This is a genomic window from Blastococcus sp. SYSU DS1021 (assembly GCF_054050995.1).
Map to the genome: position 1 here is coordinate 169,693 of NZ_JBJHAL010000003.1, position 56,770 is coordinate 226,462.

Annotated in this window: 51 protein-coding genes and 3 pseudogenes (2 of these 54 running past the window's edge); 24 read left to right on the forward strand and 30 right to left on the reverse strand. The window is 74.5% G+C overall.

Annotated features, from left to right (window positions below):
* Window positions 1-258, forward strand: the final stretch of a protein-coding gene (locus ACI8AP_RS03635) for a YihY/virulence factor BrkB family protein (protein WP_456587968.1). Its footprint begins 741 nt before the window's first position; 258 of the gene's 999 nt are visible here — the last part of the coding sequence; the start codon falls outside the window, past its left edge; the stop codon is at window positions 256-258.
* Window positions 259-430: 172 nt separating this feature from the next.
* Window positions 431-781, forward strand: a complete 351-nt coding sequence (locus tag ACI8AP_RS03640; RefSeq protein WP_456587969.1) for a nuclear transport factor 2 family protein — start codon at window positions 431-433, stop codon at window positions 779-781.
* Between the two features lie 16 nt (window positions 782-797).
* Here the strand turns inward: ACI8AP_RS03640 and ACI8AP_RS03645 are convergent, their stop codons facing one another.
* Window positions 798-1,499 (reverse strand): DUF4383 domain-containing protein, encoded by a 702-nt coding sequence (locus ACI8AP_RS03645; protein ID WP_456587970.1) that lies wholly within the window; start codon window positions 1,497-1,499, stop codon window positions 798-800.
* 140 nt (window positions 1,500-1,639) lie between these two features.
* Complete coding sequence (locus ACI8AP_RS03650) at window positions 1,640-3,205, reverse strand: phospholipase D-like domain-containing protein (protein WP_456587971.1); 1,566 nt, start codon at window positions 3,203-3,205, stop codon at window positions 1,640-1,642.
* A 212-nt stretch (window positions 3,206-3,417) separates the two neighbouring features.
* On the opposite strand from ACI8AP_RS03650, the gene ACI8AP_RS03655 reads away from it, so the two are divergent.
* The 8 genes and pseudogenes from ACI8AP_RS03655 (at window position 3,418) to ACI8AP_RS03690 (ending at window position 8,046) form a co-directional block, all read left to right on the forward strand.
* Window positions 3,418-3,759, forward strand: coding sequence for a hypothetical protein (locus ACI8AP_RS03655; protein WP_456587972.1), 342 nt, complete (start codon window positions 3,418-3,420; stop codon window positions 3,757-3,759).
* Window positions 3,756-4,322, forward strand: a complete 567-nt coding sequence (locus ACI8AP_RS03660; RefSeq protein ID WP_456587973.1) for an RNA polymerase sigma factor — start codon at window positions 3,756-3,758, stop codon at window positions 4,320-4,322. The genes ACI8AP_RS03655 and ACI8AP_RS03660 overlap by 4 nt, the downstream gene beginning before the upstream one ends.
* The gene (locus ACI8AP_RS03665) at window positions 4,309-4,917 is read left to right on the forward strand and encodes a methylated-DNA--[protein]-cysteine S-methyltransferase (RefSeq protein WP_456587974.1); all 609 of its coding nucleotides are present in this window, start codon (window positions 4,309-4,311) and stop codon (window positions 4,915-4,917) included. Before ACI8AP_RS03660 ends, ACI8AP_RS03665 begins: the two co-directional genes overlap by 14 nt.
* A gap of 130 nt (window positions 4,918-5,047) precedes the next feature.
* A pseudogene (locus tag ACI8AP_RS03670) lies at window positions 5,048-5,248 on the forward strand (SDR family NAD(P)-dependent oxidoreductase); the annotation flags it as partial.
* Window positions 5,185-5,589 (forward strand): annotated as a pseudogene (locus ACI8AP_RS03675) (SDR family NAD(P)-dependent oxidoreductase); the annotation flags it as partial. The pseudogenes ACI8AP_RS03670 and ACI8AP_RS03675, both read left to right, overlap by 64 nt.
* Window positions 5,590-5,635: 46 nt before the next feature.
* On the forward strand, window positions 5,636-5,782 hold the full coding sequence (locus tag ACI8AP_RS03680) for a hypothetical protein (protein WP_456588025.1): 147 nt from the start codon (window positions 5,636-5,638) through the stop codon (window positions 5,780-5,782).
* A 167-nt stretch (window positions 5,783-5,949) separates the two neighbouring features.
* A complete protein-coding gene (locus ACI8AP_RS03685) occupies window positions 5,950-6,834 on the forward strand; it encodes an NmrA family NAD(P)-binding protein (RefSeq protein WP_456588023.1) in 885 nt (294 codons plus the stop codon).
* A gap of 117 nt (window positions 6,835-6,951) precedes the next feature.
* Window positions 6,952-8,046, forward strand: coding sequence for an MsnO8 family LLM class oxidoreductase (locus ACI8AP_RS03690; protein ID WP_456587975.1), 1,095 nt, complete (start codon window positions 6,952-6,954; stop codon window positions 8,044-8,046).
* Here the strand turns inward: ACI8AP_RS03690 and ACI8AP_RS03695 are convergent.
* The 6 genes from ACI8AP_RS03695 to ACI8AP_RS03720 all read right to left on the reverse strand — a co-directional run bounded on the left by ACI8AP_RS03695 (window position 8,016) and on the right by ACI8AP_RS03720 (window position 14,186).
* A complete protein-coding gene (locus tag ACI8AP_RS03695; RefSeq protein WP_456587976.1) occupies window positions 8,016-8,840 on the reverse strand; it encodes a MetQ/NlpA family ABC transporter substrate-binding protein in 825 nt (274 codons plus the stop codon). The two genes, ACI8AP_RS03690 and ACI8AP_RS03695, sit on opposite strands and share 31 nt — an antisense overlap.
* Window positions 8,841-8,883: 43 nt before the next feature.
* Window positions 8,884-9,543: a methionine ABC transporter permease gene (locus ACI8AP_RS03700; protein ID WP_456587977.1), complete on the reverse strand. Its 660-nt coding sequence runs from the start codon at window positions 9,541-9,543 to the stop codon at window positions 8,884-8,886.
* The gene (locus ACI8AP_RS03705; RefSeq protein ID WP_456587978.1) at window positions 9,540-10,631 is read right to left on the reverse strand and encodes a methionine ABC transporter ATP-binding protein; all 1,092 of its coding nucleotides are present in this window, start codon (window positions 10,629-10,631) and stop codon (window positions 9,540-9,542) included. Before ACI8AP_RS03705 ends, ACI8AP_RS03700 begins: the two co-directional genes overlap by 4 nt.
* A 270-nt stretch (window positions 10,632-10,901) precedes the next feature.
* Window positions 10,902-11,210, reverse strand: coding sequence for a hypothetical protein (locus tag ACI8AP_RS03710; RefSeq protein WP_456587979.1), 309 nt, complete (start codon window positions 11,208-11,210; stop codon window positions 10,902-10,904).
* A gap of 98 nt (window positions 11,211-11,308) precedes the next feature.
* A complete protein-coding gene (locus ACI8AP_RS03715) occupies window positions 11,309-12,895 on the reverse strand; it encodes a sodium:solute symporter family transporter (RefSeq protein WP_456587980.1) in 1,587 nt (528 codons plus the stop codon).
* A gap of 268 nt (window positions 12,896-13,163) precedes the next feature.
* Window positions 13,164-14,186, reverse strand: a complete 1,023-nt coding sequence (locus tag ACI8AP_RS03720; RefSeq protein ID WP_456587981.1) for an LLM class F420-dependent oxidoreductase — start codon at window positions 14,184-14,186, stop codon at window positions 13,164-13,166.
* A 179-nt stretch (window positions 14,187-14,365) separates the two neighbouring features.
* Between ACI8AP_RS03720 and ACI8AP_RS03725 the strand changes: the two genes are divergently transcribed.
* The 7 genes from ACI8AP_RS03725 to ACI8AP_RS03755 are packed head-to-tail and all read left to right on the forward strand — an operon-like array spanning window position 14,366 to window position 24,062.
* Window positions 14,366-15,511, forward strand: coding sequence for an acyl-CoA dehydrogenase family protein (locus ACI8AP_RS03725; RefSeq protein WP_456587982.1), 1,146 nt, complete (start codon window positions 14,366-14,368; stop codon window positions 15,509-15,511).
* Entirely contained in the window at window positions 15,508-16,314 is an 807-nt protein-coding gene (locus ACI8AP_RS03730) for a TIGR03084 family metal-binding protein (RefSeq protein ID WP_456587983.1), read from the forward strand. The genes ACI8AP_RS03725 and ACI8AP_RS03730 overlap by 4 nt, the downstream gene beginning before the upstream one ends.
* The gene (locus ACI8AP_RS03735) at window positions 16,311-18,086 is read left to right on the forward strand and encodes an acyclic terpene utilization AtuA family protein (RefSeq protein ID WP_456587984.1); all 1,776 of its coding nucleotides are present in this window, start codon (window positions 16,311-16,313) and stop codon (window positions 18,084-18,086) included. The genes ACI8AP_RS03730 and ACI8AP_RS03735 overlap by 4 nt, the downstream gene beginning before the upstream one ends.
* Window positions 18,083-19,663 (forward strand): acyl-CoA carboxylase subunit beta, encoded by a 1,581-nt coding sequence (locus tag ACI8AP_RS03740; RefSeq protein WP_456587985.1) that lies wholly within the window; start codon window positions 18,083-18,085, stop codon window positions 19,661-19,663. The genes ACI8AP_RS03735 and ACI8AP_RS03740 overlap by 4 nt, the downstream gene beginning before the upstream one ends.
* Entirely contained in the window at window positions 19,660-21,708 is a 2,049-nt protein-coding gene (locus ACI8AP_RS03745) for an ATP-binding protein (RefSeq protein ID WP_456587986.1), read from the forward strand. Before ACI8AP_RS03740 ends, ACI8AP_RS03745 begins: the two co-directional genes overlap by 4 nt.
* On the forward strand, window positions 21,698-23,299 hold the full coding sequence (locus ACI8AP_RS03750) for a class I adenylate-forming enzyme family protein (protein WP_456587987.1): 1,602 nt from the start codon (window positions 21,698-21,700) through the stop codon (window positions 23,297-23,299). Before ACI8AP_RS03745 ends, ACI8AP_RS03750 begins: the two co-directional genes overlap by 11 nt.
* A complete protein-coding gene (locus tag ACI8AP_RS03755; RefSeq protein WP_456587988.1) occupies window positions 23,292-24,062 on the forward strand; it encodes an enoyl-CoA hydratase-related protein in 771 nt (256 codons plus the stop codon). The genes ACI8AP_RS03750 and ACI8AP_RS03755 overlap by 8 nt, the downstream gene beginning before the upstream one ends.
* A 2-nt stretch (window positions 24,063-24,064) precedes the next feature.
* Here the strand turns inward: ACI8AP_RS03755 and ACI8AP_RS03760 are convergent, their stop codons facing one another.
* On the reverse strand, window positions 24,065-24,721 hold the full coding sequence (locus ACI8AP_RS03760; RefSeq protein WP_456587989.1) for a TetR/AcrR family transcriptional regulator: 657 nt from the start codon (window positions 24,719-24,721) through the stop codon (window positions 24,065-24,067).
* Window positions 24,722-24,921: 200 nt separating this feature from the next.
* Between ACI8AP_RS03760 and ACI8AP_RS03765 the strand changes: the two genes are divergently transcribed.
* Window positions 24,922-26,220 carry a D-arabinono-1,4-lactone oxidase gene (locus ACI8AP_RS03765; RefSeq protein ID WP_456588024.1) on the forward strand — a complete coding sequence of 433 codons (1,299 nt, stop codon included), beginning with the start codon at window positions 24,922-24,924 and terminating at the stop codon, window positions 26,218-26,220.
* Window positions 26,221-26,223: 3 nt separating this feature from the next.
* Here ACI8AP_RS03765 and ACI8AP_RS03770 read toward each other — a convergent pair whose 3' ends face one another.
* From ACI8AP_RS03770 to serA, 6 genes and pseudogenes are all read right to left on the reverse strand, one after another.
* Window positions 26,224-26,961: an HpcH/HpaI aldolase family protein gene (locus tag ACI8AP_RS03770; RefSeq protein WP_456587990.1), complete on the reverse strand. Its 738-nt coding sequence runs from the start codon at window positions 26,959-26,961 to the stop codon at window positions 26,224-26,226.
* A 108-nt stretch (window positions 26,962-27,069) separates the two neighbouring features.
* Entirely contained in the window at window positions 27,070-27,903 is an 834-nt protein-coding gene (locus ACI8AP_RS03775) for an SMP-30/gluconolactonase/LRE family protein (RefSeq protein WP_456587991.1), read from the reverse strand.
* 31 nt (window positions 27,904-27,934) lie between these two features.
* Entirely contained in the window at window positions 27,935-28,537 is a 603-nt protein-coding gene (locus ACI8AP_RS03780) for a peroxidase-related enzyme (RefSeq protein WP_456587992.1), read from the reverse strand.
* A gap of 31 nt (window positions 28,538-28,568) precedes the next feature.
* A pseudogene (locus ACI8AP_RS03785) lies at window positions 28,569-29,093 on the reverse strand (UGSC family (seleno)protein).
* Complete coding sequence (locus ACI8AP_RS03790) at window positions 29,090-30,487, reverse strand: thioredoxin family protein (protein WP_456587993.1); 1,398 nt, start codon at window positions 30,485-30,487, stop codon at window positions 29,090-29,092. The pseudogene ACI8AP_RS03785 and the gene ACI8AP_RS03790 overlap by 4 nt, the downstream one beginning before the upstream one ends.
* A gap of 46 nt (window positions 30,488-30,533) precedes the next feature.
* Window positions 30,534-31,742, reverse strand: coding sequence for a phosphoglycerate dehydrogenase (gene serA, locus ACI8AP_RS03795; RefSeq protein ID WP_456587994.1), 1,209 nt, complete (start codon window positions 31,740-31,742; stop codon window positions 30,534-30,536).
* A gap of 192 nt (window positions 31,743-31,934) precedes the next feature.
* Here serA and ACI8AP_RS03800 point away from each other — a divergent pair, with 192 nt between their 5' ends.
* A complete protein-coding gene (locus ACI8AP_RS03800) occupies window positions 31,935-32,906 on the forward strand; it encodes a zinc-binding dehydrogenase (protein WP_456587995.1) in 972 nt (323 codons plus the stop codon).
* Window positions 32,907-32,935: 29 nt separating this feature from the next.
* Here ACI8AP_RS03800 and ACI8AP_RS03805 read toward each other — a convergent pair whose 3' ends face one another.
* Window positions 32,936-33,163: a hypothetical protein gene (locus ACI8AP_RS03805; RefSeq protein ID WP_456587996.1), complete on the reverse strand. Its 228-nt coding sequence runs from the start codon at window positions 33,161-33,163 to the stop codon at window positions 32,936-32,938.
* 225 nt (window positions 33,164-33,388) lie between these two features.
* Between ACI8AP_RS03805 and ACI8AP_RS03810 the strand changes: the two genes are divergently transcribed.
* Complete coding sequence (locus ACI8AP_RS03810; RefSeq protein WP_456587997.1) at window positions 33,389-34,351, forward strand: hypothetical protein; 963 nt, start codon at window positions 33,389-33,391, stop codon at window positions 34,349-34,351.
* Between the two features lie 144 nt (window positions 34,352-34,495).
* Here the strand turns inward: ACI8AP_RS03810 and ACI8AP_RS03815 are convergent, their stop codons facing one another.
* From ACI8AP_RS03815 to ACI8AP_RS03830, 4 genes are all read right to left on the reverse strand, one after another.
* Complete coding sequence (locus ACI8AP_RS03815) at window positions 34,496-34,780, reverse strand: SDR family NAD(P)-dependent oxidoreductase (protein WP_456587998.1); 285 nt, start codon at window positions 34,778-34,780, stop codon at window positions 34,496-34,498.
* Between the two features lie 58 nt (window positions 34,781-34,838).
* The gene (locus tag ACI8AP_RS03820; RefSeq protein ID WP_456587999.1) at window positions 34,839-35,819 is read right to left on the reverse strand and encodes a phosphotriesterase family protein; all 981 of its coding nucleotides are present in this window, start codon (window positions 35,817-35,819) and stop codon (window positions 34,839-34,841) included.
* Between the two features lie 96 nt (window positions 35,820-35,915).
* On the reverse strand, window positions 35,916-37,424 hold the full coding sequence (locus ACI8AP_RS03825; RefSeq protein ID WP_456588000.1) for a class I adenylate-forming enzyme family protein: 1,509 nt from the start codon (window positions 37,422-37,424) through the stop codon (window positions 35,916-35,918).
* Between the two features lie 82 nt (window positions 37,425-37,506).
* Window positions 37,507-38,331, reverse strand: coding sequence for a sulfite exporter TauE/SafE family protein (locus tag ACI8AP_RS03830; protein WP_456588001.1), 825 nt, complete (start codon window positions 38,329-38,331; stop codon window positions 37,507-37,509).
* A 136-nt stretch (window positions 38,332-38,467) separates the two neighbouring features.
* Here ACI8AP_RS03830 and ACI8AP_RS03835 point away from each other — a divergent pair, with 136 nt between their 5' ends.
* The gene (locus ACI8AP_RS03835; RefSeq protein WP_456588002.1) at window positions 38,468-39,340 is read left to right on the forward strand and encodes a polysaccharide deacetylase family protein; all 873 of its coding nucleotides are present in this window, start codon (window positions 38,468-38,470) and stop codon (window positions 39,338-39,340) included.
* 7 nt (window positions 39,341-39,347) lie between these two features.
* Here the strand turns inward: ACI8AP_RS03835 and ACI8AP_RS03840 are convergent, their stop codons facing one another.
* Window positions 39,348-40,322: a patatin-like phospholipase family protein gene (locus ACI8AP_RS03840; RefSeq protein WP_456588003.1), complete on the reverse strand. Its 975-nt coding sequence runs from the start codon at window positions 40,320-40,322 to the stop codon at window positions 39,348-39,350.
* A gap of 160 nt (window positions 40,323-40,482) precedes the next feature.
* Here ACI8AP_RS03840 and ACI8AP_RS03845 point away from each other — a divergent pair, with 160 nt between their 5' ends.
* The 3 genes from ACI8AP_RS03845 to ACI8AP_RS03855 all read left to right on the forward strand — a co-directional run bounded on the left by ACI8AP_RS03845 (window position 40,483) and on the right by ACI8AP_RS03855 (window position 44,452).
* A complete protein-coding gene (locus tag ACI8AP_RS03845) occupies window positions 40,483-41,973 on the forward strand; it encodes a diguanylate cyclase (protein ID WP_456588004.1) in 1,491 nt (496 codons plus the stop codon).
* Window positions 41,974-42,076: 103 nt separating this feature from the next.
* Window positions 42,077-42,685, forward strand: coding sequence for a TetR/AcrR family transcriptional regulator (locus tag ACI8AP_RS03850; RefSeq protein WP_456588005.1), 609 nt, complete (start codon window positions 42,077-42,079; stop codon window positions 42,683-42,685).
* A gap of 81 nt (window positions 42,686-42,766) precedes the next feature.
* The gene (locus tag ACI8AP_RS03855; RefSeq protein ID WP_456588006.1) at window positions 42,767-44,452 is read left to right on the forward strand and encodes an MDR family MFS transporter; all 1,686 of its coding nucleotides are present in this window, start codon (window positions 42,767-42,769) and stop codon (window positions 44,450-44,452) included.
* 73 nt (window positions 44,453-44,525) lie between these two features.
* Here ACI8AP_RS03855 and ACI8AP_RS03860 read toward each other — a convergent pair whose 3' ends face one another.
* The 9 genes from ACI8AP_RS03860 to ACI8AP_RS03900 all read right to left on the reverse strand — a co-directional run.
* A complete protein-coding gene (locus ACI8AP_RS03860) occupies window positions 44,526-46,766 on the reverse strand; it encodes a glycoside hydrolase family 3 C-terminal domain-containing protein (RefSeq protein WP_456588007.1) in 2,241 nt (746 codons plus the stop codon).
* A gap of 168 nt (window positions 46,767-46,934) precedes the next feature.
* Window positions 46,935-47,819 carry an LLM class flavin-dependent oxidoreductase gene (locus tag ACI8AP_RS03865; protein ID WP_456588008.1) on the reverse strand — a complete coding sequence of 295 codons (885 nt, stop codon included), beginning with the start codon at window positions 47,817-47,819 and terminating at the stop codon, window positions 46,935-46,937.
* A gap of 158 nt (window positions 47,820-47,977) precedes the next feature.
* Window positions 47,978-48,835 carry a nucleoside hydrolase gene (locus ACI8AP_RS03870; protein WP_456588009.1) on the reverse strand — a complete coding sequence of 286 codons (858 nt, stop codon included), beginning with the start codon at window positions 48,833-48,835 and terminating at the stop codon, window positions 47,978-47,980.
* 15 nt (window positions 48,836-48,850) lie between these two features.
* The gene (locus tag ACI8AP_RS03875) at window positions 48,851-50,368 is read right to left on the reverse strand and encodes a family 43 glycosylhydrolase (protein WP_456588010.1); all 1,518 of its coding nucleotides are present in this window, start codon (window positions 50,366-50,368) and stop codon (window positions 48,851-48,853) included.
* Complete coding sequence (locus tag ACI8AP_RS03880; RefSeq protein ID WP_456588011.1) at window positions 50,368-50,550, reverse strand: hypothetical protein; 183 nt, start codon at window positions 50,548-50,550, stop codon at window positions 50,368-50,370. The genes ACI8AP_RS03875 and ACI8AP_RS03880 overlap by 1 nt, the downstream gene beginning before the upstream one ends.
* A 109-nt stretch (window positions 50,551-50,659) precedes the next feature.
* Entirely contained in the window at window positions 50,660-51,592 is a 933-nt protein-coding gene (locus ACI8AP_RS03885) for an alpha/beta hydrolase fold domain-containing protein (RefSeq protein ID WP_456588012.1), read from the reverse strand.
* Entirely contained in the window at window positions 51,589-54,225 is a 2,637-nt protein-coding gene (locus ACI8AP_RS03890) for a glycoside hydrolase family 78 protein (RefSeq protein ID WP_456588013.1), read from the reverse strand. Before ACI8AP_RS03890 ends, ACI8AP_RS03885 begins: the two co-directional genes overlap by 4 nt.
* Complete coding sequence (locus tag ACI8AP_RS03895) at window positions 54,222-55,139, reverse strand: alpha/beta hydrolase fold domain-containing protein (protein ID WP_456588014.1); 918 nt, start codon at window positions 55,137-55,139, stop codon at window positions 54,222-54,224. Before ACI8AP_RS03895 ends, ACI8AP_RS03890 begins: the two co-directional genes overlap by 4 nt.
* A protein-coding gene (locus ACI8AP_RS03900) for a family 78 glycoside hydrolase catalytic domain (RefSeq protein WP_456588015.1) crosses the window boundary here: on the reverse strand, window positions 55,136-56,770 show its 3' portion. The gene runs 1,068 nt beyond the window's last position; only the last 1,635 of its 2,703 coding nucleotides appear in the window; its start codon lies off the right edge, out of view; the stop codon is at window positions 55,136-55,138. The genes ACI8AP_RS03895 and ACI8AP_RS03900 overlap by 4 nt, the downstream gene beginning before the upstream one ends.

Below are 56,770 nucleotides of genomic sequence, written 5' to 3' on the forward strand. Positions count from 1 at the left end.
CTCGGCACCACCCTGGCCTTCTTCTCCTACGTGCAGAGCCTGGGCAGCTACCAGTCGACCTACGGCTCCCTCGCGGGCGTGGCGATCAGCATGTTCTGGCTGTGGACGACGGTCGCCCTCATCTTCCTCGGTGCCGCGGTGAACGCCGAGACCGAGCGGCAGACCGTGCGCGACTCGACGGTCGGGCCGGAGCAGCCGCTCGGCCGACGAGGTGCCGTCGTGGCCGACAGCGCGCCGCCGTACCCGGGCGAGGACTGAACCGGTACGCGCCGGCCCCTCCGGCATCCCGGTCACCCGCCCACCGCGCTCCCGGGACCGTGCGCCGACGGGCGCCGCAGCAGCACCCACGAGGTCCCCGGCCGCGCTACCGTCCGCGTCCTGGCCCGCTGCTGCGCCCTTCCTACGACGTCGTCCCGGAGGTGGACCGGAGGTGACCGCCGACCGCGAGGCCCTGCTGCGCTCGCTGTACGACGCGTTCGACGCGCGCGACATCGAGACGGTGGTGGCGGCGATGACGCCGGATGTGGACTGGCCCAACGGCCGGCAGGGCGGCCGGCTCGTCGGGCGTGACGCCGTCCGCCAGTACTGGGAGCACCAGTGGGCCGAGATCCGGCCGAACCTGCGGCCGACCGCCGTCTCCGAACGCGGGGACGGCTCGGTCGAGGTCGGCGTCCGGCAGGTGTTCCGCGACCCCGGCGGTCTCGTCCTGGAGCGCTCCGACGTCCGCCACGTCTACACCTTCGACGGTCACCTGGTGCGGCGCATGGACGTCGAGCGGTAGCGGCCGACGAGGCCGGTCAGCGGGCTCCGGAGTCGAACTCCATCCACGCTCTCCGCCGGTCCTTCCGGGAGCGCGCCTGCGACATGGCCTCCACTCGGCGACGCTGCTCGTCGGTCGCGTTCCCCTGGGCGACGGCCCGCTCGGCCTCGTGCATCGCCTCCTCGGCCGCGGACTCCGCCGGCGTCTGCGGGGTCTCCTCCACGGGACTGGACTCGTCCCCCGGCTGCTCCGGTGACCGGTAGGGGCTCTCGGCCGGGAGGTTGCCGCTGATCCGGCCGTAGGCGCCGAGCAGCAGCAGGACCAGGCCGACGACGGCCGAGAAGACCACGTTGCTGAAGTCGAAGGCGAAGACGTTGAAGTCGGTGCGCAGCACGGCCAGGTTGCCCAGTGCCGACACGAGGAACAGCACCCCGACGGCGATCATGACCGTCGAGGCGACCCGCGCTCCCGCCAGCGCGCCGCCGATCAGCACGAGCCCGACGATCACGGAGACGGTGGAGAGCAGACCGTTCGTCGACATGCCCACCACCGATTCGCCGGTGGTCGAGAAGAACGGCAGCCCGCGGGCGAAGCCGAGTACCGCGAACACCAGCAGGACGACACCCACGACGCCCGCTCCCACGCGGTGCACCATGAGCACCCGGTTCCGCACGGCCCGCCGGTCCGCCGGCGACGGCGATGTCGTGGTCGATCGCTGCGGGTCGCTCCTGCGGGTCATCGGAAGGGTCCCTCCCTCGGATACCGAGGCGATCGGCGCCTACGCCTCCTGGCGTCCGTACCGGCCTGTCTCCGATGAACGAGCCGGGCGCCGGCGGAGTGCCCGCCCGAGCACCGGTCCGGGGCGATCGGCGCGGGAAGTCAGGCGCGCACCCGGTTCCCCGGCCGACGGCGGCGGGCGAAGAAGCGCTCGACCCGGCGCCACCGGTTCGGTGTCTTCTCGGGATCCATGACCTCCGACTCCGCCAGCGCCCGGTCGGCCGGGCCGAGCTGCGGCGGCTCGAACGGCACCAGCGAGCGGCCGGTCGGGCGGCGCAGTCGCTCGATGCCCCGCACCAGGGAGCCGGTGCCGGCGATCGCGGCGGTGACCTCCTCCGGCGCGCAGCCCAGGTGCTCGGCGATCAGCCGGTCCCGGAAGGCGACGATCGTGTCGGCCAGCCCGTCGGCCCCAGGCCGTCCCTCGACCGCCTCGATCGCCAGATCGCACTCGGTGTCCAGGCCCATCGAGCGGTTGTTCACGTTGCTGGAGCCGATGCGGAGCAGCCGGTCGTCGACGACGGTGATCTTGGCGTGCACGTAGATGTGCGCGCGCCGCTCGGTCACCGGGGTGTAGATCCGGAACCGGTCGTGCACGTCGGCCTCGCGGACGATCTCCAGCGCCCGGGCACGCGCGGTGCCCATAGCCTTCTCCGAGAGCCAGCCGTCGGCCGTCCAGGGGTTGACCACGACCACGTCGGGGCCGTCGGGCTCGCGCAGCCGTTCGGCGATCGCCTCGGCGATCCGCCGGCTGGCGAAGTACTGGCTCTCCACGTAGAGCGCCCGGCGGGCACCGGCGATCAGGGCCAGCCACAGCAGCTCGACCTCGTGCACCAGCGGTGTGCCACCGTGCTCGGGCCGGGTGCGGGAGATCGCCACGTCCACGTCGGTGAGCAGGGGCTCGACACCCTCGGGCCAGTGGTCCCGTTCCTCGGGCAGGGGCTCGAGCCGCTCACCGGTGCCGCTCTCCCACCGTTCGCGGGCCAGCTCGGCGAGAGCCCGTGCGGCAGGGCCGGTCATGATGCTGGTCGCGTCGTGCCACGGTCCGGTGAGCCGACCCGGTGCGGGCCCGGTCGCCGGCCGGCAGCGGTGCGGGTTGTCATCGGCGTGGTCGGAGGTGTCCCAGCGGTCCGCGGTGACGTCGATGCCGCCGGCGAACGCCAGGGAGTCGTCGATCACCACGATCTTCTGGTGGTGCGCGCCGCCGACCGGGTGGTGGGTGTCGACGGCGAGGGTGAGCCGTTCGGGGGCGCGCCGGTCCAGGAGCACGATCGGCTTCAGCCCCCGGCCGAGCGCGCGCAGCATCCCCAGGTCCCACTGCAGGACGCCGACGTGCAGGTCCGGGTTCTGCTCCACCGCCCGCTCGAGCACGTCGCCCAGCCGGTCGTCCTGAGGCCGGCCGCCGTCCAGCGGGTCGAGCCGGATGCGGGGATCGAAGTCCCAGCCGATGAACAGCACCCGGCGCCGGGCACCCAGCACGGCGCGCTTGAGGGTGGCGAAGTACCCGGCCGCGTCGACGAAGACCGCGAACCGGGTGGCCTGCTCGATCCGCCAGCAGGTCTCGCCGGGGACCAGCAGCCGTGCGCCCTGCTCGGGCGCACCGACGTCCCCACCCGGCGGGGCGGAGAGCCTGAGCCCGGGATCGGTCCTCGCCTCGCCGCCGCCCGTCACACCGGCAGTCTGCCCGGCGCCGAGGGCGGGGACCAACGCCCACCCCCCGGGACGCCCCGATCGGGTCCTCGGCCGCGGGTGGCCGGGCTCGCCGCCGCGAGCGCGCTCGGGAGCCCGGCGCGCGGCTCCGGACCTCACACCGGAGCACCGGCCGGCGTCTGCCCTCCGAGCCCGAGCGGCGGGCAGCACCGGAACCTGCAGGAGGTCGATCGATGAGCGGCTGGTCGGTGATCGCCGGAGCCGTGTCCACGGGCGTGTTCGCCCTCGCGTCCCTGCCCATGGTGGTCAAGGCGGCACGCACCAGGGACCTCGCGTCCTACAGCGGAGGCAACCTCGCCCTGGCCAATGCCGGGAACGTCATCCACTGGCTGTACGTGGTGCACCTGCCGGTCGGCCCGGTATGGGCGCTGCACGCCTTCAACTCCACCGTGGCCGCGCTCATGTTCAGCTGGTGGCTGCGCGAGCGCCGGCGTCGGGCCACCCTCGGCCCGGACGTCGCCGCGCGTGGCGAGGTGGCCACCTCCGGCGGCGAGACCGTCCGCCGACTTCGATGAGCGAGACTGCGACACCGCAGACCTCACCGATCGACCCGCCGAGGCGTCTACCTGCCGTGCTGCCCTTCGAAGAGATCGTCGCCCGCCACGGCGCTACGGTCCTGCGCGTGTGCCGGGCCGTGGTCGGCCCGGTCGACGCCGAGGACGCGTGGTCGGAGACCTTCCTCGCCGCCCTCCGCGCCTACCCCGGGCTCCCGGAGGACACGAACTGGGAGGCCTGGCTGGTGACCGTCGCCCACCGCAAGGCCGTCGACCTGCACCGCGCCGCACGACGCCGGGCCGTGCCCGTCGAGCCGGTCCCCGAACCCGCCGGGGGCGCCGACGGGGCGGACGAGGAGGTCGCCCGGCACGGCGACCTGTACGACGCGCTGCGCCGGCTGCCGGACAAGCAACGGCAGGCGGTCGCGTACCACCACCTCGCCGGTCTGCCGCACCGCGAGGTCGCCGCCGTGCTGGGCGGCACCGAAGCGGCCGCCCGTCGAGCCTCGGCCGACGGGATCAGGGCGCTGCGCGTCCGCTACCACGATGTCGGACTGGAGGAGACCGTCGATGGACGACCGTGATCCCGGGCTGTTCGCCCGGCTCGACGACAACCTCGCCCCGGCGTTGGAGCGCCTGCACGCCCGGCTGGTGGCCGAGGCCGAGCACGAGGGACTGCTCGACGTCGCCTACCGCGTCATGGACACACCGGTGGGGCCGCTGCTCCTCGCGGCCACCGAACACGGGCTGGTGCGCGTCGCCTACGCCCGTGAGGACCACGCTGCCGTCCTGGCCACGCTGGCCACCAGGATCGGCCCGCGGATCCTGCGCGCCCCCGCTCGGCTGGAGGTCGCGGCCCGGCAGGTCGAGGAGTACTTCGCCGGTAGCCGCACGCGGTTCGACATCCCGCTGGATCTCCGGCTGGCCTCAGGGTTCCGGCGCAGCGTGCTCGAGACCCTGCGCACCGTCGACTACGGCACCACCCGCAGCTACGCCGGTGTGGCCGCCGCAGTCGGGAGTCCACGGGCCGTGCGGGCCGTCGGGACCGCCTGCGCGACCAATCCGCTGCCGGTCGTCGTCCCGTGCCACCGCGTCGTCCGCACCGACGGCACGATCGGCGCCTACATCGGTGGCGCCGAGGCCAAGCAGCGCCTGCTCTCCCTCGAAGGCGCCGCCTGACGGTCCGGCAGCGCGGCGGTGCCGGACGACCTCACATCCGACCCCGCCCGAACGTCTGCTCGGTACCGGCACCAGCGCCGGGGACCACGGCGACGCCCCATCGGCGCCCGAGCAGAGAGGACCCACCCCCATGTCCCGGATCGCACTCGTCACCGGATCCACCCGCGGCCTCGGCCGCGCCACCGCCGCAGAGCTCGCCCGTCGCGGCCACACGGTCGTCGTGGCGAGCCGGAACGCCGTCGCTGCCCGGGAGGTCGCCGACCGGCTGTGGGACGAGGGGCACGACGCCGCGCACGTCGCCCTCGACGTCACGTCGTCGGAGAGCGTCTCTGCAGCGCCAAGGAGCTCGACTCCCGGTACGGCCGTCTCGACGTGCTGGTCAACAACGCCGGGATCCTTGCGGAGGCGACCGGGCCGGCAACGCACGAGTTCACCGATCTCGAGGCTTTCGGCCGCACCCTGGAGACGAACGTCGCCGGCGCGGTGACCGTCATCGAGCACTTCCTGCCCCTGCTGCGCCGCAGCGAGGCAGCCCGGGTCGTGAACGTCTCCTCGACCGTGGGCTCGCTGACCGACCAGTCCGACCCGGACTCGCCGTACTACGGCATGGTGGTGCCCGGGTACCAGGCGTCGAAGGCCGCGCTGAACAGCATCACCATCGGCCTGGCGAAGCACCTGGCCGAGCTCCGCCACGGTCACCTCGGTCTGCCCCGGCTGGGTGCAGACCGATCTGGCCCCCGGCAACCGCGAGCAGGCGCCGCTCACACCCGCCCAGGCGGCCGGGGTCGTGATGCACGCGGCGACGCTGCCGGCCGAGGCGCCGTCGGGCACCTTCCTGGACGCCGACGGCATCGTGCCGTGGTGACCTCCGCCGGCGCGTCGTCCTCGCCGCCGGGCTCCCGGAGCCGGCACGGGCGACCACGCCGTGCGCCGTTCTTGTCGGTACCCCGCACCAGCATGTCGTGGCGGCACCGGTGGGGAGCGAGCCCGCGGGTGCAGTCCATGGCGGTTCCCGCACGCAGAGGAGGACCAGTGAAGATCGTCGTCACCACGCCCACCGGTTCCGTCGGCTCGCGCGTCGTGCGCCTGCTGCTGCAGGCCGGGCAGCGGCCGACGCTGCTGCTCCGGGACGCCGGCCGGCTCGACCCGGCCACCCGCGCCCTGGTCGACACGGTCGAGGGGGACCAGCGCGACCTCGACGTGGTGCTGCGCGCGACGGAGGGCGCCGACGCCCTGTACTGGGTCAACCCGCCCACCGACGACGACGACCCGATCGAGGCCCAGCGCCGGCTGGGCCGGATCGCCGCCCGCGCCGTGGCCGACAACGGCATCACGCGCACGGTTTTCCAGAGCAGCGTCGGTGCGGAGAAGCGCACGGGTGTCGGGGACATCGACGGCCTGGCCGCCACCGAGGTGGCGCTCGACGGCACCGGCGCCTCGGTCACCCATCTGCGCTGCGGCATGTTCTTCACCAACCTGCTGCTCGACCCGGGCCTCGACGAGGGCGTCTTCCGCGTCGCCCTGCCGGTGGACATGCCCCTGCCGTGGGTCGACCCGCGGGACGTCGGGGACGTCGCCGCCGTGCGGCTGCTGTCCACCACCTGGTCCGGGCGGCACGTCCAAGCCGTCCACGGGCCCGAGGACCTCAGCTGGGCCCAGGTCGCGGACGTCGTGGCCGCGGCGACCGGACGCTCCGTTCGCGTCGAGCGCGTGCCCGACGACGCCATCCGTGCCGGGCTGCGGGCCGCGGGCCTCACCGATCCCCAGGTCGAGGCGATCCTCGGCATGAGCACCGGTCTCCGCGACGGGTTCGTCCCGGAGGACGGCCGGAGCCTGGTGACCACGACGCCCGGCACGCTTGCCGCCTGGGCGTACGAGCACGTGAACCGGCAGGTGGCCCCGGCGCTCGCGGGGTGAGCACCGGAGCGGCGTGACGGCGGCCGAGGTGCCGAGGGGCGCGCCGCCGGTCCCTGCCGACCGCGCGCCCCTGGCGGCCACTGGAACACCTCGCGGCCGAGGAGCGCTGGCGCCGACGTGACCGACACGTCCCCGGGGCTGTCCCTGCTCGACCGTTCCCGCACCCGGATCGGCGAGCCCGACGCCGCGGCGCTCCAGGGCAGCGTCGCGCGCGCCGTCCACGCCGAGCAGCTCGGGTTCGAGCGGTTCTGGGTCGCCGAGCACCACGGGGTGCCGGGGATCGCCGGCGCCGCACCGGCAGTGGTGCTGGCCGCCGTCGCCGGCCGGACGACGACGATCCGGCTCGGCTCGGCCGGCGTGATGCTGCCGCACCACCAGCCGCTCGTCGTCGCCGAGCAGTTCGCCACCCTGTCGGCCTTCGCGCCGGGCCGGGTCGACCTGGGGCTGGGCCGCTCCCCCGGGTTCACCGCGCCGGTGCGCCGCGCCCTGCGGGAGGCCGACCGGGACTTCCCGGCCGATCTCGCCGAGCTGCGCGCCTACCTCACCGGCGCGGCGGAGATCACCCTGCACCCGCAGCCCGTCGGCCCGGTGCCGCTGCACGTGCTGGCGACCGGGCGCGGGCTGCAGGTCGCGGCGGAGCTGGGGCTCCCCGTCATCGTCGGCGGCCCGCTGCTGGGCCTGGCCGGCGACCCCGAGCCCGGGCTGGCCGCGCTGGCCGAGTACCGGCGCACCTTCCGGCCCTCCGGGCAGCAGCCGGTGCCGCGCGTCGCGATCAGCCTCGACGTGCTGGTCGCCGACACCCCGGCGGAGGCCGCGGACCTGCTGCTGCCCGAGGCGTGGGCGATGGCCCGGGCCCGCACCACCGGCACCTTCCCGGCGCTGGAGCCGGTGGCCGCCGTCCGCGCCGCGCACCGCACCCCGCGCCAGCAGCAGTACCTCGAGGAGACGGCTGCGGCGGCGGTCACCGGCACGCCCGCCCAGGTGGAGAGCCGGCTGGCGGAACTGCTCGACCGCACCGGGGCGGCCGAGCTGGTGGCCGCGGGCAGCACCTTCGACCGGGCGGCCCTGGCCGCCTCCGACGCCTCCCTCGCGGCCCTGTTCGGCCGGACGGCCGGTGCCGGCGTCCCCGCCGGCACCGGCTCAGGAGGTGGCAGCGCCCCGTCGGGCCGCCACGGGTCGGCTCAGAACGCCGGCAGGACGGCGCCGGAGTAGTTCTCCTCGATGAACTGCCGCACCTCGGCGGAGTGCAGCAGCTCCTCCAGCGCGACGATCCGCTCGGCGTCCTCGTCGCCGCTGCGGACCACGAGCAGGTTCGCGTTCGGGTTGCCCTCGGCCTCTTCGAGCGCGAGGGCGTCCTCGGCCGGCGAGAGGTCGGCGTCGATAGCGTAGTTGCCGTTGATGACCGCGGCGTCGACGTCGGCCAGCGAGCGCGGCAGCTGCGCGGCCTCGACCTGCTGGATCTCCAGGCCCTTCGGGTTGCCCTCGATGTCCAGGGCCGTCGGCGCGGATTCCCCCGTGTCGGCCAGGGTGAGGAGGTCGTTGGCCTCGAGCAGCCGCAGGGCCCGGGCGGCGTTGGTCGGGTCGTTCGGGATCGCGACCGTACCGCCGTCGGGGAGGTCGGCCAGGGTGGTCAGCGAGGCGGAGTAGATGCCCAGTGGCTCGATGTGCACCGGCTCCAGCGCGGTGAAGTCGTAACCGGCGCTGGCCTCCTGCTCCTCGAGGTAGGGCACCGTCTGGAAGTAGTTGGCGTCCAGCGAGCCGTCGTCGAGGGCGACGTTGGGCTGCACGTAGTCGGTGAACTCGACGATCTCCAGGTCCAGGCCGGCGTCGTCGGCAAGCTCCTCGTCGACGAACCGCAGGATCTCCGCGTGCGGCACCGGGGAGGCGCCGACGCGCAGCGGCTCGTCCGCCGCCGACAGCTCGGCCTCCCCACCTCCGCAGGCGGTGAGGCCCAGCAGCGTGGCGGAGGCGACGGCGGCGAGGGTGGTCCGGGTGGGGCGGAGCATGTGCGTGTTTCTCCTAGCGAGGGGTCGGTGGTGGTGCGGAGGATCAGGCGTGCGCGAGCCGTCGGGCCCAGCGGTCGCCGGCCCACTGGAGCAGCTGGACCAGCACGAGCAGCAGGACGACGGTGACCACGGTGATGTCGGTGCGGAACTGCTGGTAGCCGTAGCGGATGGCGAAGTCGCCGAGGCCGCCGCCGCCGATGGCGCCGGCCATCGCCGAGTAGCTGATGAGGGCGACGACGGTGACCGTGACGCCCGAGACCAGCGACGGCAGCGCCTCGGGCAGCAGCACCGTGCGGACGACGTCGCGCCGGCGGGCGCCCATCGCCAGGGTCGCCTCGACCTTGCCGTGCCCGACCTCCCGCAGGCTGGTCTCCACCAGCCGGGCGAGGAACGGGACGGCGCCGATGGTCAGGGGCACGATCGTCGCCGTCGACCCGATCGTGGTCCCCACGATGCCCCGGGTGACCGGGGCGACGAGCACCAGCAGGATGATGAACGGCAGCGACCGGCCCAGGTTGACCACCAGGCCGAGGACGCGGTGCAGCGCCGGGCTCGGGGAGAGCGCGCCCGGTGCGGTGACGGTGAGCAGCACGCCGAGCGGGACGCCGAGCAGCACGGTGAGCAGCGTGCTCACGCCCACCATGTACAGCGTCTCCCACGTGGCATCGGCCAGCTGCGGGGCGATCCGGTCCCAGTTGCTCACCGCTGCACCTCCGGGGCGTCGAGGAATCGGGGCTCGTCGGGTCCGTCCGGCGGCCCGGCTGCCGGCTGCTCCTGCTCCCGCCACGCCGCCGGCTCGTCGCCGGGGTGGGCGCGCTCGACCAGGGACCCGCCGTCCCGGAGGCGCTGGAGCGCGGGGTCCAGCCGCCCGTCGTCGCCGGTGACCGAGAGCAGCAGCCGACCGAAGCGGCGGCCGGCGACGGTCTCCACCGACCCGCCCACCACCTCGACGTCGAGCCCCAGCTCGCCGGCGAGGGTGCGCAGCACCCGGCCCTCCGGTGCGGCGTCGGTGACGGTGACCCGGACCAGGTCGCCGGCCCGGCCGGCGACGGGTGGGGCCGGGAGCAGCTGGGCGGCCAGCGGTGACCGGGGGCGGGTCAGCACCTCGGTCAGCGGGCCGCCGTCGACGACCCGGCCGCGGTCCATGAGCACCGCGCTGTCGCACACCGCCCGGACCACCGCCATCTCGTGGGTGATGAGCAGAACGGTCAGGCCCAGGTCGGTGCGCACCTGCCGCAGCAGGTCGAGCACACCGGTGGTGCTCGCGGGATCGAGGGCGCTGGTCGCCTCGTCGCAGAGCAGCACCTTCGGCCGGGCGGCCAGCGCGCGGGCGATCGCGACGCGCTGCTTCTGGCCACCCGAGAGCTGCGCCGGCCGGGCGGCGTGCCGGTCGCCCAGTCCCACCAGGTCCAGCAGCTCCGCCACCCGGCGGCGGCGGTCGGCCCGGCCGACGCCGGCGAGCTCCAGGGGGTGCTCGACGTTCCCGGCGGCGGTGCGGGAGTCGAGCAGGTTGAAGTGCTGGAACACCATGCCGACGGTGCGTCGGGCACGCCGCACGCCGTCGGCGTCGAGGTCGGTGAGCGGCTGACCGTCGACGACCACCCGCCCCGACGTCGGCCGCTCCAGCAGGTTGACCAGCCGGGCGAGGGTGCTCTTGCCGGAGCCGCTGGGGCCCACGACGCCGGCGAACTCGCCGTCGGCGACCGACAGGCTCACGCCGTCGACGGCGACGACCTCGGGTGCCCCCCGGCGCGCGGGGAAGACCTTGCGGACGTCGGACAGCTCGATCACGGGGGCCTCTGGATGGCTCGGCGGGGCAGGGCGCGGACGGGGCCCGGACCGGCGCGGTGGCGCGCGCCGACGACGGGCGGCGCGCGGTGTCTCCGCGAAGGGTGGGCGGCGCGGCGCGCTAGAGCAGGCTCGCCGTGCGCAGGAGGTCGACGGCGCGACGACGCGTCAACGCAACACTCCTCGGCACCCGTCGAGCATGCCGCGCCGCTCGGCCGGCTGCCAGCGGGGCGGGCAAATGTGAGAGAACGCTCAACCAGATGGTCGTGCGGTTCAGTGATCGACCAGCGGAGACGTCGCCTCGGCGCTCGCCGCCGCCCGCCGCGGAACCCCCGGCCGGAGCGCGTCGATCAACCGGTCGTCGAGGGCCGCCGCTCCCCCGGTGACCACCACGGTCGCCGTCCACTCGGTCAGCTCCGTGTTCTGGCCCTGAACGGGTCGGGCCGGCCCCTGCACCCGGAGCGTCGACCAGTCCGGGTCCGCTCCCGCGGCGGCGGCCATCACCCGCAGCTGCCCGCGGAGCCCGGCGGTCACCCGGTCCCGGTCGGAGAACGGCACAGCAGCGGCAGCGCGGTACATCATCGCCCCGGGGTCTGCCCATTTCGGCTGCCCACTACACATATTCAGCGCCCTCGTCACCCCGCGGCACCCCGCCGGTGACCGCGCGTCGGCGGAACGGCTCAGATGAACGGCACCACGACCGCGACGGTGAGCACCGCCAGGCCGAGCGAGAGGTGGCGGTAGTTCTTGTACCAGGGCTTGCCGCGGAGCTCCCCGGACTCCTCGCGCCACGTCTGCCGGTCGAACACCACCTCGGCGATCTTCTCGCGGTCCGGCGCCTCGGTGGACAGCGTGATGGCCACCAGGGTGACCACGCTCAGGAGGAGCATGATCCCGGTCGCGTACAGGAACTGGACGCCGTACAGCTCGAAGATCTCCCCGGTGACGAAGCCGATCACCCCGATGGGGACCACGACGACCAGCGTCCAGAAGGCGGCCGGCGCGGTGGCGCGCTTCCAGAAGATGCCGCCGAGCAGGACGACGACGATCGGCATCGTCACGTAGCCGAGGAACGACTGGAAGTACTGGACGATCGTGTCGAACTGCAGGATGACCGGCGCCCAGGCCACCGCGATGAGCATGAAGATGCCGACGAGCACCCGGCTCATCAGCAGCAGCCGCTTCTCGCTGTACTCCTTGTCACGGGTCTTGACGAAGTCGTTGATCACCAGGCTCGCGGCCCCGTTCAGCACCGAGTCCAGGGTGGACATCAGGGCGGCGAGCAGCGCGGCGACGATCAGCCCGCGCAGGCCGACGGGGATGAACTCGAAGATCAGCGAGGGCCAGGCGAGGTCCGGGTTCTCCAGGTCGGGGAAGACGTCGCGGGCGAGGATCCCGGGGAAGATCAGCAGCACGAGCAGCGGCAGCTGCATCAGGCCGGCGAACAGCGCCCCCCACCTGCCGTGGTCCAGGTTCTTCGCCGCCAGCACCCGCTGGACGACGACGTGGTTGGCGACCCAGACGTAGAAGCCGAGCCAGATCGCCCCGGTGAAGATGCCCGGCCACGGCAGGAAGTCGTCGTCGGGTGGAGGCGCGATGGTGAAGCCGTCCTCCGGCGCGAGCTCGGGGAACACCGACCACTGGAAGTCGAACTCCCGGAACACGATGACGAAGATGATGCCGGCCGCCAGGAACAGCAGCACGCCCTGGATCGTGTCGGTGATCATCACCGCCCGCAGCCCGCCGAGGATGACGTACACGCCCGCCAGCACGGCGATCGCCACGATGTGCACGATCATCGGGACGTCGGGGAACAGCAGGTTCAGCACCAGCGCGCCGGCGATCATGCCCCCGGCGGAGTCGATGAGCATGCCCGTGAGCACCGTGAACCCGGAGAACGCGTACCGGGAGCGCCGGTCGTACCGCCGTTCGAGGAACTCCGGGACGGTGCTGATCTTCGACTGCAGGTAGATCGGCAGGATGAGCACCGCGAAGACCAGCAGGACGAGCGTGGCCATCCACTCGAAGTTCCACACCGCGATCCCGGTGTCGTAGCCGGCTCCGGCCAGCCCCAGGAACTGCGTGCCCGAGAAGTTGGTGACGATGAGCGAGAAGCCCACGAGCGGCCACGCCATGCCGCGGCCGGCGAGGAAGTAGTCGTCGGAGTCCGAGGTCCGCCGGGACACCCAGTAACCGATCCCGATGATCATGACCACGTAGGCGCCGATGACCACGAGGTCAACGGTCGCGAGGTCGAATTCCGGCATGGCACCGCCCTCCCCCTGCGCCTCGTCGCGCACCGTCCAAGTTGGCGGAAGAGCGGGCCTCCCGCGACTCGGAACCGGGTCGCCTCGGCGCCGCCGCCCGGCCGGTCAGCCGGGAGCGAGCAGCGCCACCACCTGGCAGCGGATCTCGAGGTCCTCGCGGGCGGTCACCACCACCGTCCGCGCCGGCGCGCCATCGCGTTGTCCGCTGCACGCCGACGGCTCCAGCGGTCGGGGGCGAGGGTGTCCAGGTGAACTCCCGGCGCCGTCGTCAGCCGGTGAGCTCGGCCATCATGCGCAGGGTCTCCGGAGAGCCACCGACCAGCATCGTGGTGACGAGCGACTCCTCCCAGGCCGCGAGGTCGTCGGCGATCTTGGCCCGCGACCCCACGAGCGCCACCTTCTCCACCATCGCCAGCGGGACGGCCGCCGCCGCCTCGTCCCTCCGGCCGGCCAGGTACAGCTCCTGGATGCGGGCGCACTCGGCCTCGAAGCCCATGCGCGCGAAGACCTCGTAGTGGAAGTTCACGCCCCGGGCACCCATCCCGCCGACGTAGAGGGCGAGCATCGGCCGCACGCGGTCGGCCGCGGCGTCGACGTCGTCGGCCACCTCCACCTGGACCATGCAGGCGACCTCGAAGCCGTCGGCGCCCCGGCGGGCCCCCGGGCGGGCGAAGCCCTCGGCGAGCGACCCCCGGTAGTGCCCGTCGTCGTGCGGTGAGTAGAACAGCGGGATCCAGCCGTCGGCGATCTCCGCGGCCAGCGCCACGTTCCTCGGCCCCTCGGCCGCCAGCAGGACCGGGATGTCGGTGCGGAGCGGGTGCACGGTCGGCCGCAGCGACTTCCCCAGCCCGGTGCCGCCCGGGAAAGGGATGCGGTAGTGCTCGCCGTCGTGGCGCACGGGCTGCCGCGCGAACACCTGCCGCAGCACCTCGACGTACTCGCGGGTGCGGGCGAGCGGCCTGGGATAGGGCTGGCCGTACCAGCCCTCCACCACCTGCGGCCCGGAGACCCCGAGGCCCAGGACGAACCGCCCGCCGGAGAGGTGGTCCATCGTCAGCGCCGCCATGGCGGTGGCCGTCGGCGTCCGGGCGGACATCTGCACCACCGAGGTGCCGAGCCGCAACCGGGTGGTCGCGCTGCCCAGCCAGGCCAACGGGGTGAGGGCGTCGGACCCGTACGCCTCCGCGGTCCAGACCGACTCGAAGCCCAGGCGCTCGGCCTCGGCGACCAGCTCGGCCTGACCCGGCGGCGGCCCGGCCCCCCAGTACCCCAGCGACAGCCCCAGCCTCATCGAGCCCCCTCCTGTCCGGCGTGCCGTGCGACGGCGGTCGACCGGCGTGGGCGGCCGGCGACGAGGCGCGACGTTAGCGCAGCGGGTTGTTGTGCGGGTCACACCCGGCTGATAGACCTGACGCCGTCGTCAAGTTCGGCCGGTGGCGCTGCCGTCGGCCATTCCCACCGGGAGTTCCGATGCGCTTCACCGACGAGCACCACGCCTTCCGGAAGCTGGTGCGCGACGTCGTCGACCGGGAGATCGCCCCCCACGTCGACGAGTGGGAGGCGGCGGGCACCTTCCCGGCCCACGAGCTCTTCCCGAAGCTCGGCGAGCTCGGCCTGCTGGGCCTGGAGTACGACCCCGAGTACGGCGGGCAGGGCGCCGACCACCTGTTCAGCGTGATCCTGTGCGAAGAGCTGCACCGTTCCGGGTGCGCCGGCGTGCCGATGGCGATCGGCGTCCAGACCATGATGGCGACGCCGTCCCTGCACGAGTTCGGCAGCGACGAGCTCAAGCGCCGCTACCTGGAGCCCGCGATCCGGGGCACCGCCGTCTGCTCCATCGCGGTGACCGAGCCCGGCGCCGGCTCCGACGTCGCCGGGCTGCGCACCCGCGCGGTGCAGGACGGCGACGAGTGGGTGATCAACGGCAGCAAGCTGTACATCACCAACGGCACCCAGGCCGACTGGCTGTGCCTGCTGGCCCGCACCTCCGACGAGGGCGGGCACCGCGGGATGAGCCAGATCATCGTGCCCACCGACGTCCCCGGCTTCGCGGTCTCCCGGAAGCTCGACAAGCTGGGCAACCGCTCGTCCGACACCGCCGAGCTGTACTTCGAGGACGTGCGGGTGCCGGTGTCGAACACCATCGGCACGGTCGGCCGCGGCTTCCAGCAGCAGATGTCGCAGTTCGTGGTGGAGCGCATGTTCGCCGCCTACGGCGCGGTGGGCAGCTGCCGGATGGCGCTGGAGCGCACCCGGGACCACCTCCAGCAGCGCCAGGCCTTCGGCGGGCCGCTGCTGGCCAGCCAGTACATCGCCTTCCGGCTGGCGGAGCTCGCCGCGCAGGTCGACCTGCTGCAGTCGCACAACTACGCGTGCGCGGAGGCCTACCTGAACGGCGAGGACACCACCCGCCAGGCCACGGTGGCCAAGCTGACCGCCGGCCGGCTGCTGCGCGAAGTGGCCGACACGTGCCTGCAGTTCCACGGCGGCATGGGCTACATGGAGGAGACCTGGACCGCCCGGTTCTTCCGGGACAGCCGGCTCGCCTCGATCGGCGGCGGCGCCGACGAGGTGATGCTGCAGGTGCTCGCCCGGATGCAGGGGTTCTCCGCGTGAGCGACCGCAGCGCCCTGCTGGCCGCCCTGGTCGACGACCTCACGGCCGAGTCCGCCGACCTCGACGCCCGGGTGGCGCCGCTCGACGACGCCGGGTGGCGCACGCCCACCCCCGCGGCCGGCTGGGACGTCCGCGACACGATCAACCACCTGCGGTTCTTCGACCGGGACGCCCTCCTGGCCGTGACCGACCCCGCCGGGTTCGCCGCCCTGGCCGAGGGGCTCGGCGACGCAGCCGGCGACTACGTCGAGCGGCGCACCGCCGAGGGCCGGGACACGCCCCCCGCGGAGGTCCTCGCCGACTGGCGGGCCGGCCGGGAGGCGCTGGCAGCCGCCCTCCGCGCGACCGACCCAGGCGTGCGGGTGCCGTGGTTCGGCCCGCCGATGAGCCCGGCGTCGTTCGTGACCGCCCGGCTGATGGAGACGTGGGCGCACGGTCAGGACGTCGTCGACGCCCTCGGGCAGGACCGCCCGGGCACACCGCGGCTGCGCTCGGTCGCCGAGATCGGCGTGCGCGCGCGGCCCTTCTCCTACGCCGTCCGCGGGCTGCCGGTGCCCGACCGCGCGGTCCGCGTGGAGCTGACCGGGCCCGGTGGCGAGCGGTGGACGTGGGGGCCCGCGGACGCCGCCGACACCGTCCGCGGCCCGGCGCTGGACTTCTGCCTGCTGGTGACCCAGCGCCGGCACCGCGACGACCTCGCCCTGGAGGTCACCGGGCCGGCCGCGCAGGAGTGGATGTCGATCGCGCAGGCCTTCGCCGGTCCCCCCGGCGCGGGTCGGCAGCCGCTGGGCGGTGCCCGGTGACCGCACCCCTCCGCATCGCCAACGTCTCCGGTTTCTACGGCGACCGGCACAGCGCCATGCGCGAGATGCTGGACGGCGGCGAGGTCGACGTCCTCACCGGCGACTACCTCGCCGAGCTGACCATGCTCATCCTCGGCCGGCAGAAGGCCGAGGACCCGGCCGCCGGGTACGCCCGCACCTTCCTCTCCCAGCTGGAGGAGTGCCTGGGCACGGCGCTGGAGCGCGGCGTCCGGATCGTCAGCAACGCGGGCGGGCTCAACCCGCAGGGGCTCGCGGCGGCGGTCACCGAGCTCGGCCGGCGCCTCGGGACGCCGGTGCGGGTGGCCACGGTCGGTGGCGACGACCTGCTGCCCCGCCTCGCGGACCTGCGCGACCGCGGCCTGCTCCGCGCCGGTGACACCCCACCCGGGGACGGCGAGGTTCCCGACGCCCTCACCGCCAACGCCTACCTCGGGTGCCGGGGGATCGTCCGGGCCCTGCAGGGCGGCGCGGACGTCGTCGTCACCGGCCGGGTCACCGACGCCAGCCTCGTCGTCGGCCCGGCGGCCTGGCACCACGGCTGGGGGCCCGACGACCTGGACGCGCTCGCCGGGGCCACCGTCGCCGGGCACGTCCTGGAGTGCGGCGCCCAGGCGACGGGCGGGAACTTCAGCTTCTTCGCCGAGCTGCTCGACGCCGACCCCGCGGCGCTGGACTCCATCGGCTTCCCGCTGGCCGAGATCGCCGCCGACGGCACCTCGGTGATCACCAAGCACCCGGGCACGGGCGGGGCGGTCACCGTGGAGACGGTCACCGAGCAGCTGCTCTACGAGCTCACCGGCAGCGCCTACGGCGGGCCCGACGTCGTCACCCGCTTCGACGGCCTGCGGCTGCGGCAGGCCGGCCCCGACCGGGTCGAGATCACGGGCGCCCGCGGGCTGCCCGCCGGGCAGTGGCTCAAGGTGGCCGTCAACCGCCTCGGCGGCTTCCGGAACTCCATGACCCTGCCGCTGACCGGTCTGGACGTCGAGCGCAAGGCGGAGCTGCTGCGCCGCCAGCTCGCCCCCGCGCTCGAGGCGATCGAGGACGTCACGGTGGCGCTCGCCCGCACCGACTCGCCGGATGCGGCGGTGCAGGAGGAGGCCGCGGCCCTGCTGCACGTCACGGTCAAGGACTGCGACCGCCGGAAGGTGGGCAAGGGCTTCACCGTCCCGGTGATCGAGCTCGGCCTGGCCAGCATCCCGGGCTTCCACGCCACCGCCGCGCCGCCCAGCCCCTCGCCGTACGGGGTGTACTCGGCGGCCTGGGTGCCGGCCGGGGAGGTGCCGCAGGTCGTCGGCCTGCCCGACGGGACGACGGAGACGCTGTCCCCGGCCCCCGCGGCGGCTCCCGGCGCGCCGCCGCCCGACCCTGTCGCCGCGCCGACGTGGGCGGGCGACGCCACCACCGCGGCCGTCCCGCTCGGCCGGGTCGCCGGTGCCCGCAGCGGCGACAAGGGCGGGGCGGCGACCCTGGGCGTCTACGCGCGCTCCGACGACGGCTACGCCTGGCTCGCCGCGTTCCTCACCCCCGACCGGCTGCGGGCGCTGCTCCCCGAGGCCGCCGCCCTCCCGGTCACCCGCGAGCTGCTGCCCGGCCTGCGGGCGCTGCTGTTCCAGCTACCCGGTCTCCTCGGCGACGGCGTCGCCGCGGGCACCCGGTTCGACCCCCAGGCCAAGGCCGTGGGCGAGTGGCTGCGCTCCCGCGTGGTCGACGTCCCGGCCCGGCTGCTGCCCCCGGAGGTGGGCTCATGACGATGCTGGACGAACGGGCCGCGAGCAACCGCGCGGCCCTGCTGGAACGACTGGCCGAGCTGGAGGTGGAGCGCGGCCGCGCCAACGCCGGCGGCGGCGAGAGCGCCGTGGCCCGGCACCGCGACCGGGGCAAGCTCACCGTGCGGGAACGGATCGAGCTGCTGCTCGACCGCGACAGCCCCTTCCTGGAGCTCTCCCCCTACGCCGCCTGGGGCACCGACTTCCCCGTCGGCGCGAGCACCGTCACCGGCATCGGCGTCGTCGAGGGCGTGGAGGTGATGATCTCCGCCAACGACCCGACGGTCCGCGGCGGCACCTCCAACCCGTACACGCTGCGCAAGTCGCAGCGCGCGCACGACATCGCCGAGACCAACCGGCTGCCGTTCGTCAGCCTGGTCGAGTCCGGCGGTGCGGACCTGCCCACCCAGTCGGAGATCTTCATCCCCGGCGGCCGCGGCTTCCGCAACCTCACCCGGCTCTCCGCCCAGGGCATCCCCACCGTCGCGCTGGTCTTCGGCAACAGCACCGCGGGGGGCGCCTACGTCCCCGGGATGAGCGACCACGTGGTGATGATCGACGGGCGCAGCAAGGTGTTCCTGGCCGGACCGCCGCTGGTGAAGATGGCCACCGGCGAGGAGGCCGACGAGGAGTCCCTCGGCGGGGCGTCGATGCACGCCCGCGTCTCCGGCAGCGCCGACCACCTCGCCGTCGACGAGGTCGACGCCATCCGGCTGGGCCGGCAGATCGTGCGCAACCTCAACTGGCGCAAGCGGGGCCCGGGCCCCTCACGCCCGGCCGACCCCCCGCTGCACGACCCCGAGGAGCTGCTCGACCTGGCGCCCGCCGACCTGCGGCAGCCGCTGGACCCGCGCGACGTGCTCGCCCGCATCGTCGACGGCAGCCGCTTCGACGAGCACAAGCCGCTGTACGGCACCTCCCTGGTCACCGGGTGGGCGAGCATCCACGGCTACCCGATCGGCGTGCTGGCCAACGCCCGCGGCGTGCTGTTCCGGCAGGACGCCGAGAAGGCCGCGCAGTTCATCCAGCTGGCCAACCAGACCGACACCCCGCTGCTGTTCCTGCAGAACACCACCGGCTACATGGTCGGCACCGAGTACGAGCAGGACGGGATCATCAAGGCCGGGTCGCAGATGATCAACGCGGTCTCGAACAGCGCGGTCCCGCACATCACCCTCAACATCGGCGCCTCCTACGGCGCCGGCAACTACGGCATGTGCGGCCGCGCCTACGACCCCCGCTTCCTCTTCACCTGGCCCAACGCCAAGAGCGCGGTCATGGGCGCCGCCCAGCTCGCCGGCGTGCTCGACATCGTCGGCCGGGCCAGCGCCCGGGCCCGCGGCCGCGACTACGACGAGGAGGCCGCGGCCGCCATGCGCGCCGCGGTGGAGCAGCAGATCGAGGCGGAGTCGCTGGCCCTGTTCCTCTCCGGGCGGCTCTACGACGACGGCATCATCGACCCCCGCGACACCCGCACCGTCCTCGGGCTGGCGCTCTCGGCGATCTCCAACGCACCGGTCCGAGGGCTGCACGACGGATGGGGGGTGTTCCGGCTGTGAGCCGCACCCTGAGCTGCGTCCTGGTCGCGAACCGGGGCGAGATCGCGCGGCGGGTCTTCACCACCGCCCGCGCCATGGGCCTGCGCACGGTGGCGGTGCACTCCGACGCCGACGCCGACGCGCCGTTCGTCCGCGAGGCCGACGTCTCCGTCCGGCTGCCCGGCAGCACGCCCGCCGAGACCTACCTGCGCGCCGACCTCGTGGTGGCCGCCGCGCTGCGGGCCGGCGCCGACTGCGTCCACCCCGGCTACGGCTTCCTCTCCGAGAACGCCGACTTCGCCCGTGCGGTCGCGGCGGCGGGGCTGGTGTTCGTCGGCCCCGACCCCGAGGCCGTCGAGGCCATGGGCAGCAAGCTCGCCGCGAAGGAGCTGATGAGCCGCGCCGGGGTGCCGACCCTGCCGAGCGTGGACGCCACGGGGCTGTCCGGCGACACCCTGGAGAAGGCCGCCGGTGAGGTGGGCTACCCACTGCTGGTCAAGGCCTCCTTCGGCGGGGGTGGCCGCGGCATGCGGGCCGTGCGCGGGCCGGACGAGCTGGCCGACGCGGTGGCCGGCGCCGGCCGGGAGGCGGCCTCGGCCTTCGGCGACGGCACCGTCTTCCTCGAACGCCTGGTCGAGCGGCCGCGGCACGTCGAGGTGCAGGTGTTCGGCGACCGGCACGGCACCACGGTGGCGCTGTTCGAGCGGGAGTGCTCCATCCAGCGCCGGCACCAGAAGGTCGTCGAGGAGGCCCCCTCCCCCGCCGTCGGCCCCGAGCTCCGGGCCCGGCTGCAGGAGGCCGCGGTGGCCGCCGCGCGGGCGATCGGCTACGTCGGCGCCGGCACGGTGGAGTTCCTGCTCGACGAGTCGGGCGAGTTCTTCTTCCTCGAGATGAACACCCGGCTGCAGGTCGAGCACCCGGTCACCGAGGCGGTCACCGGGCTGGACCTGGTCCGCCTGCAGTTCGACGTCGCCGCCGGCCGTCCGCTGCCGGCGGCGGCCGTGTCGGCCACGTCGTCCGGCTGGGCGATCGAGGTGCGGCTCTACGCGGAGGACCCGGCGCGCGGCTGGCTGCCGCAGTCGGGGCGGCTCGCCGACTTCGCGATCCCGGCCGACACCGCCTTCCGCACCACCGCCGGGCCCGGCATCCGGGTCGACAGCGGGGTGGAGGCCGGCGGCGAGATCGGCGTGCACTACGACCCGATGCTGGCCAAGGTCATCGCCTGGGCGCCCGACCGGTCGTCGGCGGCGCTGGCGCTGGCCGGGGCGCTGGCCCGGGCGCGGTTGCACGGGCTGACCACCAACCGCGACCTGCTGGTGCGCGTGCTGCGCAGCGAGGCCTTCCTCGCCGGGGAGACCGACACGGGGTTCCTCGACCGGCACGGGCTGGCGCAGCTGGCCGCCCCGCTGGTCGACGAGGCCGCCCGGCGCCGGCACGCCGTCGTGGCCGCGCTGGCCGGGGCGGCGCTGCGGCGGGCCGGCGCGCCGGTGCTGGGCGGGCTGCCGTCGGGCTGGCGCAACAACCCCACGGCCCCGCAGGTCACGGTCTTCGACACCGGCACGGTGCGCTACCGGATCGGCTCGGCAGGCGTCACCGCCGACGTGGACGGCGAGCCCGTGCCGCTCACAGTCCTCGGTACGTCGGTCCCGGCCCCCGGCCGGGTGCGGCTGGACCTCGAGCTCGGCGGGCTGCGCAGCACCTACGACGTGCACGCCGACGGCGACCGCTGGCACGTCGACGGTCCCGAGGGCGGCAGCACGCTGGTCGAGCAGCCCCGGTTCCCGGAGCCGGGCGCCGCCGTGCAGCCCGGATCCCTCACCGCCGCCATGCCCGGAACCGTGGTCCGGGTGGCGGTGGCCGAGGGCGAGCAGGTCGCCGCGGGCCAGCTGGTGCTGGTCCTGGAGGCCATGAAGATGGAGCACCCCGTGGTCGCGCCGGCCGACGGGGTGGTCACCCACCTGCACGCCGACGTGGGCCGGCAGGTGGAGACGGGCGCGGTCCTCGCGGTCGTCGGCGAACCCCCCGCACCGCAGACCGAGACCGAAGGGAACAGCCATGCGTCCTGACCTGTCCGGGGTCGACCCCCTGGAGCTCAACCTCGCGACCCGCTTCTCGGTCGGCGACATGCTGACCCGCACCGCCCAGCTGTTCGCCCACCGCACCGCGATCGTCGACGGCGACGAGGAGATCGGCTACGCGCGGCTCGACGGGGCGGCCGAGGCGTTCGGTCGCGGCCTGCTCGACGCCGGCGTGGGCCGCCAGGAGCCCGTTGCCTTCCTGCTGGGCAACTCGTGGCGCTTCGCCGCCAGCTTCTTCGGCTGCGCGAAGGCGGGGCTGGTGGCGCTCCCGGTGAACCTGATGCTGGCGCCGGAGGACATCGGCTGGATCCTCGCCGACTCCGGCACCCGCACCGTCGTCGCCGACCCGCCGTTCCTCCCGCTGCTGGAGGCGGTGCTGCCGCAGCTGCCGCAGATCACCACGGTGATCGTGACCGGCGACCAGGCCCCGGCGTCGGTCGCCGGCCGCGACGTGCGGCGCTGGGACGACGTCGCCACCGACCCCACCCCGGTCCAGGTGATCGTCGAGGACCGCGACACCCTGCACTGCCTCTACACCTCGGGCACCACGGCCCGGCCCAAGGGCGTGCTCACCAGCCACCTCTCGGTGCACGTGGGCGTGCTGAGCAACGCGCTGCAGACCGGCCACCGGCGGGGGGACGAATTCTCCGTCCTGCCGATCGTGCTCCCCCTGTTCCACACGACCGCGCTGGACACCCTCCTGCTGCCGATCCTGCTCACCGGCGGCACCGCCGTGCTCCCTCGCGGGTTCGAGCCGGAGGGCTTCCTCGAGGTCGTGGAGCAGCGGCGGGCGACGCACCTGATGCTGCTGCCGATGATGTACGGCGCGCTCCTGGCCTCCCCCGGGATCCGGACCCGCGACCTCTCCTCGGTGCGGCTGTGCATCTACGCCATGGCCCCCATGCCCCAGGAGCGGATCACCGCGATCGCCGCCGCCTTCCCCAACGCCCAGGTGCTGCTCGGCTCCGGGCAGACCGAGTGCGTACCCGCGACGGTGTTCCAGTGGCCGGCGCACCAGGAGACCAAGGCGGCGTCCTGGGGTCCGTCCACGGTCACCGTCGACACCCGGATCATGGACCCGGCCGGCGCCCTGCTGCCCGCGGGCGAGACCGGCGAGATCGTCTACCGCGGCCCGCACGTGATGAGCGGCTACTGGAACAACCCGGCCGCCAACACCGCCGCGTTCGCGCACGGCTGGTTCCACAGCGGCGACGTCGGCCACCTCGACGACGAGGGCGTCGTCTGGTTCACCGACCGGGTCAAGGACATGGTGAAGACCGGCGGCGAGAACGTCTCCTCGGTGGAGGTGGAGCGGGTGCTGCTGGCCTCCTCCGAGATCGCCGAGGCGGCGGTCATCGGGGTGCCGGACGACCGCTGGGGCGAGGCAGTGACCGCGGTGGTCGTGCCGGCCGACCCGGACACCGACCCGGTCGCGCTGGCCGAGCGGCTGCTCGCCCACTGCAGACAGCACCTGGGCGGCTTCCAGGTGCCCAAGCGGATCGAGGTCCGCGCCGGGCTGCCGAAGACGGCGACCGGGAAGATCCAGAAGCACGAGCTGCGGGACGAGTTCCGTGCCTGACGACCGCCTGGTCCAGGTCGCCCGGCGGGGGCCGGCCGCCGTGCTGACGCTGGACTCCCCGCACAACCGCAACGCGCTCTCGCGTGCCCTGGTCGAGCAGCTCCACGCGGCGCTGGGTGCGGCGCTGGCCGACGCCGCCGTCCGCGTGGTGGTGCTGACCGGGGCGGGCCCGGTGTTCTGCTCGGGCGCCGACCTGAAGGAGCAGCGGGCCGGCGGGGCTCCCGGCGCGGTCGGCCTGCCGGAGGTGCTGACCCTGCTCCTGACGGGGCCCAAGCCCGTGGTCGCCCGGGTGAACGGGCCGGCGCGGGCCGGTGGACTCGGCCTGATCGCGGCCTGCGACCTCGCGGTGGGCCCCGCGGCGGCGACCTTCGCGTTCAGCGAGGTCAGGATCGGTGTGGCGCCGGCGATCATCGCCGTCCCCGTCCTGCGGCGGATGGACCCGCGGGCGGCGCGGGAGCTGTTCCTCACCGGCGAGCCGTTCGACGGTGCCCGGGCCGGGGCGGCCGGTCTGCTCGACCGGGTCGTGCCCGACGACCGGCTCGACGCCGCCGTCGACGAGCTCGTGGAGCAGCTCGGCCGCGGCGCCCCGGAGGCGCTCGCGGTCACCAAGCGGCTGCTGCGCGAGCTGCCCGGCGCCGACCTCCAGGACGACTTCCGCCGCATGGCGGAGGTGTCCGCCGAGCGGTTCGCCTCGGCCGAGGCGCGGGAGGGCATCGCCGCGCTGCTGGAGAAGCGCCGACCGGCCTGGGGCCTCGACGCCTGAGCTCAGCCGGGGCGACCGGCCCCGCCGTCCGGCCAGGCGGCGGGCGGCAGGCCGATCGCCCCGGCCCAGAGCCGCGTCAGGACGTCCACGGCGGCGTCCTCGTCCAGGTCCTCCACGGGGTCCTGCCACAGGTGCGCGAACGACTCGACCATCGCGCCGAGGGCGCTGGCCGTGGCCCGCGGCGGAAGGGTGCGGTCGGCCAGCCCCAGCTCCTGCAGCCGAAGCAGACCCTCCATCCCGCGGCGCACGAAGGCCTCGCGGACGTCGACCCGCAGCCGCCGGAACTCCTCACGGGTGTCGGCCAGCGAGTCGAGCACCCGGAGGATGCGGGCGTGCCGGGTGACGGCGCCGAGGTAGAGCCGGTTGGCCGCCTCGATCCGCCCGTACGCGTCGTCCGGCGGCAGCCGCGAGCCGACGGTCGTCGCGGCGAACACGTCCTCGACGACGACGGCCACGATCGCCCGGAGCAGCGACTCCTTCGAGTCGAACCAGGTGTAGAAGGTGCCGTGCGAGACGCCGGCCCGCTCCGCCACCAGGTCGATCCGGACGTCGGCGAACCCGCGCTCCTCGAACAGCTCGCGTCCGGCCTGCAGCAGGGCGGCCCGCGTCCGCCGGCCCCGGTCGGTCACCGGCAGCTGCTCCTGCTCCGCGCCTGGCATGCCACCTCCGAGAGAACCGGGCCGGAGCAGCCTGCCACACCGCGCCCGCGAGCCGGCGCACGCCGCCGACCCCGCCGGGGCGCCCACTAGGCCGTGGCCGTCGTCCACGGGGCGGCCGGAGGGCGCGCGACCCGCGTCGCGCATCATCGACTCCTCCGGCGGGCGGCCGGTCGCCCTCCCCCAGCAGATCGCGAGTGAGCATGCACGAGATGTCGTCCGGTGCCCCGGCGGGTACCGCGGGGCCGGGGACCAACTGGGCCGGGAACGTCTCCTACCGCGCGGCGCGGCTGCACCGGCCGACCAGCCTCGCCGAGCTGCAGGCCGTCGTCGCCGCCGGCCACCGGGTCAAGGCGCTCGGCTCGCGGCACTGCTTCAACGACATCGCCGACACCACCGCCGAGCTGGTGGCCCTCGACGCGCTGCCCGGCGAGGTGACGGTCGAACGGGGCAGCGACGAGGCCGGCGGCGTCGCCTGGATCCCCGGTGGCGCGCGCTACAGCGAGGTGGTGCCCCGCCTGGCCGAGCAGGGTTTCGCGCTGCACAACCTCGCCTCGCTGCCGCACATCACCGTCGTGGGGGCCACGGCCACCGGAACGCACGGGTCGGGCAACCGGAGCGGCTCGCTCAGCACCGCGGTGGCGGGTCTGGAGCTCGTCCGGTCCGACGGCGAGCGAGTGACGCTGGGGGCCGGCCACCCCGACCTCGCCGGCGCCGTCGTCCACCTGGGTGCGCTCGGGGTGGTGACCCGGATCGGCCTGCGCTTCCAGCCGACCTTCCAGGTCCGCACCACCGTCTTCGTCGGGCTGACCTGGGACCGGCTGTTCGCCGACTTCGACGCGGTGGCCGACGCCGCCTACAGCGTCAGCGTGTTCACCGACTGGCACGAGGTGACGCAGGTGTGGGTGAAGGCGCGCACCGACGAGCACGACGTCACGCCGGAGGAGTTCTTCGGCGCCCGGGCCGCGACGGAGCCCACGCACATGCTGCCCGGCACCCCGGTCGAGAACCTGACCGACCAGCTCGGCCTGCCCGGCGAGTGGCACGAACGGCTGCCGCACTTCCGGACCGGCTTCACCCCCAGCAACGGCGACGAGCTGCAGACCGAGTACTTCGTCCCGCGCCGGTACGGGCAGCAGGCCTGCGACGCGCTGCGCTCCCTCGCGCCGCGGATCGCCCCGCTCCTCCAGGTGAGCGAGCTGCGCACCGTGGCGGCGGACGACCTGTGGCTGAGCCCGGCCTACGGCGGGGACGTCCTGGCGCTGCACTTCACCTGGCTGCCCGAGGAGGCGCCCGTGCGCGCCCTGCTGCCGGAGATCGAGGCGGCGCTGCGCCCCTTCGGCGCCCGACCGCACTGGGGGAAGCTCTTCACCACGGGCGCCGACGAGCTCGCCGCGCTGTACCCGCGGATGCCCGCGTTCCGGGAGCTGGTCCGCCGCTTCGATCCGCGTGGCGCCTTCCGCAACGACTTCCTGGACCGGACCGTCGCCGCGTTCGGGTGACGGTCAGCCGGGGCCGGCGTCCCGGGCGACGCCGAGGTGGTGCGCCGCGGCCTCGCCCAGCGAGACGGCGTCCACGGCCACGGTGACCACGGTGGCGCCCTCCGCGGCGAAGCCCGCCGCCTCCTCGCCGCTGCGGGCGTGCACCCCCACGGGAACCCCGGCGGCCCGCGCCCGGGCGATGATCGAGGAGAGGACGGTGCGCAGCTCGGTCCGCCGGTCGGCGCCGGTCAGCTCCAGCGACAACGCGAGGTCGCCGGGGCCCACGTAGAGACCGTCGATGCCCTCCACGCGGAGGACGGCGTCGAGATCGGCGAGCATGGACGCCGCCTCCACCATCACGAACACCAGCGGCTCCTCCGCCCCGCCGGAGAGCCGGCCGACCGACCGTCCCCCGCCCGGCGCGTACCGGCAGGCGGCGACGATCTCGCGGGCGTGCTTGGCGTCACGGACGTTGGGCACGATCACGCCACCGGCGCCGAGATCCAGGGGCCGCCCGACGTCGGGGAACAGGGCGCTGCGGGTGCGGGCCAGCGGCACCGAGCCGGCGGCGGTGACCGCCGCGCAGATCCCCGGGAGCTCGGCCTCGGTCGTCGCCCCGTGCTGCAGGTCGACGACCACGTAGTCGGCGCCGGTCCGCGCGAGCAGCTCACCGGTCACCGCCCCGGGCAGCACGTTCCACAGCCCGTGGCAGGCCCGGCCCTGCGACCACCGCCGTCGCAACCCCGCCCCGCTGCCCGCCATCCGGCCCTCCCTCTCCGCACCCGAACCGGTTCGATCCTGCGCGCACGGCGCGGCGTGCGCGACCGAGCGGCACCGCCCGCGCGAGCAGGGCACGTCCAGCCGCGGCACTCAGCCGGCGCCGACCTCCACCCGGGCGGCCTCGATGCGGCCGGCGCGCGGGCCCGGACGCCAGCTCGGCGCGGTGCACACGAAGAGGGTTCGGCCGTCCTCCCCGCCCAGCGCGCAGGCGTAGGAGAGCGAGCCGCTGCCCACCTCGACCCGGGCGGTCACCTCTCCCCCGTCGCGCACCCGGAGCACCTCCGGCGTACGTGCGGTGGCCACCCACACCTGCCCCTCGGCGTCCAGGCAGATGCCGTCGGGGGCGACCCCCGGAAGCTCGGCGAAGACGCGGCGACCGGAGAGCGCCCCGTCCGGCGCGACGTCGAACGCCGTCAGCCGCGCGCCGTAGGTCTCGGCGACGACGAGGGTGCGGCCGTCGGGGCTGAGCACCATGCCGTTGGGGAAGACGACGTCCGCCGCGGCGACGGAGACCGAGCCGTCGGGGTCGACGCGGACCAGATCGGTCGCCTCGGGGGCGTCGCCGCCCTCGAGGTCGAAGCCGAAGCTGCTGACGTAGGCCCGGCCGGCCGCGTCGACGAGCAGGTCGTTGGCCCGGAACCGGGTCACGGCGGTCAGGTCGGCATGCACCCGGGTGCCGTCCTCCCCCACCCGCAGCAGCGCCCGCCGCACCATGGAGACGACCAGCAGGTCACCCCCGGGCAGCCAGCCCAGCCCCGACGGGCTGTCGTCGAGCTCCAGCGCCACCTCGGGGCCGCCCGCGGCGGGCATCCGGCGCACCACGCGGTCGTGGAAGTCGGAGAACCACAGCCGGCCCGCGTGCCAGCGCGGGGCCTCCGGGAAGCCGAGGTCGTCGGCGAGCACGGACGTCGTCGGAGCGGTCACCGGCGGACCGTAGCGCGCACCCGCCCGAGGGTCAGGTGGACGGTGCCTCGGCGGTCCGCGGCAGCCGGCCCATCAGGAAGAACTCCGGGTTCGGGGTGATCGCCGCGAAGTGCGCCAACCGGTTGGAGAGCGCGAAGAAGGACGTGATCATGCCGACGTCCCAGATGTCGTCCTCGGTGAGCCCGTGCTCGGCGAGACCCGCCAGATCCTCGGCGGTGACCGCCGCCGGGTCGGCCGCCAGGCGGGTGGCCACCGCGAGCACGGCGTGCATGCGCGGGGACAGCGGCGCCTTGCGCCAGTCGACCGCGACGTGGTCGGCGATGTGCGGGTCCTTCGTGCGGATGCGGGCGACGGCGCCGTGCGCGACGACGCAGTACAGGCAGTCGTTGCCGGCGCTGGTGGCCACCACGATCAGCTCCCGGTCGGCCTTCGACAGCCCCGGCGTCTCCTTGTCCATGAGCGCGTCGTGCATGGCGAAGAACGCCCGGGCCTCGTCCGGCCGCCAGGCCAGCGCGGCGAACACGTTGGGCAGGAACCCGGATCGCTCCGCGACCTCCGCGTAGCGCTCGGCGAGGTCGGGGGGCAGCTCGCCGGTGGACCGGAGGGGGAAGCGGCTGATCGGCATCTCGGTCATCGGCCCACCCTGGCAGCGCGGGCGTCCCACGTCACCCGCCGGAGGCCGCGGTGACGGCGGCGAGCACCGCGGGGTACGCCGACTCCGCGGCCGACCGCAGCTCCGCGTCGGTGCGGTCCTGGACCGGATGCGGCACCAGCACGCACGGCGCGGGGAAGCCCAGCGCCGCACCCTGCACCCGGGCGGCCTCGGCGAAGGCCTCGCTGGCGAGGAAGACCCCGACGACGCCGCGGCGCTCGAGGTCGGCGATGTCGTGCACACTGCACGACGTGCACGAGCCCTAATCGGCCAGTGCCTCGATGACCACCTCGCACTGCTCGGCTATCTCGTGCCGCAGGTCCACCGGGGCGGTGCGGGCGAAGGTCGGCTTGCGGTAGCGGCGCACGACCGCCCCGTCAGCGGTGAGCAGCTCGGCCAGGCGATCGAGGACGACGTCGCCGCGCGCCTTGCTGATGTCGAGCAGCCCCACGCGGCGGCCGCGCAGCGAGGCAGGGCGGGGCAGCAGCTCGCGGGCGGCCGCCCGCTGCTCCCCGGTCGGGTCCAGGACGGTCCTCATGCATGCACCTCTCTGGTCACCGGGACGCTCCCGGTCTCCCCGGCCACCCAGCCCCCGATGATCGCGCTGAACAACCCGGCGTCGCCGCCGGCGTGCGCGACCAGCAGACCGCCGGGCCGGAACTTGGGCAGGTCGCCCCCGGCCGGACCGGCGGGTATCCCCTCGGCCATGCCACCGGCACCGCGCACCAGCTCGTCGGCGGGGAGGGTGAGCAGGTCCTCGAGCTCGGCGAGCAGCCGCGCGCGGTCCCAGCCGGCGTCGCGGAACACCCGGCCGTGCTCGGGCGAGACCAGCAGCATCGCGTCGAACGCCATCGGCAGCTTGGGGTGGGCGTTGACCCGCAGGCACGCGGCGAACGTGCGGGCCAGCGACCCGGGATCGCGGCTGAGCTGGTCGACCACCGGCTGCACGCCCGACCCGGCGAAGACGGTGACGGCGTTCCCGGGGACGCCGCGGTCGGCGGCCAGCGGGGTGAACGGGCTGTCGTGCTCGCGCTCGGCGAAGCAGAAGGTGAACTTGCCCGGGTTGCCGAACGTCGCCCGGTCGACCTCACCGGGGCGGCCGCCACCGACGTTGCGGACCACCAGCTGCAGGGCGCGGCCGATGGTGGCGTTGGCGCGATTGCCCTGCCCCAGGGCATTGACCCCGCTGTTCATGCCGATCCGCGCGGCCACCGGTCCGTTCACCACGACGAGCGGCCCGGAGAAGTACGTCGTCGCGAGCAGCCCGTGCAGGGCGAACTCCGCGGCGGCGGCGGCCTCCAGGGCGGCCAGCACGACCGGCAGGTGCTCGGGCAGGCAGCCGGCCATGACCGCGTTGACCGCCACCTTCTCCACCGTGCACTCGACGAGGTCGGGCGGCACCACGGCCACGACCTCGGCGGGATCGCGGGTGGTGCCGCGCAGCATCCGCAGCACCCGCTCCGGCGTCGGCGGGACGACGGGCAGCCCGTCGGTCCAGCCGCGGTCGAACAGCGCCTCGTGCTCGTCCTCCAGCTCGGCGAGCTCGACCCGCCGGCTCGCCAGCCCGCTGCCGCCGTAGCGGGCCTCCAGCCCGTCGACGCGCGAGGGGTCCACCGAGAGCGAGCCGCAGCCGGGCCGGTGCTCGGGCAGCCCCGCACCGAGTCCCGGGACCCCGGTCAGCTCGACCCACTGCTCGCGGCTCCACCCGACCACCCGGGCGGTCTCGGCGCCGTCGGCCACGCGCAGCAGGGTCGGCACGGTCTCGATGCCCAGCCGGTAGGACAGCTCCAGGCCGGTGTCGTCACCGTCGAACCACCCGGCGTCGTCCTGGCACCAGACGGCGGCGCCGAGCTGCCGCAGCACCGGCTCGACGAGGACGCAGGTGGGGCAGTCGCGCTTCACCACGGCCACGAGACCGTCGGGGAGCCGCACGCCGCGACCGTACCGAGGCGCCGGCCCCCCGGCCAGGCCGCGCGGGTCAGTCCGCCCGGGAGCCGAACCTCGTCAGGCGGACGGTCTCCGGAAGGGCGGCGAGGCCGGCCAGCAGATCGGCCGGCAGCGGGTCGCTGACGTCGGTGACCGCGTAACCCAGCTCCCCGCGCGTGGCCAGCACCTGGGCGTCCACGTTCAGGCCGTGCTCGCCGACGAGCGCGTCGACCCGCGCCAGGACGCCCGGGACGTTCCGGTGCAGCAGCGCGAAGCGGTCGGCGGAGGTGCTGTGCAGGACGACCGTGGGGAGGTTGACGCTCAGCGTCGTCGTCCCCGTGGCGGTGTAGTCGACGAGCTTGCCGGCCACGAACCGCCCGATGTCGTGCTGGGCCTCCTGCGTCGAGCCGCCGACGTGCGGGGTGAGGATCACGTTGGGCAGGCCGCGCAGCACGGAGGTGAACGCGTCGCCCTGCTCGCGCGGCTCCTCGGGGAAGACGTCGACCGCCGCTCCGGCGATGTGCCCGCTCAGGATGTTCTCGCGCAGCGCCTCGTGGTCGACGACGAACCCGCGGGAGAGGTTGAGGAACAGGCTGCGCGGCCGCATGCGGGCGAACTGCTCGGCGCCGAACATGCCCGCGTTGCCGCCCCGCCCGTCCACGTGCAGCGTGACGGTCTCCGACCGCTCGAGCAGCTCGTCGAGGGTCTCGCAGCGCTGCGCGTTGCCGAGGGCCAGCTTGTCCTCGAGGTCGTAGAAGAGCACCCGCATGCCGAGCGCCTCGGCGAGCACCGAGAGCTGGCTGCCGATGTTGCCGTAACCGACGATGCCCAGCGTCCGCCCGCGGATCTCGTGGCTGCCGGCGGCCGACTTGTCCCAGGTGCCGGCGTGCAGCGCGCGGTCGCGGTCGACCAGCCGCCGGGCCAGGATGATGATCTCGGCGATCGCCATCTCCACCACGCTGCGGGTGTTCGAGAACGGCGCGTTGAACACCGCCACGCCCGCCGCCGCGGCCGCGGTCAGGTCGATCTGGTTGGTGCCGATGCAGAAGGCGCCCAGCGCCGAGAGGCCCGGACGGCTGCGCAGCACCTCGGCGGTCACCTGCGTCTTGGACCGGATACCGAGCACGTCGACCCCGTCGAGCGCGGCGATCAGGTCGGCCTCGTCCAGCGCACCCCGCAGCGACTCGACCTCGTAACCGGCGGCACCGAGGATCTCGGTCGCGACCGGGTCGATGTTCTCCAGCAGCAGCGCTCTGGGCACGTCCGGGACCTCCTCGACCGTGGAACCGCCGGCCCGGTGCGCCGACGCGTCGCCGCGCGTGCGCGACCTGCCCAGTATCCCGGCGGCACCGACCCGGCCTTCGACCGGTGTCCCGCTGCGCTCGGGGCCGGGCGCTGGTTCACTTCCCGGACGGCCGCGCCACGGCGACCGTGGCGACGGGAGGCGACCGGCGTGTGGGCGCAGCGGCTGAGCGGACCGTTCACCTTCGAGCGGGTGGAGGTCACCGCGCCGCGCGCCGAGGACCTGGCGGACGGGCAGGTCCTGCTGGCCACCAGGGCGGGCGGCATCTGCGGCAGCGACCTGCCGTTCTTCAAGGGCGCGCCGTTCCTGCACGCCGCGGACCCGGCGAACCGGACGACGCGGGCGCCCGGTTTCCCGCTGCACGAGGTGGTCGGCGAGGTCGTCGCCAGCCGGCACCCCGCGCACTCCCCCGGTGACCTGGTCGTCGGCTGGGCGGCCGCCTTCGACGGGATCGCCGAGCTGGTCGTCACCGACGGCGACGGGCTGGCCGGCTACGACACCGCGCTGGCGCCGACCACGGCCGTGATGCTGCAGCCGCTCGCCTGTGTCCTCTACGCCGCCGAGCAGCTCGGTGACGTGCGGGGGAAGGTGGTCGCCGTCGTCGGCCAGGGGCCCATCGGGCTGCTGTTCAGCCACGTGCTCAAGCAGCGCGGCGCCGGTGTCGTCGTCGGGGTCGACCGGGTCGACCGCAGCGCCGCGGCCGACGTCTTCGGCGTCGACGAGACGGTGACCGCCGGCGCGAGCCTGTGGGCGGCGTCCCTCGGCGACGCCGACCGGCCCGCTGTCGTCGTCGAGGCCGTCGGCCACCAGGTGACGACGCTGCAGGACTGCCTGGTCGCCGTCGCACCGGGCGGCGAACTGCTCTACTTCGGCATCCCCGACGACCCGGTCTACCCGCTGGACATGATCACCTTCCTGCGGAAGAACCTGACCCTGCGCGCCGGGGTCACGCTCGAGCGCGCGCGGGTGCTGCGGGACGCGGGCACCTACCTCGCCGCACACCCGGAGCTGCGCGACGTCTACGTCAGCGACGTCCACCCGGTCGACGACGTCCAGGCCGCCTTCGCGGCGGCGATCCAGCCGCGTCCCGGCCAGTACAAGGTCGTGCTCTCCACGGCCTGACCGGGCTCCGCCCGACGCGCTGCGGCGGGTCAGCCGTCCGCGCGCGGTCCGCCCGGCTCCGCACCCGTCCGCGACCGCGCGGCCAGCCAGCGCTGCCACTCGGAGCGGTCGCCCGCCCCCGGTGCGGCCGACAGCGCCACGACGGCGGCGATCGCCAGGACGGCCGCCACCAGCACGACGGTGGCCAGCACCTCCCACTGGAACAGGACGTCGACGGTCATGCTGCCGGGGGCCGGGGCGGAGCTGGACGGTGCCATGCGCCACGGTGTGCCCCGCGCCGGCCGGCCGTGAACGCCCGCGCGGCGCCACTCACCCCACCGGGGGACGTCACGCAGGGCGACGGCCACCGGAGGCGACGGCCGGACCGGGTGCGCACCCCACCCCGCCGGGTGACGAGCCCCGTGCTGGACGGGCGCGCCGCCGCTCCGCCGACCTAGCGTCAGCGCGATGGTCGCCGGAACAGCACAGGAGGAGGCAGCGGCATGAGCACTGCGACGCAGGACCAGAGCGCTGTCGAGGTCATCGGCAGCGCACCGCCGGCCGAGCGCACGCCGCCGAACGTCTCCGGGGACCTGCCCACCATCTTCCGGGCCGCGCCGATGTTCGGCCGGGCGCTGGCGGGTTACGACCGGTTCCAGGTCGACACCTACGTCCAGTGGGCGGAGGACGAACTCGCCACGGCGGACCGGGAGCGGGAGCACCTGCTCGCCCGCTGCCTGCAGACCCAGGCCGCGCTCGACGACGCGCGCCAGCTGCTCGACCACTCCGCCGGTGGCGGCGAGTTCCTGCGGCTGTCGGACCGCATCGGGTCGATGCTCGCCGCGGCGGCCGACCAGGCCGAGGGCATCACGGCCGAGGCGGAGGCCCTCCGCGCCACGGCCCGCAGGCAGGCCGACGAGCTCACGGCCCGCGCCGAGGCCGAGCTGGCGGATGCCCGGGCGCGGGCCGGCGAGACGATCGCCGACGCCGCCACGCGGGCCCAGGCGATGGTCGCGGCGGCGCAGCGGGTGGTCGACGACGCCGAGCAGGCCCGCCGGGACGCCGCGGCCGAGGCGGAGGCCCGCGCGGCGGCCGCGCGCGCCGTGGAGCAGCGCGCCGCCGACCAGGCCGCTCGTCTCGGGGAGCAGGCCGCGGCCGATGTGGCCCACCTCCGCGTGCAGGGCAGGGACGAGGTCGTCCGGATGCTGGCGACCGCCCGGGCGGAACGCCGGCGCGCGGACGACGAGGCGGCGGCGCTTCGGGACCGCCTGGATGCGCAGGCCGCGGAGCGCCGGGCCGCGCTGCTGGCCGACGTGACCGAGCTCGAGCGCCGGCGGTCCGACCTCGAGACGGAGCTCCGGCGCACGGCCGGCTCGATCGCCCTCCCGACGGAGCGCCCGGAGGCCACGGCGCCCGGCCGGTTCCTCGGCCGGCTGCGCCGCGCCCGGCCACCGCGGGGTCGCTGAGCGCACCGGACGCCGCACCGGGACGGCGCCCGGCCCGGATCGGCCCCGCACCACCCCCGGCGCGCACCTGCTGACCGGTCCGGCTGGTCGTGCCGGTCGGCACGGCCTCGACCGCCCCGCGACCGCAGCATCGGGCGCCGGTGCTCAGAAGACGCTGTAGCCGCCGTCGATCACCACGGTGCTGCCGGTCTGGTAGACCGATGCGTCGCCGGCCAGGTAGACGGCGACGCCGGCGAAGTCGTCCGGCTCGCCCCAGCGGCCGGCGGGGACGAGCGAGATCACCCGGTCGGTGACGGTCGACGACGTCTGCGCGGCGGCGGTCATGTCCGTGGCGATCCACCCAGGGAGGACGGCGTTGACCCGGATGCCGTGGCGGGCCAGCTCGACGGCCGAGGACCGGACCAGCCCGGTGAGGCCGGCCTTGGCCATGCGCCGGGGGGATCCGGTGGCCGTGCCGTCGGGCGGCGCCCGGGTGGTCCGACAGCTCCTACTCGAAGTAGCGCCGCGGCGTGTCGACCAGCATCTGGTGGAGCTGCTCCTCGGTCATCCCGCGCTCGCGCAGCATCGGCAGCACGTCCCTGCTGATGTGCGTGTAGTTCCAGTTCGGCGCGATCTGCTGCTTCGCGGCCTGCCCCTCGGCGCCCGGGAAGTAGTCGATGTAGCAGCTGGCGTCGTGGGCGAGCACCATCCGGTCGGCGTAGCCCCGCTCGGCCAGCGCGACGATGGTGTCCACCCGCGAGGAGGTCGGGTTGTAGATGTCGAGGCCGAACCGGTCCATGCCGAGCAGGCAGCCGGCCTCGGCCAGTTCGCTCAGGTAGTCGAGGTCGTTGCTGTCCCCGGCGTGCCCGATGACGACCTTGGTGAGGTCCACGCCCTCCTCGCCGAAGACCTGCACCGCCAGCCGGCCGGCGCCGGTGTGCGACGAGGTGTGCACGGTGATCGGCGCGCCCGTCTCCCGGTGGGTCGCGGCGACGGCGCGCACGGTCCGCTCGACGCCCGGCGTGAGCCCCTTCGCCTCGATGACGCACTTGAGGAACGCGGCCTTCACCCCGGTGCCGGCGATGCCGTCGCGGATGTCGCCGGTGAAGTCGTCGACCATCGGGTCACGCGGCAGGTCGAGCAGCAGCCCCGGGCCGCGGTGCTCGTACTGGTGCGGGATCTCGTCGTAGGTGTAGAGCCCGGTCGCCACGACGATGTTGATGTCGGTCTGCTCGGCGACCCGCTGCACCCGCGGGATGTAGCGCCCCAGTCCCCACACCGTCGGGTCGACGATCGTGTCGATGCCCAGCGCCTTGAGCTCGTTCAGCTGGGCCACCGCGTCGGCGACCCGCTCGTCCTCGTCCCACCAGTCGCCGGTGCCGTAGTTCTGCACGTGCTCGGTCGAGAGCACGAACACGTGCTCGTGCATGAGGGTCGCACCGAGCTCGGCGGTGTCGATCGGGCCACGGACGGTCTCGACGGTGGGCACTGCGGGGCCTCCCAGGTGTTGTGCGGTGTTCCGGACGGCCACCCTTCAGGGGCCCGCGCCGAGCGGGCGAGGCGTGGGGGGAAGGGTGGTCCTTCTTCAGCGGGGTGAGTGGGCGGTCTGCCAGTCCGTCTGCTCGCGCAGCGGCGGCTTGAGCACCTTGCCGCCGGGGTTGCGCGGCAGCGGATCGGCGCGCACGGAGACGAACTGCGGCACCTTGAAGTCGGCGAGCCGCTCACGGGCGAAGGCCAGCAGGCCGGCCGGGTGGAGCTCCTGCCCCGGACGCGGGACGACGACGGCGCCGACCTTCTCCCCCATCATCGGGTCGGGCACGCCGACGACGGCGACCTCGCCCACGGCGGGGTGGGCGGCCAGGGCGTTCTCCACCTCGACGCAGTACACGTTCTCCCCGCCGCGGTTGATCATGTCCTTCTTGCGGTCGACGACGTACACGAGCCCCTCGTCGTCGATGCGGGCCAGGTCGCCGCTGTGCAGCCACCCGTCGACGAAGGTCTCCGCCGTCTGCTCGGGCTTGCGCCAGTAGCCGGCGACCACGTTCGGGCCGCGGATCAGCAGCTCGCCCACACCGGTGGCCGGGTCCGGATCGGCCACGTCGAGGTCGACGACGGGGGCGGCGAATCCGACGGAGTCGGCGTGCTCGGCGGCGTACTCGTCGGGCAGGTAGGTCGAGACCGAGGACGTCTCGGTCAGGCCGAAGCCGTTGCCCACCCGGGCCGTCGGGAACGCCGCCTTGATGCGGTGCACCAGGTCCGGGGCGATCGGCGCGCCGCCGTAGCTGACCGCCCGCACCGACGAGGTGTCCACGTCGGCGAAACCGGGCTGCTGGAGCGCCAGCCAGTAGATCGCCGGGACGGTGGTGAGCACGGAGATGCGCTCCTCCTCGATCGCCCGCAGGAAGGCGCCGACCTCGAACGCCGGCATGATCACCGACGTCCCGGCCAGCGCGGTGACGACCAGCAGCTGGGAGTTGCACCCGGTCACGTGGAAGAGCGGCACCGAGATCAGCGTCGAGAGCCGCTCGTCCCGCGGCAGCCCGAGGCAGCGCAGGCAGGTCTCGACGTTGGACAGGAAGTTCTCGTGGGTGGTCATCGCACCCTTGGGGAAGCCGGTCGTGCCGCTGGTGTAGAAGATCCCGGCCAGGTCGGTGTGCCCCTGGTCGGTGACGGCGAGCGGCTCGCCGTCGGGCAGTGCCGCGCCGGGCCCGACGACGAGCGCGGCACCGGAGTCCTCGACGACGTAGCGCACCTCCGGCTCGGCGAACCGGGTGTTGACCGGGACGACGACGGCGCCGGCGAGCAGCGTCCCCCAGAAGGCGAGCACCCAGTCGGTGCCGTTGCCCAGCCGGTTCGCCACCCGGTCGCCCGGTGCCACCCCGGCCGCCCGGAGCCCGCCGGCGACGCGGGACGCCCGCTCCCACAGCTCCCGGTAGGTGACGCGCTCGCCGCCGAGCTCGACCAGCGCCTCGGCGTCGGGGTGGGCATCGACGGCGGCGCGCAGCAGCTGCACCAGGTTCTGCGGCAGGCCGGTGTAGCGGCGGATGCCGTCCGGCCCGGTCCCGGTGCCGCCCCGGTCGAAGGGATAGGGCATCCGAACCTCCCGCTGACCTCGCCGTCCGCGTCGTCCCGGCAGTCTGTCGGCGGGCGACCCGGCTGTCCACCCGTCCGCCGGGTCAGTCGACGAGCGGACGGATGTTCTCGGCCCAGACGTCCCAGCCGAGCCGGCCGATCAGCGCGGTGACGACCACGAGGAAGACGACGCGGATGAAGCCGCTGCCGCGGGTGGTCGCCGTGCGGGAGCCCAGGTAGCCACCGAGCATGTTGGCGGCGCCCATCAGGATGCCGAGGCCCCAGAACACCGCGCCGTAGGGCACGAAGAAGACCAGGGCGCCCAGGTTGGTGGCGACGTTGACGATCTTGGCCTTGGCGCTGGCGTGCAGGAAGTCGTAGCCCAGGAGCGACACCAGCGCGAACACCAGGAAGGAGCCGGTCCCGGGGCCGAGGATGCCGTCGTAGAACCCGATGGCCGCACCGACCGCCGCGGCGACGCCGTGGTGCCGCCGCCCGCTGTGCCGCAGCTCGGTCACCTCGCCGAGCGACGGCCGCAGCAGCGTGAAGGCGGCGATGCCGACGAGCGCGACGACGATGACCGGTTTGAAGACCGCGGCCGGGAGCGCCGCGGCCACCGAGGCCCCCGCGATGCTGCCCACCAGGGCCACCCCGGCCATCGGCAGGGCGGTCCGCAGGTCGGGGTGGACCCGGCGGTAGTAGGTGACGGCGCTGGTCGTGGTGCCGAACACCGACGCCAGCTTGTTGGTGGCCAGCGCCTGCACGGGGCTCATCCCCGGGACGAGCAGCAGCGCGGGCAGCTGCACGAGACCGCCGCCCCCGACCACGGCGTCGATCCACCCGGCCGTCAGCGCGGCGAGCAGCAGGAGCAGGAAGACGCCGCCGGTGAGCCCCTCGGGCAGCAGCCCGCCCGGGAGGAGAGCGTCCATCCGGCCCCGCACCTCCTCGTCCCCGGCCCGCCCCGGGCTCGCCCCGAGCACGGTAGGGGCCCGCCGGCGGCACCCGTCAGCGGGGTCCGCGGTCGGCCTCCTTGCCCCGGCGGCGGCTGCCCGCGAAGGTGGGGCCGTGCGCAGACGGACGTTCCTCGCCGCGGCCGGGGCCACCCTGCTCGGGGCCTGCTCCAGCCCGGCCGCCGACCGCTCGGCCGCTCCCACCGGGCGCAGCCCCCGCACTTCGGGACCGGGCAGGCCGACGCCGGCGGACACGCCGGCTCCGTCCAGCGCTCCGCCGACCCCGGCGACCGCGGAGGAGGTGCTGGCCCGGTCGACCGTGCCGGTGCTCTGCTTCCACCAGCTGCGCGAGTTCCGCGCCGAGGACAGCGCGTACGCCCGCACGATGATCACCCCGCCGGCGGCCTTCCGGGCCCAGCTGCAGGCGCTGCGCGACGGTGGCCGCACCCCGATCGGCGTCCCGGAGCTCCTGGACCACCTGCAGTTCGGCGCACCGCTGCCCGACCGGCCCGTCGTGCTCACCTTCGACGACGGCTCGGCGACCCACCACTCGGTGGGCCTCCCCGTGCTCCAGGAGTTCGGCTACCCGGCGGCCTTCTTCCCGATGACCGTGGTCCTCGGGAAGAAGGACTGGCTGAGCGCCGAGCAGCTGCGCGAGCTGGACCGGGCCGGCATGACCATCGGTGCGCACACCTGGGACCACCAGCGGGTCGACCGGCTGACCGGCGACGAGTGGGCGACGCAGCTGGACCAGCCGCGGGCCGAGCTGGGTGAGATCCTCGGGCACCCGGTGGAGGTGCTGGCCTACCCGCACGGGATGTGGTCGCCGGAGGCGCTGCCCCACGTGGCAGCGGCCGGCTACCGGGCGGCGTTCCAGCTCGCCGATCCCCAGGACCCGGCGTACCCGCTGCTGACCATCCGGCGGATCATGCCGCCGCCGACCTGGGACGGCCCCACGCTGCTCGCCCAGCTGGACGCCTCGTTCTGACCAGGGATCAGCCGCGGCCGGCGGCCGCGCGGAGCAGCACGGCAACCTCCGGCGTGGCCGCGTGGGCCCCCGCCGCCAGGAACGCCTGCTGCACGACCTCGTCCAGCCGGGTGCGCGACATCATGTCGTTGCCCATCACCAGCTGCTCACCGGGCCCGGGCCGGAAGACGACCGTCGCGACGCCGTCGGCCTCCAGCGCCCGCACCTCGCGCTGCAGCAGCCGGTCGGAGTAGCGGCGGGCCGCCGGGAACACGCCGGGCCGCCACCCGGTGGGACCGCTCATCGGCGCGACGACGACGACGAGGTCCAGCCCCTGCCCGCGCAGGACGGCGGCGTTGGTCGGTGAGTGCGCACCGCCGTCGACGTAGTCGTGCCGCCCGACCGTGACCGGGGCGAAGTAGCCCGGCACCGCGCACGAGGCCCCGACGGCCAGGTGCAGCGGCGCCTCCGGCGCACCTGGGCGGCCGAACACGACGCGGCGACCGTCCCGCCGGCGCACCGCGCAGACCCACAGGTCGCGGTCGGGCCAGCCCGGGCCGGCCAGCTCCCGGAGCGCCGCCAGCTGCTCGACGACGTCGCGCCGCCCCGGCGCCAGGAGCGCCATGCCCGCGGCCATCGGGCGGAACTGCAGCGGCCGGGTGAGCGCCCGCTGCACCATGTGCCGCCCGGGCAGCCGCAGCGGGCGGCGTACCAGCTCCCAGGGCCGGAACGGCGCGAGCTCGGGCACCGACGCCTCGGCCACCTGCCGGAGCACGGCGTCGTCGCCGGACAGCGGTGCCTTCACCGTCCACGCGGCGAGGTCCTCGGCGGCGACGCCCAGCCGCAGGAGGGCGCCGGTGATCGAGCCGGCCGACGTCCCGACGATCATGTCGGCCGTCCGCGCGTCGAAGCCCACGTCGTGCTGCAGCACGGCCAGCACGCCCGAGTGGTAGGCCTGCCCGACGACGCCGCCCCCGCCCAGCACCAGACCCACGCGCACCACGGCCCCGAGCCTGCCACCCGCCGGGACTGCGGGCAGGTCGTCCTCCGCCCGGCCTGTGCCGGCTCACCCGTACGAGGTGGCCGGCACCCGCGGGCCGCGTCGTAGCTCAAGGTCGGCCGGGAACACCCGATGGGACTGCGTCGGCCGGAAGGGGCGCGAGGTGGCACACGACAGCACGAGCACCAGCTCGGGGGGACGGCGCAGCCGGGGTGCCCTCGTGGTGTCCGGCCTGCTGGTCGGGGTGATGGGTGTGCTCGGGCTGGTGTCCACGCACGCGGCCGGCGCGCTCGCGATCGACCAGCACCGGGAGGACCGCGTCCAGCAGGTGGCGGTCCTCGGTCAGCTGACGGCCCAGACCGTGCGGGACGGCTTCGTCCAGCTGGCCTCGGTCATGACGGTCCAGGAGCAGTCCGGCGTCCCGCCGTTCAGCGCCACGCCCACGGACGGGCCGGCTGCGGAACAGGACGCCGCGCGGATCCAGAAGATCGTCGTCACCTCGGGCGGCGCCATGGACCTCGGTGCCGCCGTCTTCAACACCCGCGGTCAGATCGTGGCGTCCTACGCGCCCACCGGCGACGCCGCCTCCCCCACCGACCCGGGGTTCGAGCCGTTGGTCGCGGCGGTCCGCGATCCGGCAGCCGGCGAGGTCCCGCTGTCCGGGATCGTGACCATCGGCGCCGAGCCCGCCCTCGCGCTGGGTGCCCCGGTCCGGCTGTCCGACGGGAGCGCCGGCCTGTTCGTCTGCTTCTGGTCGGCTCGCGAGACCAGCACCGAGTACTTCACCGCCGGGGAGGGCGAGGGCTGGATCGTCGACGCCGCCGGGCTCGTCGTCGGCGCCCCGGAGCCGGAGCTGATCGGGGCCCCGCTGCCCTACCCCGAGGTGCTGGCGGCCGCGCGCACCGGCGGCGGGAACGGCATCGTGGACACCGACGAGAGCGGCACCGACCACGTCAGCGCCTGGCAGCGCGTCGACGGCACCAGCTGGCTGGTGTTCAGCGTGCAGACCCGGGAGGCCTTCCAGGGGCACCTGGAGCGGGCCAGCCTGCGCAGCCAGCTGCTCGTGCTGGCCCTGCTGCTGACCACCGGGACCGCGCTGGTCGTGCTGAGCCGTCGCCGGGAACAGGCGATGGCGGTGATCGCCTCGACCGACGAGCTCACCAGGATCCACAACCGACGGGGCTGGTTCGAGCTGGCGGAGCTGGAGCTGGCCCGGGCCGCCCGGGCCGGCGAGACGCGGCTGGCCGTCTTCCTCGACCTCGACGGCCTCAAGCAGGTGAACGACGTCCTGGGTCACGAGGAGGGCGACCGGGCCATCGCCTCGGCCGCGGCGGTGCTGCGGGCGGCGTGCCGGTCCGGCGACGTCCTCGGCCGGCTCGGGGGGGACGAGTTCGTCGTCCTCCTCGGCGACGGCGCGGACGCGGCCACCGCCCGTTCGCGGGTGCAGGACGCGCTCGACTCCTTCAACGCCGGCTCCAGCGCCGCCTTCGAGCTCCGGTTCTCCATCGGCGCCGAGCTCTGGGACCCGCGGGAGCCGTGCTCGGTGGAGGACCTGGTCCGCCGCGCCGACGAGCGGATGTACGCCGACAAGCAGTCGCGCACCGACCGCTACGACAACCTCATCCGCGTACCGGCGAATACCGCGGCGGGCTGACCGACCACCTGCCTGCGACGAGCGGGCGCGAGGTCCTGCCGCCAACACGCTGCAAGATATGCAAACTTGCAGTCAGTGCATTATTCGTGCATGCTCCCATGATGTGACCGACGGCCTGCGCGAGCGGAAGAAGCTCGCCACCCGGCTGGCGCTGCACCGGGCCGCGCTCGAGCTCGTCGCCGAACGCGGGCTGGACGCCGTGTCGGTCGAGGAGATCGCCGACCGCGCCGAGGTCTCCCCCCGCACCTTCTTCAACTACTTCGCCACGAAGGTCGACGCGGTGGTGGGCCTCGACCCCGCGGACCTCACGAAGGTCGCCTCAGAGTTCGCCGATCGCCCGGCCGCCGAGACCCCGGTCGAGGCGCTGCGCGCGGTCCACCGGCAGCGGGCGCGGGAGATGGCCGACGAGTCCGCGCTGTGGCCGCTGCGCATGACGGTGATCGATGCCCATCCCCCGCTCGTCCAGCGGCTGGTCGCCGCGTTCGGCGAGTCCGAGCGGGCGCTGGCCGCGGCGATCGCCGAGCGCACCGGCACCCGGGTGGACGCCGACGTCTACCCGACCTTGCTGGCCTCGGTGCAGGCCTGCGCCATGCGGGTGTCGCTGCAACGGTGGCTGGCCACGGATTTCACCGCCTCGCTGCCCGACCTCGTCGACGAGGCCTGGGACGTCCTCACCGCCGGGCTGCCCGCCCCGCCTCCTGCGACCCGCTGACCCGCCGCGGACACCGCCGTCCGCACCCCCGACCCGAGCCGCCGCTGCGCCTGCAGCGCCGTCCTTCCCCGAGGAGCTCCGTTGCCCGCCCCCACCACGGCACCGACCGACGCCGGTGCCCCGCCGATCGTCCTGACCCGGCGGCGGATCAACACCATCTTCGGCGCCCTGCTCGCCGGCATGCTCATGGCCGCCCTGGACCAGACGATCGTCTCGACGGCGATGCCGACGGTCGTCGGCGAGCTGGGCGGGGTCTCCCACATGGCGTGGATGACCACCGCCTACCTGCTGGCCACCACCCTGGTCATGCCGGTCTACGGGAAGTTCGGCGACCTCTGGGGCCGCCGGACCCTGTTCCTCGTCGCCATCGCCCTGTTCACCGTCGCGAGCGTCGGCGCCGCGCTGTCGCCGGACTTCACCTGGCTGGTCGTCTGGCGCGGGGTGCAGGGCCTCGGCGGCGGCGGGCTGATGATCCTGGCCCAGGCGATCATCGCCGACATCGTCCCGGCGCGGGAGCGGGCCAAGTACATGGGCCCGATCGGCGCGCTCTTCGGCCTCTCCGCCGTCGCCGGCCCGCTGGTCGGCGGGTTCTTCACCGACCACCCGGCGTTCGGCTGGGAGTGGGCGTTCTGGATCAACGTGCCGGTCGGCCTGGCGGTGCTCGCCATCGGCTGGTTCGCCCTGACCCTGCCGCGCAAGCGGAGCACCACCCCGGTGGACTACGCGGGCATCCTGGCGCTGTCGGCCGCGACGACGTCCCTGGTGCTGTTCACCGACTTCGGGGGCCGCGACGGCTGGGGTTCGTGGCAGGCGCTCTCGCTGCTCGCCGCGCTGGTGGCCGCCACCGCCGTCTTCGTGGCGATCGAGCGCCGCGCCGCCGAGCCCATCATCCCGATGACGCTCTTCCGCAACCCCACGTTCGTGGTCGCCACCGCGCTGGGGCTGGCCGTCGGCCTGGGCATGTTCTCCGCCATCGCGTTCATGCCCACGTTCCTGCAGATGGCCTCCGGGCTGTCCGCGGCGAACTCCGGCCTGCTGATGCTGCCGATGACCGCCGGCATCATCGTCACCATCCAGAGCTCGGCGGTGTACATCGCCAGGAGCGGCCGGTACAAGGTCTTCACCGTCGCCGGCGTCGGCGTGATCACGGCGGCGATGGTGTGGATGACCAGCCTCACCGGCGACACCTCGCTCTGGACGATCGGGGCGATGTTCTTCCTGCTCGGCGCGGGTCTCGGCCTGGTCATGCAGAACGTCGTGCTGGCGGCCCAGAACGCGGTGCCCGCCACCCAGATCGGCACCGCCACCTCGACGAACAACTACTTCCGCGAGGTCGGCGCCACCCTGGGCGTCGCGGTCTTCGGCACGCTGTTCACCAGCCGGCTGGCCGAGAACCTGACCGGGGCGCTCACCACGAACGCCGAGCAGGCGGCCCGCGCCGGCATCACCTCGCCGGACACCCTGGTGCCGGCCGCGGTGGACGCGGCCGGGGAGCCGCTGAGGTCCGCGATCGTCGACGCCTACGCCAGCAGCCTCGCCCCGGTGTTCTGGTACCTGGTGCCGGTCCTGGCCGTCGCGTTCCTGCTGGCGCTGGCGCTGAAGGAGATCCCGCTGTCGGACTACGCCGGCATGGTCGCCCGCGGTGAGGCGGTCGCGTCGGAGGACGACCTGCCGGTGGTGCGGGCCGACGGCGAGCCGGAGGCCGGCGCGTTGCCCGGTTCGCCGCAGCCGGGCGGCGGCGCGCGCGAGACGTCGATCCACGGTTAGCGACCGAGTGTGTGCGCGCGGGCCCCGTTCCAGGCTCTGGAACGGGGCCTGCGCGCACATCCGCCGAGCAGGCTCAGCCGTTCCGCGCGGCTCGCGCCTCGGCCATGAGCCGGTCGAGCTCGGCGGGCGGGATCGCCGAGCCGAAGTCGGCGGCGAACCGACCCATCGGCATCGACCCGATCATCTGCAGCATCCCGTCGTGCATCTCCCCGGCGCCCTCGGGCATCGTGGCGAGGAACCCCTCCAGCAACCGGGCACCCACCACCGGGTGGCCGAACCACTCCGCCACCGACGAGCCGAGCGTGAGCTCCGGGACGACGACGTCCCCGGCCAGCGTCACCGTCGCCTCGGCCACGACGTCGGTGGCGCTGCGGCCGATCTGCACGGTGTACTCCCCCGGCGCCACGAGCCAGCGGCCCTCCCGGACGTCCCAGTGGGCGAAGGCCCGCCGGTCGAGCTCGACGGAGACCGTCCGGGACTCCCCCGGCGCCAGCGACACCTTCCGGAACGCCCGGAGCTCCCGGGCCGGGCGACGAACCGGGCCGGCCGTCGTCGCGACGTACACCTGGACCACGTGCCGGCCGGCCCGCTCGCCGGTGTTGGTCACCGTCACGGCCACCGCGGCGGTGTCGTCGCCGGTGGCGGTCACCTGCAGGTCGCCGGTCTCGACGGTCGTGTAGCTCAGCCCGTGGCCGAACGGGTAGCGCACCGGGCGCTCGACGGTCGTGTAGTGGCGGTAGCCGACCATCACGCCTTCGCCGTAGCGGACGGAGCCCTGCTCCCCGGGGAAGTTGAGGTAGGCGGGGGTGTCCTGCAGCCGCAGCGGGATCGTCTCGGCCAGCCGGCCGGAGGGGTCGACGGCGCCGGTGAGCAGATCGGCCAGCGCACCACCGCCGGCCTGCCCCAGCAGGAACCCGGCGAGGACGGCGTCGACGTCGTCGTGCCAGCCCTCCAGCGAGACGATGCCGCCGGAGGAGAGCACGACGACGGTCCGCGGGCTCACCGCCGCCACGGCCCTGATCAGCGCCACCTGGTCGGCGGGCAGGTCGAGGGTCGTCCGGTCGAAGCCCTCCGACTCGTCGGCGTCCGCCAGCCCTGCGAACACGACGGCGACGTCGGCGTCCCGGGCGACGGCGACCGCCTCGTCGCGCAGGGCCGCGGCGTCGCCGGACGCGTCGAGGGAGAACCCCGGCGCGAAAGCCACCGGCCCCGTGGTCAGGTCCTGCAGGGCGCCGAGCGCGTCGTCGACCCGGGTGGCGTTGACGTAGGAGCTGCCGCCGCCCTGGTAGCGCGGGGTGCGGGCGAACTCCCCCACGACGGCGATCCTCGCGCCGGGCGCCAGCGGCAGCGCACCGCCGTCGTTCTTCAGCAGGACGGGGCAGCCGGCCGCCAGCTCGCGGGCCAGAGCGTGGTGGGCGTCGACGTCGAAGCCGTCGGCGGGCTCGTTCACCAGCTCCGCGAGGGCGGCCACCCGCCGCACGCTCCGGTCGACGACCGACTCGTCCAGGGCACCCGTCCGCACCGCCTCGACCACGAGCCCGTTCCCCGTGCCGTGGTCACCCGGCATCTGCAGGTCGAGGCCGGCCTCCAACGCGGCCACGCGGTCCTGCACCGCGCCCCAATCGGAGACGACGACGCCCTCGAAGCCCCACTCCTCGCGGAGGACATCGGTCAGCAGCCAGCGGTGCTGCGAGGCGTAGACGCCGTTGACCTTGTTGTAGGCGCACATGACCGTCGCCGGCCGGGCCTCGGTGACGACGCGCTCGAAGGCCGGCAGGTAGATCTCCCGGAGGGTGCGCTCGTCGACCTCGGCGCTGACCTGCATGCGCTGGGTCTCCTGGTTGTTGGCCGCGAAGTGCTTCACCGAGGCGCCCACGCCCTCCCCCTGCTGCCCGCGGACGTGCGCGGCACCCAGCACGCCGGAGAGCAGCGGGTCCTCCGAGTAGTACTCGAAGTTGCGCCCGCACAGCGGCGACCGCTTGATGTTCACGCCAGGGCCCAGGACGACCGGCACGCCCAGCGCGCGGGCCTCCCGGCCGACCGCCGCACCCAGCCGCTCGGCGAGCTCGGGGTCCCAGCTCGATCCCACGGCGACCGCGGGCGGGAAGCAGGTGGCCGGCAGGCTCTCCAGCAGGCCGATCTGCCCGAAGTCAGCCGCCTGGCGTCGGACGCCGTGCGGCCCGTCGGTCAGCACGACCGAGGGCAGGCCGGCCTCCTCGATCGGTGGGGTGGACCAGAAGTCCTGGCCGGAGAGCAGGGCCGCCTTCCGCTCCAGCGGCAGCGCGGTCGGGTCGGAGGGAGGAGTCGAGGTCACCCCCGTGATCCTGCCGGGATCTGCCACCGCGGCGGCCCGGCACTGCCATCCAGCGGTAGACGGACCGATCCGTGCAGGGCCGCGCCCGCCGGGCCGCTGCAGGTGACGGCCCGGTGCGGCACCCCGGGGAGCCGCTCCAGCGGCCGCTGCCTCAGGGCGACACCGGCGTCACAGGCCGTGGGCGTCGCGGACGAGGGACATGGCCGCCTCGGGGACGCCGCGCCCGTCGGGCCGCGGCCAGTGCACGGCGACCTCGCTCATGCCGCAGTCGGCCAGCCGCCCCAGGGTGTCGAGGTAGCGCTCCCGGCTCTCGAAGGGCCACGCCACCTCCAGCCCGAGGAGCACCGATCGGCGCAGCTCGGCCGGCGCGCGCCCTTCGGCCTCCAGCGCCTCGGTCAGCCGGCGGCTCTGGTCGGCGACGGCGGTGAACCACTCGTCCGGCCCGACGTCGGCGCCGAACGGGCCGTAGGTCACCCAGGCCGAGCCGTAGCGGGCCGCCAGCCGCAGCGCGCGAGGACCGGTCGCGGCCACGGTGAACGGCACCCTCGGCCGCTGCACGCAGCCCGGCAGCTGGTGGGCGTCCACCGCCTGGAACCACGTCCCGTCGATCGTCGCCACCGGCTCGCGGAGCAACCGGTCGAGCATCGCCAGCCACTCGGCGAACCGCTCCGCCCGCTGCGCCCGGCTCAGCGGCACCCCGCCCAGCACCCGTGCGTCGTGCCCCTCGGTGCCCACCCCGACTCCCGATTCGAGCCGGCCGCCCGTGAGCTGGTCGAGGGTCATGAGCTCCTTGGCGAACGGGACGGGGTGGCGGAAGTTCGGCGAGGCGACGAGCGTCCCGAGCCGGACCCGCTCCGTGCTGACCGCCGCCGCGGCGAGCAGCGGCACGGCGCCGTACCAGGGCCCGTCCGCAAGCCGGGGCCAGGTCAGGTGGTCGTAGGTCCAGACGGTCCGCACGCCCGCCCGCTCCGCGGCGCGCACGTCGTCGAGGAAGGTCGTGACCGGATGCCGGTCCGGGAGCACGACGGCCGACAGGTCGAGCGCGATCGTCACCTCCCCAGTCTGGCGTACGGATCGCCACCGGCCGGCTGCCCGGCCTCTCCCGGGGCCCGTGGTCCACCCCGGAGGTCGCGGCATCACGACGTCGACTGCGTCCCTCGCCGAGTACCGCCTCCGAGGCCGGCGCGCCGAGGACGCCGGCCCCGCGGCGCTCAGCCGCCGTGTCCCGCCCGGCGCTCGTGCAGGCGGAGCCGGGCGAGCAGGTCGGCGACCAGGAGGCGGAGGTCCACGTCGGTGCAGACCCGGCGGGCCGCGCGTCCGGGCCCGGCCGGGGACTCCGTCCACGTGCAGGACGCGTCGTCGAGGGCGGTGACCAGGACCGGTGGGCTGTCGCCGAGCGGCCACAGCTCACCGAGCTCGATGAAGTCGGGGATCGGCAGCTCGGTGTACTGCCGCCACAGCCAGGCACCCAGCCGCCCGGCGCCGCCCACGTCGTGCTCCAGCTCCGCGACGGAGTACGTGCAGCGCCGGTAGGTCTCCAGCGGGAACTGCCAGACCGCGAGCTCCTTGAGCCCCAGCACCTCGCGGGCGGCCTCGGTGTCGGTGTCCCGGTTGTACTCGAAGGCATCGGCGTCCAGCGCTCCGCCGATCCAGACCAGGGTCAACCGGGAAGCGATCTCCGGGGCCTCCCGCAGCGCCTGGGCCACGTTCGTCAGCGGCCCCCCGCAGACCACGAAGAGCGGCAGCGCATCGTCCCGCCGCGCCTCGGCGACGATGGCGTCCGCGGCCGCCGACGAGGTGTCGCCCCCGCCGATCGGCACGTCGCACCCGGCGCAGACCACCGGCCGCTGGGTGCCCACCAGGTCGACCAGCTCCTGGGCGAGCGCAGCTCCGGCGGCCGCCGTGCCCTCGGGCGGGCCGAACACCGGACTGAGGTGCGAACTGGTCACCGCATCCACCCGGTTGGCGGGGCTGAGCAGGTGGTGGGCCAGAGCCATCAGCCCGTCCGGGTCGCCGGCCCAGTCGTTGTCGATGACGACGCGGCAGCGTTGGGTGATGCGCAGGGACACGTGTTCCTCCAGTGCTCAGACGGTGGGGACGGCGGCCGGGTCATCGGCGCCGGCGTAGGCGAAGGAGCGGACGACCAGCTCACCGGTGGAGCACCAGACGCCGAACAGCCTCCCGGTCATCCCGCCCGCCACCTCGGTGGAGACGTAGCGGCCGTCGATCCGGCCGAGCTCAGCGAACACGCCTGCGGCGTCCACCACCCCGGCGACCAGCTGGTCCGGGCCGAGCGCCGTCGAGGAGAAGTGGCCGTCGTCCGGCACGGCGCGGAGCTCGAGGACGACGTCCTCGCCCGCCGGGACCGAGGTCTCCCCCAGCACCTGCCGCAGCGCGCCCACGTGCGCGACTGCACGGACCCGGCCACCGTCCACCTCCAGGGCGAGCTGGTGCCGAGGATCCATGCGCACCGACAGCCCGCCGACCCCGTTCCCGTCCGCCGCCACGACCGCGCGGGCCCGGCAGTGCAGGTGCTCCTGTCTGCGTCCCACGAACGCGAGGTCCTCGGAGGCGAGGTCGCCGTCCCGAGCGCACAACCGCCAGCCGCCCTCGCCGCGGGTGAGCACCTCGCCGGGGAACCGGCGGGGCGAGACCCAGGAGACCGGCAGCTCGGCGCCGGCCAGCTCCTCGACCTCGACCGCGTCCGTCGGCGGGGCCAGCCACTCGCCGATACGCGGCCAGCCGTCCTCCCACACCACCTCGGCGGCGAACGTCTCGCGCCCGAGCACGTGGAACTGCGGGCTGGCCCCGCGCGGGCGCACGCCGTGGAAGACGACCGCCCAGCTGCCGTCCGGCCGCTGCACGAGGTCCGAGTGCCCGGTGTTCTGGACCGGTGACTCGATCCCCCGGTGGGTGAGCAGCGGGTTCCACGGGCACGGCTCGAACGGCCCCGACGGCGAGGGACCCCGCGCAATCGTCACCGCGTGCCCGCGTTCGGTGCCCCCCTCGGCGATCAGCAGGTACCAGTACCCACCGATGCGGTAGAGGTGCGGCCCCTCCGGGAACCGGCCGCCGGTGCCCTGCCAGACGTGCCGCCGTCCGGTCAGTGCACGACCGGACACCGGGTCGACCGCCTGCTGCACCAGGCCGGCCGGTCCGCCGGCGCCGAAGCCGGCGTAGGTGACCAGCAGGGTGCCGTCGTCGTCCCAGGCTAGGTCGGGGTCGATGCCTCGCACGTCGGTCAGCCGGACCGGCTCCGACCACTCCCCCAGCGGGTCGTCGGTGTGCACGAGGACCTGCCACCCGCCGTCGGCGAGGTTGGTGGTGATCATCCAGAACCGGCCGTCGTGGAACCGGATGGTCGGGGCGGTGATGCCACCCGAGCCCGGCGCCCGGGATACGTCGAGCTGGGACCGCCGAACGAGCACGTGCCCGGCCTGCTTCCACGTGACCAGGTCGGTCGAGCGGAACAGCGGCACACCGGGCGCGTACTCGAAGCTGGAGACGACCATCCAGTAGGTGTCCCCCACCCGGCAGATGCTCGGGTCGGGGTGGAACCCGGGGACGACGGGCCGCGGGTCCCCGGAGCCGGAGGGCGGCATCAGTCGTGGTCCTCGATCCGCCACTCGTCGTGCCAGTCGAGCACCGGCATCCCACCGTCGAACCGGACGGACAGCCACACGTAGCCGGCCACCGACGTGTCCGCCTGGGCCTGGATCCGGTTGCCGTCCGTGTCGAGCCAGACCTGTCCCGGCCGGATGGAGTCGTACGTCTCCACGGTCATGCGCGCAGCTCTGCCGTTCGTGGGGTCGTCTTCATGTCGACGGAGGGGTCGGCCCACCGCCGCCGCCCGGCTCGGCGGCGGTGGGCCGGAGGAGCCGGCGACGTGGGGTTCAGGACAGGTGCTTCCGGAGGAAGCCCACGGACCGGTCGAGGATCGGCTCCACGTCGATGGTGACGAACCCGTGGTCGGCGCCGTCCACCTCCACGAGCTCGGCCGACGCACCCACCTGCTGGAGGGCCGCCACGAGGCGCCGGCTCTGGCCCGGGCCGACGGCTCCGTCCTGCGTGCCGTGAAAGGCCAGCACCGGCGGCGCGTCCGGGCGCACATAGGTGATCGGGCTGACGGCGCGAGCCCGGTCCTCGTGCTCGCGCAGGGCCCCACCGATGAGCTGACCGACCGGGGAGTCGGCGCTCTCGTGGTCCGCGCGCCCGCCGGTCGTGTCGTCCTCCTGCAGCGCCAGCACGTCCGTGACGCCGAAGAAGTCCACGACCGCTGCCACCGGGAGGTCGGGGCCCTCCACCCCGACGCGCGGGCCGAAGTCGCTCCGGTCGTGCGTGAACGCCAGGAGGAGGGCCAGGTGGGCACCTGCCGAGCCGCCCCACAGGGCCACGCGGTCGCCATCGATCCCGAGCTGCGCGGCGAAGTGCCGCACGTACCGGACGCCGGCCCGGACGTCGAGGAGCTGCGCCGGGAACGGCGCCTCGGCGCTGAAGCGGTAGGTGATCGAGGCGAAGGCCATCCCCGCGGCCAGGATCTTCTCGCGCATCGGGACGAAGGACGGGGACCAGACCTCTTCGGCCGCCCCCATGCGGAACGCGCCCCCGTGGATGAACACGACGACAGGGACGGGCTGCTCCGCCGCGGGCACGACGACGTCGAGGAGCAGGTTCCGGTAGCCGTCGACCAGGGCGAAGGTCTCGCTCCGGTAGGTCGTCCGGCCGTCGGGCCCCGGCACCCCGTGGGTGGGCGGGAAGCAGGTGGGCAGGGTGAAGGCAGGCGCGTCCTGCGCCGCAGCGGCGCCGTGCGACTCCGTGGTGGTCACTGGTGGTCCTCCGGGTTGAAGAAGAGCGCCGGCTTCTCGACCGGCGTCGGTTCGGTGATCTCGGCGGCGAAGGTGTGCCGGCCGGAGCCGACCTCCACCGGAGCGCTGCCGTCGGGCAACCGGATCTCCGCCGTCGTGCTGGGCGGCACCGTGACCTCCAGGGCGAACCGCGTCCCACCGGTCAGCGTCCAGGAGACCTCCGCCGTCCCGTACGGCGTCTCGTGCGTCGCGCCGGCCGACGTGAGCCCCGGCCCCGGACGGGGGGCCACCCTGAGCCGCCGGTACCCGGGCGCCGCCGGGGCCAGCCCGGCCACGGTCCGGTGCAGCCAGTCGGCGACCGCACCGAACGCGTAGTGGTTGAACGACGTCATCTCGCCGGGGTTGATGGTCCCGTCCGGGAGCATGGAGTCCCAGCGTTCCCAGATCGTCGTCGCCCCCATCGTCACCGCGTACAGCCACGACGGGTTCTCGCGCTGCAGGAGCAACTCGTAGGCGGTGGACAGCTCCCCGGCGTGGGTAAGTGCGTCGGTGACCAGGGGCGTGCCGAGAAAACCGCTGGCGATGTGGAACCCGTCCTTCAGCACCTGCTCGGCGAGCAGCCGGCCGGCATGCTCACGCTGCCCGGGCTCCAGCAGATCGAACTCCAGCGCCAGCGCGTAGGCGGTCTGGGACGGGAAGGCGAGGCGGCCGTTCGGCGACACGTACTCGGCGCGGAAGCGGACCGCGGCCCGGTCGGCGAGCTCGGCGAAGCGGCTCCCGTCGTGACCCAGCACCTCGGCCGCCTGCGCCACGGTCCGGGCCGAGCGTGCCAGGTACGCAGTGGCCACGCACTGCCACGGCGTGCGCGCGGCGGCCGGGTTGTCCGGCGGCGCCGCGGTGTCCAGCCAGTCACCGAAGGAGAAGCCCCCCTCCGGGAAGTCCAGGTGGGCACCGGCGCGACCGGCGAAGGCGTCGATCCAGGCGACCATCGACTCCCACTGGTCGGCGAGCAGCTGCCGGTCCCCGGAGCGCTGGTAGAGCACCCACGGGACGACGACGGCGGCGTCGCCCCACCCGGTCTCCGGGTTCTGCGGGAAGGGCAGCAGCGGCAGGAACGGCACGTACATCGGTACGACGCCGCCGTGGTCCTCCAGCTGCTCGACCGCGAGGTCGGCCAACCAGGAGCGCAGCATGCCGGCGGTGTCGTACAGGAACGACGCCGTCGGGGCGAAGACCTGCAGGTCGCCGGTCCAGCCCAGCCGCTCGTCGCGCTGCGGGCAGTCGGTGGGGATGTCGACGAAGTTGCCCCGCATGCCCCAGACGACGTTCTCGTGCAGCCGCTCGACGTCGGGGTCGGAACACGTGAACGTGCCGGTGCGGCGCAGGTCGGTGTGCAGGACGACGGCCTCGAGATCCGCCGGGCGCAGCTCACCCGGCCAGCCCGAGACCTCCGCGTAGCGGAACCCGTGGAAGGTGAACCGTGGCTCCCAGGTCCGCGGCCCCGCACCGTCGAGCACGACGACGTCGGTGGCGCGCGCGGCCTTGAGCGGGCGCGTGCCCAGCTCGCCGTGTTCCAGCACCTCGGCGTGCCGGACGGTGATCTCGGTGCCGGCGGGGCCGTCGGGCAGGGAGAAGCGGATCCGCCCCACGAGGTTCTGCCCGAAGTCGACCAGCGTCTTCCCCGTCGGGGACGTGGTGATGGCCTGGACGGGAAGGGTCTGCGTTCGCCGTACGGGCGGACCTGTGGGAGCCACCAGCGTGGTGACGTCCAGGTCGCCGACCTCGACCGGGGTCCACGTCGCGTCGTCGAAGCCCGGCGCCGACCAGCCGGGCAGCTCCCGGCGGGCGTCGTAGGTCTCGCCGTTGTAGAGACCGGAGCCGACCGTAGGCCCGCCGGCCGAACGCCACGAGCCGTCGGTGACCAGCACGGTCCGCGTGCCGTCGGGGTGCTCCACCTCCAGTTGCAGGAAGGCGCCGGTGCGGTCGCCGTACCACTCGCGCTTGCCGGTGAAGCCCACGTAGCCGGTGAACCAGCCCTCGGCCAGCTGCACGCCGAGGGCGTTGGCGCCCTCGCGCAGCAGGCCCGTGACGTCGTAGGTCTGGTAGCGCAGCCGGTGCCGGTAGCTCGTCCACCCCGGCGCCAGCACCACGTCCGAGACCGCCGCTCCATTGAGCTCGGCCTCGTAGACGCCCTGCGCGGTGGCGTACAGCCGGGCGCGGACGACCGGCTTCTCGAGGACGAACTCGCGCCGCAAGAGGGCGACCGGCTCCTCCACGTCGCGGGGCAGGACCGGCTGGACCAGCTCGGCGGTCCAGTCCGCGGGTTCCAGGAGACCGGCCTCGACGAGGACGTCCTCGCTCCACGCCGACGGCTCGGCGGCGCCCTCCGTCCAGACCCGCACGCGCACGGACCGGCGTTCCCGGCTCACGAGCGGCGGAGCCTCCCACGGGACGAGGACCGACTCGGCCGACGCGACGCGGCCCGACGACCAGACCTCGCCGTCCTCCGGCGCGATCTCCAGCTCGTAGGCGGCCTGGCGCCAGCCGGGCAGGTCGGTGCGCGTGACCCAGGACAGCCGCGGCGTCGTCTCCCCGATGCCGAACGGCTCCCGGTGGTGCTCGATCGAGACGGGTAGGACGGTCAGGTCGCTCATCCGAGCGCCTCCCTCAGGTAGTGGACGGACAGCTGCACGACGGCGTCGATGTCGTCGCAGCCGGTGAAGATGTGCTCGGCGCCCTCGACCGGGACCAGCCGGACGTCCACACCGGCAGCGCTCATGGCGTCCGCGAGCTGCTGGCTCTGGTTGAACGGCACCAGCCAGTCGGCGGTGCCGTGGATCAGCAGGAACGGCGGCGCGCCTGCGGTCACGTGGGTCACCGGGCTGGCGTCGGCCGTCGTGGCTTCGTCGAGGCCGGCGAGGAGGTGTTTCTCCGCCGGCACCCGCATCACCTCGGGCAGCTTCGCCGCGATGTGCGGCGGCGGGGTCACCCCCGGCATGGTCGACAGATCGGAGACGCCGTACCAGTCGACGGCGACGTCGACGCCGCTGGACGGCCCGACGACCCCGAGGTCGCCCTCCAGGTCGGCGCGGTGCCCGGTCAGGGCGACGAGCGCGGCGAGGTGACCGCCGGCCGACTCGCCGGCGACCCCGATCCGGGTGACATCGACGCCGAGTTCCCCGGCGTGCGCCCGCAGGTACCGGACGGCGGCCTTCGCGTCGTGCAGCTGGGCCGGGAAGGGCGCCTCGAGGGAGAACCGGTAGTCGATCGTGGCGATCGCCAGCCCCGCGGCGACGAACGCCTCGAACAGCGAGTCCGGCCGCAGCGTCTCCGGCAGGTAGCGGCGGTCGCCCGTCATCCAGGCGCCGCCGTGGATCCAGACGACGAGCGGAGCCGGTTTCTCCCCGGGGGGGACCCAGACGTCCAGCTGCAGCGGCCGGTAGCCGGCCGGGCAGGCGTAGGTGACGCCGGAGAAGACCCGGACGCCGTCGTCCCGCCGGGTCGCCGGAGGCGGCGGCAGGAACCGGGCGGGCCCCGCCCACTCGAACGCCTCGGCCTCGGCCGTCATCGTTCGGTTCCCTCTCCGTCCAAGGGGCTGGTGAACCGGTGCTCGCCGGGGCCGGCGGTCGTCGTGGTGCCGTCGGGCAGGACTACTTCGGCCTCCGTCCCGGCGGGGACGACCACCCGGAGATCGAACGCACCGCCGTCGATCCGCCACGCGGACTCGATCCGGCCGTACGGGGACTCGTGCGCCGCCTCGGCCGAGGTCAGGCCGCCGCCGGGGCGCGGACGGACGCTGAACCGGCGGTAGGCGGGATCGATCAGCTGCAGGCCCGCGGTGTACCGGTGGAGGAACGAGACGACCGCGCCCTTGGAGTAGTGGTTCAGCGAGTCGTGCGGCACGCCGTCGTCGTCCACGCCGCCCCAGCTCTCCCACACCGTGGTGCCGCCCCGGTCGATCATCGTCAGCCACGACGGCTCGGTGTCCTGCAGCAGCAGCTCGTAGGCGACGTCGACGTGCCCTGCGTCGGCCAGCACGGGAAGCAGGTACGGCGTGGCGAGGAAGCCGGTACCCAGGTGGGTGTCGGCCTTGCGGATCAGCTCGACCAGCCGCTCGGCGACCGCCGGCCGTAGCTCGGCCGGGACGAGATCGAAGGCCAGCGCCCGCACGTGGGTCGCCTGCGTGTCGGGGGTGAGCCGGCCCTCGGCGTCGACGTACTCCGCCTGCCACGCCTGCCGGGCCAGCTCGCTGAGCTCCGCGTAGCGGGCTGCGTCGTCGTGCCGGCCGAGGACCTCGGCGATCCGGGCCGCGAGCCGGGCGCTGTAGGCGAAGTATGCGGTGGCGACATGCCCCTTGTCGGCCGTCCGGAACTCGTCGTTGCCCGTTCCGAGGTTCTCGCCGGGCTCGAGCCACTCGCCCCAGTGGAAGCCGGTGTCCCAGAGGTGGCGCTCGTGCGGCGCGGGATCGGGATTGCGCTCGACGCGGGACGGGTGGCGCCCCTCCCGCGCCAGGCGCTCGGTGCGGTCCAGCCACCGCACCATCGTCGGCCACAGCTCGTCGAGCAGCTGTTCGTCGCCGTAGGCCCGGTAAATCTCCCACGGGACGATCACCGCGGCATCGCCCCAGCCGGACGAGCCGTTCAGGTGCCCGATCGGCCCGTCCCTGCCCTCGTGCCGTGGGCTCGGGCTGACGTTCGCGATCGTGCCGTCGGGCCACTGGTCGACGACGACGTCCCGGAGCCACTTGGTCGAGAACCCGGCCACGTCGTACAGGAAGGCGGCCGTCGGCACGAACAGCTGCCAGTCACCGGTCCAGCCGTGCCGCTCGCGGTGTGGGCAATCGGTCGGGATGTCGCAGGCGTTGCCGCGGAAGCTCCACAGCGCCGCCTCGTGCAGGCGGTCCACCCGCTCGTCGCTGCAGGAGAACCAGCCGGTGCGGCGCAGATCGGTGTGCACCACCACCCCGCGGACGTCGTCCACGGTCAGGTCACCGGGATGGCCCTCGATGCGCACGTACCGGAACCCGTGCGTGGTCCGGCGTGGCTCGAAGACGTCGCCGGGGGCGCCCGCGGACACCACGGAATCGACCTGCCCGGCGGAGAGCCGGTGCGGCAGGAACGGCATGTCGGGCTCGAGGTTCGCGACCGTGACGTCGCCGTCGGGCGCGAGCCACTCCCCGTGGGTCAGCGTGAGGTTCGT

Coding starts and splice junctions, on each gene's coding strand:
- ACI8AP_RS03645 (WP_456587970.1), bottom strand. CDS start 1,499: ATGACCCGCAGGAGCGACCCGCAGCGATCGACCACGACATCGCCGTCG.
- ACI8AP_RS03655 (WP_456587972.1), top strand. CDS start 3,418: ATGAGCGGCTGGTCGGTGATCGCCGGAGCCGTGTCCACGGGCGTGTTC.
- ACI8AP_RS03660 (WP_456587973.1), top strand. CDS start 3,756: ATGAGCGAGACTGCGACACCGCAGACCTCACCGATCGACCCGCCGAGG.
- ACI8AP_RS03665 (WP_456587974.1), top strand. CDS start 4,309: ATGGACGACCGTGATCCCGGGCTGTTCGCCCGGCTCGACGACAACCTC.
- ACI8AP_RS03695 (WP_456587976.1), bottom strand. CDS start 8,840: ATGCTCCGCCCCACCCGGACCACCCTCGCCGCCGTCGCCTCCGCCACG.
- ACI8AP_RS03710 (WP_456587979.1), bottom strand. CDS start 11,210: ATGATGTACCGCGCTGCCGCTGCTGTGCCGTTCTCCGACCGGGACCGG.
- ACI8AP_RS03715 (WP_456587980.1), bottom strand. CDS start 12,895: ATGCCGGAATTCGACCTCGCGACCGTTGACCTCGTGGTCATCGGCGCC.
- ACI8AP_RS03720 (WP_456587981.1), bottom strand. CDS start 14,186: ATGAGGCTGGGGCTGTCGCTGGGGTACTGGGGGGCCGGGCCGCCGCCG.
- ACI8AP_RS03725 (WP_456587982.1), top strand. CDS start 14,366: ATGCGCTTCACCGACGAGCACCACGCCTTCCGGAAGCTGGTGCGCGAC.
- ACI8AP_RS03740 (WP_456587985.1), top strand. CDS start 18,083: ATGACGATGCTGGACGAACGGGCCGCGAGCAACCGCGCGGCCCTGCTG.
- ACI8AP_RS03750 (WP_456587987.1), top strand. CDS start 21,698: ATGCGTCCTGACCTGTCCGGGGTCGACCCCCTGGAGCTCAACCTCGCG.
- ACI8AP_RS03760 (WP_456587989.1), bottom strand. CDS start 24,721: ATGCCAGGCGCGGAGCAGGAGCAGCTGCCGGTGACCGACCGGGGCCGG.
- ACI8AP_RS03765 (WP_456588024.1), top strand. CDS start 24,922: ATGCACGAGATGTCGTCCGGTGCCCCGGCGGGTACCGCGGGGCCGGGG.
- ACI8AP_RS03770 (WP_456587990.1), bottom strand. CDS start 26,961: ATGGCGGGCAGCGGGGCGGGGTTGCGACGGCGGTGGTCGCAGGGCCGG.
- ACI8AP_RS03780 (WP_456587992.1), bottom strand. CDS start 28,537: ATGACCGAGATGCCGATCAGCCGCTTCCCCCTCCGGTCCACCGGCGAG.
- ACI8AP_RS03805 (WP_456587996.1), bottom strand. CDS start 33,163: ATGGCACCGTCCAGCTCCGCCCCGGCCCCCGGCAGCATGACCGTCGAC.
- ACI8AP_RS03810 (WP_456587997.1), top strand. CDS start 33,389: ATGAGCACTGCGACGCAGGACCAGAGCGCTGTCGAGGTCATCGGCAGC.
- ACI8AP_RS03815 (WP_456587998.1), bottom strand. CDS start 34,780: ATGGCCAAGGCCGGCCTCACCGGGCTGGTCCGGTCCTCGGCCGTCGAG.
- ACI8AP_RS03825 (WP_456588000.1), bottom strand. CDS start 37,424: ATGCCCTATCCCTTCGACCGGGGCGGCACCGGGACCGGGCCGGACGGC.
- ACI8AP_RS03830 (WP_456588001.1), bottom strand. CDS start 38,331: ATGGACGCTCTCCTCCCGGGCGGGCTGCTGCCCGAGGGGCTCACCGGC.
- ACI8AP_RS03875 (WP_456588010.1), bottom strand. CDS start 50,368: ATGCCGCCCTCCGGCTCCGGGGACCCGCGGCCCGTCGTCCCCGGGTTC.
- ACI8AP_RS03880 (WP_456588011.1), bottom strand. CDS start 50,550: ATGACCGTGGAGACGTACGACTCCATCCGGCCGGGACAGGTCTGGCTC.
- ACI8AP_RS03890 (WP_456588013.1), bottom strand. CDS start 54,225: ATGAGCGACCTGACCGTCCTACCCGTCTCGATCGAGCACCACCGGGAG.
- ACI8AP_RS03895 (WP_456588014.1), bottom strand. CDS start 55,139: ATGACGGCCGAGGCCGAGGCGTTCGAGTGGGCGGGGCCCGCCCGGTTC.